General features: G+C 71.7%; 48 protein-coding genes and 2 pseudogenes. 21 read left to right on the forward strand and 29 right to left on the reverse strand.

Annotation, left to right across the window (positions count from 1 at the left end; all coding sequences use genetic code 11):
• Positions 1 to 132: 132 nt before the first annotated feature.
• From ACBR40_RS22235 to ACBR40_RS22245, 3 genes are all read right to left on the reverse strand, one after another.
• Positions 133 to 1,041, reverse strand: coding sequence for a MerR family transcriptional regulator (locus ACBR40_RS22235; RefSeq protein ID WP_371249981.1), 909 nt, complete (start codon positions 1,039 to 1,041; stop codon positions 133 to 135).
• A 255-nt stretch (positions 1,042 to 1,296) separates the two neighbouring features.
• The gene (gene recQ / locus ACBR40_RS22240) at positions 1,297 to 3,132 is read right to left on the reverse strand and encodes a DNA helicase RecQ (protein WP_371249982.1); all 1,836 of its coding nucleotides are present in this window, start codon (positions 3,130 to 3,132) and stop codon (positions 1,297 to 1,299) included.
• Between the two features lie 122 nt (positions 3,133 to 3,254).
• Positions 3,255 to 4,454, reverse strand: a complete 1,200-nt coding sequence (locus tag ACBR40_RS22245; protein ID WP_371249983.1) for an MFS transporter — start codon at positions 4,452 to 4,454, stop codon at positions 3,255 to 3,257.
• Between the two features lie 35 nt (positions 4,455 to 4,489).
• Here ACBR40_RS22245 and ACBR40_RS22250 point away from each other — a divergent pair, with 35 nt between their 5' ends.
• From ACBR40_RS22250 to ACBR40_RS22260, 3 genes are all read left to right on the forward strand, one after another.
• Positions 4,490 to 5,257 (forward strand): SDR family NAD(P)-dependent oxidoreductase, encoded by a 768-nt coding sequence (locus ACBR40_RS22250; RefSeq protein WP_371249985.1) that lies wholly within the window; start codon positions 4,490 to 4,492, stop codon positions 5,255 to 5,257.
• Between the two features lie 28 nt (positions 5,258 to 5,285).
• Positions 5,286 to 5,531, forward strand: a complete 246-nt coding sequence (locus ACBR40_RS22255; RefSeq protein ID WP_344209648.1) for a type B 50S ribosomal protein L31 — start codon at positions 5,286 to 5,288, stop codon at positions 5,529 to 5,531.
• Positions 5,532 to 5,617: 86 nt separating this feature from the next.
• The gene (locus ACBR40_RS22260) at positions 5,618 to 5,857 is read left to right on the forward strand and encodes a DUF3040 domain-containing protein (RefSeq protein WP_371249986.1); all 240 of its coding nucleotides are present in this window, start codon (positions 5,618 to 5,620) and stop codon (positions 5,855 to 5,857) included.
• Here the strand turns inward: ACBR40_RS22260 and ACBR40_RS22265 are convergent.
• From ACBR40_RS22265 to ACBR40_RS22280, 4 genes are all read right to left on the reverse strand, one after another.
• A complete protein-coding gene (locus tag ACBR40_RS22265; protein WP_371249987.1) occupies positions 5,828 to 6,124 on the reverse strand; it encodes a DUF6343 family protein in 297 nt (98 codons plus the stop codon). The genes ACBR40_RS22260 and ACBR40_RS22265 overlap by 30 nt on opposite strands.
• Before the next feature lie 27 nt (positions 6,125 to 6,151).
• The gene (locus tag ACBR40_RS22270; protein WP_344209641.1) at positions 6,152 to 6,859 is read right to left on the reverse strand and encodes a maleylpyruvate isomerase family mycothiol-dependent enzyme; all 708 of its coding nucleotides are present in this window, start codon (positions 6,857 to 6,859) and stop codon (positions 6,152 to 6,154) included.
• Positions 6,860 to 6,890: 31 nt separating this feature from the next.
• Positions 6,891 to 7,613, reverse strand: a complete 723-nt coding sequence (locus ACBR40_RS22275) for a DUF4344 domain-containing metallopeptidase (protein ID WP_371249988.1) — start codon at positions 7,611 to 7,613, stop codon at positions 6,891 to 6,893.
• A 146-nt stretch (positions 7,614 to 7,759) separates the two neighbouring features.
• Positions 7,760 to 8,503 carry a hypothetical protein gene (locus tag ACBR40_RS22280; RefSeq protein WP_344209637.1) on the reverse strand — a complete coding sequence of 248 codons (744 nt, stop codon included), beginning with the start codon at positions 8,501 to 8,503 and terminating at the stop codon, positions 7,760 to 7,762.
• A 191-nt stretch (positions 8,504 to 8,694) separates the two neighbouring features.
• Between ACBR40_RS22280 and ACBR40_RS22285 the strand changes: the two genes are divergently transcribed.
• A complete protein-coding gene (locus ACBR40_RS22285) occupies positions 8,695 to 9,567 on the forward strand; it encodes a sugar kinase (protein ID WP_344209635.1) in 873 nt (290 codons plus the stop codon).
• A gap of 3 nt (positions 9,568 to 9,570) precedes the next feature.
• Here the strand turns inward: ACBR40_RS22285 and ACBR40_RS22290 are convergent, their stop codons facing one another.
• Positions 9,571 to 12,849 (reverse strand): discoidin domain-containing protein, encoded by a 3,279-nt coding sequence (locus tag ACBR40_RS22290; RefSeq protein WP_371249989.1) that lies wholly within the window; start codon positions 12,847 to 12,849, stop codon positions 9,571 to 9,573.
• 238 nt (positions 12,850 to 13,087) lie between these two features.
• Between ACBR40_RS22290 and ACBR40_RS22295 the strand changes: the two genes are divergently transcribed.
• The 5 genes from ACBR40_RS22295 (at position 13,088) to ACBR40_RS22315 (ending at position 18,840) form a co-directional block, all read left to right on the forward strand.
• Entirely contained in the window at positions 13,088 to 14,077 is a 990-nt protein-coding gene (locus ACBR40_RS22295) for a LacI family DNA-binding transcriptional regulator (RefSeq protein ID WP_344209631.1), read from the forward strand.
• Positions 14,078 to 14,191: 114 nt separating this feature from the next.
• The gene (locus ACBR40_RS22300) at positions 14,192 to 15,523 is read left to right on the forward strand and encodes an ABC transporter substrate-binding protein (RefSeq protein ID WP_371249990.1); all 1,332 of its coding nucleotides are present in this window, start codon (positions 14,192 to 14,194) and stop codon (positions 15,521 to 15,523) included.
• 5 nt (positions 15,524 to 15,528) lie between these two features.
• On the forward strand, positions 15,529 to 16,395 hold the full coding sequence (locus ACBR40_RS22305; RefSeq protein ID WP_344209627.1) for a sugar ABC transporter permease: 867 nt from the start codon (positions 15,529 to 15,531) through the stop codon (positions 16,393 to 16,395).
• Positions 16,392 to 17,327, forward strand: a complete 936-nt coding sequence (locus tag ACBR40_RS22310; RefSeq protein ID WP_344209625.1) for a carbohydrate ABC transporter permease — start codon at positions 16,392 to 16,394, stop codon at positions 17,325 to 17,327. Before ACBR40_RS22305 ends, ACBR40_RS22310 begins: the two co-directional genes overlap by 4 nt.
• Positions 17,328 to 17,331: 4 nt before the next feature.
• Positions 17,332 to 18,840 (forward strand): glycoside hydrolase family 13 protein, encoded by a 1,509-nt coding sequence (locus ACBR40_RS22315; RefSeq protein WP_371249991.1) that lies wholly within the window; start codon positions 17,332 to 17,334, stop codon positions 18,838 to 18,840.
• Between the two features lie 22 nt (positions 18,841 to 18,862).
• On the opposite strand, the gene ACBR40_RS22320 is transcribed toward ACBR40_RS22315, so the two are convergent.
• The 8 genes from ACBR40_RS22320 to ACBR40_RS22355 form a co-directional block, all read right to left on the reverse strand.
• Positions 18,863 to 19,567 (reverse strand): phosphotransferase, encoded by a 705-nt coding sequence (locus ACBR40_RS22320; RefSeq protein WP_371249992.1) that lies wholly within the window; start codon positions 19,565 to 19,567, stop codon positions 18,863 to 18,865.
• On the reverse strand, positions 19,564 to 20,559 hold the full coding sequence (locus tag ACBR40_RS22325; RefSeq protein ID WP_344209619.1) for a LacI family DNA-binding transcriptional regulator: 996 nt from the start codon (positions 20,557 to 20,559) through the stop codon (positions 19,564 to 19,566). Before ACBR40_RS22325 ends, ACBR40_RS22320 begins: the two co-directional genes overlap by 4 nt.
• Positions 20,560 to 20,591: 32 nt before the next feature.
• Complete coding sequence (locus tag ACBR40_RS22330; RefSeq protein WP_344209617.1) at positions 20,592 to 21,953, reverse strand: GH1 family beta-glucosidase; 1,362 nt, start codon at positions 21,951 to 21,953, stop codon at positions 20,592 to 20,594.
• Complete coding sequence (locus ACBR40_RS22335; RefSeq protein ID WP_344209615.1) at positions 21,950 to 22,753, reverse strand: carbohydrate ABC transporter permease; 804 nt, start codon at positions 22,751 to 22,753, stop codon at positions 21,950 to 21,952. The genes ACBR40_RS22330 and ACBR40_RS22335 overlap by 4 nt, the downstream gene beginning before the upstream one ends.
• Positions 22,750 to 23,715, reverse strand: a complete 966-nt coding sequence (locus tag ACBR40_RS22340) for a carbohydrate ABC transporter permease (protein WP_371249993.1) — start codon at positions 23,713 to 23,715, stop codon at positions 22,750 to 22,752. The genes ACBR40_RS22335 and ACBR40_RS22340 overlap by 4 nt, the downstream gene beginning before the upstream one ends.
• On the reverse strand, positions 23,712 to 25,001 hold the full coding sequence (locus ACBR40_RS22345) for an extracellular solute-binding protein (protein ID WP_344209612.1): 1,290 nt from the start codon (positions 24,999 to 25,001) through the stop codon (positions 23,712 to 23,714). Before ACBR40_RS22345 ends, ACBR40_RS22340 begins: the two co-directional genes overlap by 4 nt.
• Positions 25,002 to 25,242: 241 nt before the next feature.
• Complete coding sequence (locus tag ACBR40_RS22350; RefSeq protein ID WP_371249994.1) at positions 25,243 to 26,133, reverse strand: serine/threonine-protein kinase; 891 nt, start codon at positions 26,131 to 26,133, stop codon at positions 25,243 to 25,245.
• 170 nt (positions 26,134 to 26,303) lie between these two features.
• Positions 26,304 to 28,112 carry an N-6 DNA methylase gene (locus ACBR40_RS22355; protein WP_371249995.1) on the reverse strand — a complete coding sequence of 603 codons (1,809 nt, stop codon included), beginning with the start codon at positions 28,110 to 28,112 and terminating at the stop codon, positions 26,304 to 26,306.
• Between the two features lie 76 nt (positions 28,113 to 28,188).
• Here ACBR40_RS22355 and ACBR40_RS22360 point away from each other — a divergent pair, with 76 nt between their 5' ends.
• Positions 28,189 to 28,959, forward strand: a complete 771-nt coding sequence (locus ACBR40_RS22360) for a protein phosphatase 2C domain-containing protein (protein ID WP_344209606.1) — start codon at positions 28,189 to 28,191, stop codon at positions 28,957 to 28,959.
• A gap of 170 nt (positions 28,960 to 29,129) precedes the next feature.
• Positions 29,130 to 30,155: a CHAP domain-containing protein gene (locus tag ACBR40_RS22365; protein WP_371250135.1), complete on the forward strand. Its 1,026-nt coding sequence runs from the start codon at positions 29,130 to 29,132 to the stop codon at positions 30,153 to 30,155.
• A 15-nt stretch (positions 30,156 to 30,170) separates the two neighbouring features.
• Here ACBR40_RS22365 and ACBR40_RS22370 read toward each other — a convergent pair whose 3' ends face one another.
• Positions 30,171 to 31,226, reverse strand: a complete 1,056-nt coding sequence (locus tag ACBR40_RS22370) for a glucose 1-dehydrogenase (RefSeq protein ID WP_344209602.1) — start codon at positions 31,224 to 31,226, stop codon at positions 30,171 to 30,173.
• A gap of 104 nt (positions 31,227 to 31,330) precedes the next feature.
• On the opposite strand from ACBR40_RS22370, the gene icmF reads away from it, so the two are divergent.
• The gene (gene icmF / locus ACBR40_RS22375) at positions 31,331 to 34,531 is read left to right on the forward strand and encodes a fused isobutyryl-CoA mutase/GTPase IcmF (protein ID WP_371249996.1); all 3,201 of its coding nucleotides are present in this window, start codon (positions 31,331 to 31,333) and stop codon (positions 34,529 to 34,531) included.
• Between the two features lie 52 nt (positions 34,532 to 34,583).
• Positions 34,584 to 35,084, forward strand: a complete 501-nt coding sequence (gene tpx / locus ACBR40_RS22380) for a thiol peroxidase (protein ID WP_344209598.1) — start codon at positions 34,584 to 34,586, stop codon at positions 35,082 to 35,084.
• A gap of 27 nt (positions 35,085 to 35,111) precedes the next feature.
• Here the strand turns inward: tpx and ACBR40_RS22385 are convergent, their stop codons facing one another.
• Positions 35,112 to 35,924 carry an SAM-dependent methyltransferase gene (locus ACBR40_RS22385; protein WP_371249997.1) on the reverse strand — a complete coding sequence of 271 codons (813 nt, stop codon included), beginning with the start codon at positions 35,922 to 35,924 and terminating at the stop codon, positions 35,112 to 35,114.
• Between the two features lie 76 nt (positions 35,925 to 36,000).
• Here ACBR40_RS22385 and ACBR40_RS22390 point away from each other — a divergent pair, with 76 nt between their 5' ends.
• The gene (locus tag ACBR40_RS22390; protein WP_371249998.1) at positions 36,001 to 36,753 is read left to right on the forward strand and encodes a helical backbone metal receptor; all 753 of its coding nucleotides are present in this window, start codon (positions 36,001 to 36,003) and stop codon (positions 36,751 to 36,753) included.
• Between the two features lie 15 nt (positions 36,754 to 36,768).
• Here ACBR40_RS22390 and ACBR40_RS22395 read toward each other — a convergent pair.
• The 5 genes and pseudogenes from ACBR40_RS22395 to ACBR40_RS22415 all read right to left on the reverse strand — a co-directional run bounded on the left by ACBR40_RS22395 (position 36,769) and on the right by ACBR40_RS22415 (position 42,041).
• Positions 36,769 to 37,710 (reverse strand): annotated as a pseudogene (locus ACBR40_RS22395) (IS5 family transposase).
• A 54-nt stretch (positions 37,711 to 37,764) separates the two neighbouring features.
• Positions 37,765 to 38,913, reverse strand: a complete 1,149-nt coding sequence (locus tag ACBR40_RS22400) for an ROK family transcriptional regulator (protein WP_371249999.1) — start codon at positions 38,911 to 38,913, stop codon at positions 37,765 to 37,767.
• Between the two features lie 5 nt (positions 38,914 to 38,918).
• Positions 38,919 to 39,764 (reverse strand): carbohydrate ABC transporter permease, encoded by an 846-nt coding sequence (locus tag ACBR40_RS22405; RefSeq protein WP_344209590.1) that lies wholly within the window; start codon positions 39,762 to 39,764, stop codon positions 38,919 to 38,921.
• Positions 39,751 to 40,671: a sugar ABC transporter permease gene (locus ACBR40_RS22410; protein ID WP_344209588.1), complete on the reverse strand. Its 921-nt coding sequence runs from the start codon at positions 40,669 to 40,671 to the stop codon at positions 39,751 to 39,753. The genes ACBR40_RS22405 and ACBR40_RS22410 overlap by 14 nt, the downstream gene beginning before the upstream one ends.
• Positions 40,668 to 42,041, reverse strand: a complete 1,374-nt coding sequence (locus ACBR40_RS22415) for an ABC transporter substrate-binding protein (RefSeq protein WP_371250000.1) — start codon at positions 42,039 to 42,041, stop codon at positions 40,668 to 40,670. Before ACBR40_RS22415 ends, ACBR40_RS22410 begins: the two co-directional genes overlap by 4 nt.
• Positions 42,042 to 42,281: 240 nt before the next feature.
• Between ACBR40_RS22415 and ACBR40_RS22420 the strand changes: the two genes are divergently transcribed.
• The 3 genes and pseudogenes from ACBR40_RS22420 to ACBR40_RS22430 form a co-directional block, all read left to right on the forward strand.
• A complete protein-coding gene (locus tag ACBR40_RS22420; RefSeq protein ID WP_371250001.1) occupies positions 42,282 to 43,310 on the forward strand; it encodes a zinc-binding alcohol dehydrogenase in 1,029 nt (342 codons plus the stop codon).
• Between the two features lie 2 nt (positions 43,311 to 43,312).
• The gene (locus ACBR40_RS22425; RefSeq protein ID WP_329584178.1) at positions 43,313 to 44,098 is read left to right on the forward strand and encodes a sugar phosphate isomerase/epimerase family protein; all 786 of its coding nucleotides are present in this window, start codon (positions 43,313 to 43,315) and stop codon (positions 44,096 to 44,098) included.
• A pseudogene (locus ACBR40_RS22430) lies at positions 44,029 to 45,273 on the forward strand (hypothetical protein); the annotation flags it as partial. The gene ACBR40_RS22425 and the pseudogene ACBR40_RS22430, both read left to right, overlap by 70 nt.
• A gap of 9 nt (positions 45,274 to 45,282) precedes the next feature.
• On the opposite strand, the gene ACBR40_RS22435 reads toward ACBR40_RS22430, so the two are convergent.
• The gene (locus ACBR40_RS22435) at positions 45,283 to 46,386 is read right to left on the reverse strand and encodes a zinc-binding dehydrogenase (RefSeq protein ID WP_371250002.1); all 1,104 of its coding nucleotides are present in this window, start codon (positions 46,384 to 46,386) and stop codon (positions 45,283 to 45,285) included.
• On the reverse strand, positions 46,379 to 47,410 hold the full coding sequence (locus tag ACBR40_RS22440; protein WP_371250004.1) for a Gfo/Idh/MocA family protein: 1,032 nt from the start codon (positions 47,408 to 47,410) through the stop codon (positions 46,379 to 46,381). Before ACBR40_RS22440 ends, ACBR40_RS22435 begins: the two co-directional genes overlap by 8 nt.
• An 18-nt stretch (positions 47,411 to 47,428) precedes the next feature.
• Here ACBR40_RS22440 and ACBR40_RS22445 point away from each other — a divergent pair, with 18 nt between their 5' ends.
• Together ACBR40_RS22445 and ACBR40_RS22450 are read left to right on the forward strand one after the other, a co-directional pair.
• Entirely contained in the window at positions 47,429 to 48,400 is a 972-nt protein-coding gene (locus tag ACBR40_RS22445; RefSeq protein WP_371250005.1) for a glucosyl-3-phosphoglycerate synthase, read from the forward strand.
• A complete protein-coding gene (locus ACBR40_RS22450; protein WP_344209574.1) occupies positions 48,397 to 49,515 on the forward strand; it encodes a glycosyltransferase in 1,119 nt (372 codons plus the stop codon). Before ACBR40_RS22445 ends, ACBR40_RS22450 begins: the two co-directional genes overlap by 4 nt.
• Positions 49,516 to 49,544: 29 nt before the next feature.
• Here ACBR40_RS22450 and ACBR40_RS22455 read toward each other — a convergent pair whose 3' ends face one another.
• Positions 49,545 to 51,908 carry an FtsX-like permease family protein gene (locus ACBR40_RS22455; protein WP_371250006.1) on the reverse strand — a complete coding sequence of 788 codons (2,364 nt, stop codon included), beginning with the start codon at positions 51,906 to 51,908 and terminating at the stop codon, positions 49,545 to 49,547.
• Complete coding sequence (locus tag ACBR40_RS22460) at positions 51,905 to 52,636, reverse strand: ABC transporter ATP-binding protein (RefSeq protein WP_329584168.1); 732 nt, start codon at positions 52,634 to 52,636, stop codon at positions 51,905 to 51,907. The genes ACBR40_RS22455 and ACBR40_RS22460 overlap by 4 nt, the downstream gene beginning before the upstream one ends.
• Positions 52,637 to 52,735: 99 nt before the next feature.
• Between ACBR40_RS22460 and ACBR40_RS22465 the strand changes: the two genes are divergently transcribed.
• A complete protein-coding gene (locus ACBR40_RS22465) occupies positions 52,736 to 53,344 on the forward strand; it encodes a response regulator transcription factor (RefSeq protein WP_344209568.1) in 609 nt (202 codons plus the stop codon).
• Here ACBR40_RS22465 and ACBR40_RS22470 read toward each other — a convergent pair.
• Positions 53,285 to 55,393 carry a sensor histidine kinase gene (locus ACBR40_RS22470; protein ID WP_371250007.1) on the reverse strand — a complete coding sequence of 703 codons (2,109 nt, stop codon included), beginning with the start codon at positions 55,391 to 55,393 and terminating at the stop codon, positions 53,285 to 53,287. The two genes, ACBR40_RS22465 and ACBR40_RS22470, sit on opposite strands and share 60 nt — an antisense overlap.
• Positions 55,394 to 55,403: 10 nt before the next feature.
• Positions 55,404 to 56,198, reverse strand: coding sequence for a universal stress protein (locus tag ACBR40_RS22475; protein ID WP_371250008.1), 795 nt, complete (start codon positions 56,196 to 56,198; stop codon positions 55,404 to 55,406).
• 79 nt (positions 56,199 to 56,277) lie between these two features.
• Here ACBR40_RS22475 and ACBR40_RS22480 point away from each other — a divergent pair, with 79 nt between their 5' ends.
• Entirely contained in the window at positions 56,278 to 56,580 is a 303-nt protein-coding gene (locus tag ACBR40_RS22480; protein WP_344209562.1) for a hypothetical protein, read from the forward strand.
• Positions 56,581 to 56,673 lie beyond the last annotated feature (93 nt).

A 56,673-nucleotide genomic window follows, 5' to 3' on the forward strand; every position in this document is an offset into this window, starting at 1 on the left:
GGGGGCGCCGCGCGTTGTTGGTGCGGCCGGCCCCCCCACTCCCGCTTCCCCCGAATCCGTACGAAGGCTCAGCGGCCGGGTGACCGGTCCCCCGGCGAACCGGTGGGGAGGGCCGGATGCCGCGGGGACGGATCATCGGTGTGCGCGCAGCGCGGCCAGCACCCACCGGAAGGCCGGGACCGCCGGTGGGGATGGTTCCTGACCTCTGAGGATGCTCAAAAGCTGCCAATACCGCTCAACCCGGGGCTCGGCGACCATCTCCAGCCAGTCGATCAGGGCGGCGACCTCCTGCGCGGGCAGGTCGTCGGGGATGATCCGCGTCAGGACCGGCTTCGCCTCGTCCGCCTCCGGCGCGAGTCCGCGCGACAGAGCGGCGCCCGCGTGCTCCAGCACCAGGGGCCGGAGGTCGAGACCGTACTCCAGGCGGTTGTCCCCCTCGCCGCTGAGGACCATCCGCCGGACCGTCTGCCGGAAGCTCTCATCGCCCGCCAGCTCGGCCAGCTCCACCCACGCGCCGACCTGTTCGGAGGTCGGGTCCTCAGGGAGCTCGGCGGGAAGGTCCCGCATCCATCCTCCGACCAGCGCCGCGTCCTCATCGACGACGTCGGCGAACACGTGGTCGACGAAGTCGTCGATGATCTGGCGTCGTTCCCGCGCCGAGAGCCGGGCCAGTGCGTTGATCAAGGCGATCTCCTTCGTAGAGCTGTCTCGCTCGGTGAGAACACGCAGGACGGACCGGCGGATCTTCAGGGTGCGGATCTCGGCGTCGAGCGCTTTGACGTGCAGGTCCGCCACTTCCCTCAGCGTGACGCGCCTCTCCAGCACCTGCTGGACGGCGTCGAGGCCGAGCCCGAGATCGCGAAGCGTCCGGACCAGGTCCAGCCGCGCGACCGCCTCCGCGTCATACAGCCGGTATCCGCCCTCCGACCTCTGGACCGGCGGTACGACGCCGCTGTCGGACCAGAAACGGATCGTGCGCGCCCGCAGCCCCGTACGCCGGGCCAACTCCCCGATCGTGTAGAAATCCGTCACGTCGTCCATGACGCGAATCTGCACCTTCCACCCGGTGGAACCTCAAGCGATTTATCGGAAGTCGTAACCGGAGGCCGCATTAATCGCGTGGATTGTCCTGCGGCGCTTTGAGGAAAATGGCCGATGCGATTGTGGACGGTGGAGCACCTGGATGCCGTCCACGGATCTCGTCCCTCGCGGTGCCGGCACCCTCATGCGCTGAACAGGTGCGTCGGCTTCCCGTCGGCGGGCCGTTGCGCTCCCTTCTTGCGCCGGTGGCGGTGGCTATGCGGGGTCGGCGGCCAGGACCTCCAGGACCTGGTCGCCGTATTTCGCCAGTTTGTTCTCGCCGACGCCGTTGACCGTGCTCAGCTCGGCCGACGTGGTGGGGCGGAGGGTGGCGATCTCGCGGAGCGTGGCGTCGTGGAAGATGACGTACGCCGGGACGCCCTGCTCCTTGGCCACCGTGGCGCGCCAGGCGCGCAGGCGTTCGAAGAGCGGGGCCGCTTCGGCGGGAAGCTCGACCGCAGGCCGCGACTTCCCTGACCCGGAGCCCGAGCCGGAGCCGGAGCCGCCGCGCGTGCGGGCCGGGCGGAGGGTGTCGCGGCGCAGCAGGACCTCGTGGTTGCCGCGCAGCACCTCGGCGCTGGCGTCGGTGAGCACCAGCGCCCCGTAGTCGGACTCGACCGCGAGCAGCCCCTGCGCCAGCAACTGCCGCACCACGCTGTGCCACTCCTGGTTGCCCAGCTCGGTGCCGACCCCGAAGACGGTGAGCGAGTCGTGGCCGTGCTGCAGCACCTTGGCGGTGGTCTTGCCGAGCAGGATGTCGACGATCTGGCCCACGCCGAACTTCTGCCGCCGCTCCTTGGCCAGCCGGAACACGGCGGACAGCACCTTCTGGGCGGCGACCGTGCCGTCCCAGGTCTCGGGCGGCGACTGGCAGGTGTCGCAGTTGCCGCACGGCTCGGCCCCCTGCTGGCCGAAGTAGTCGAGCAGCATCACGCGGCGGCAGCCGGCGGTCTCGCACAGCGCCAGCATGGCGTCGAGGTGCATCACCTGGCGGCGGCGGTGGGCGTCGTCGCCCTCCATGGCGAGGCGGCGGTGCTGGATGACGTCCTGCAGGCCGTAGGCCATCCAGGCGGTCGCCGGCAGCCCGTCGCGGCCCGCCCGCCCGGTCTCCTGGTAGTAGCCCTCCACCGACTTGGGCAGGTCGAGATGGGCCACGAAGCGCACGTCGGGCTTGTCGATGCCCATGCCGAAGGCGATGGTGGCGACCACGATGAGCCCGTCCTCGCGCAGGAAGCGGGCCTGGTGGGCGGCGCGGGTGCGGGCGTCGAGCCCCGCGTGGTAGGGCACCGCCGCGATGCCGTGCTCGACCAGGAACTCGGCGATCTTCTCCACGGAGGAGCGCGACAGGCAGTAGACGATGCCGGAGTCGCCGGGATGCTCGGTGCGCAGGAACTCCAGCAGCTGCTTCTTCGGCTCGGCCTTCGGGGTGATCCGGTAGTGGATGTTGGGCCGGTCGAAGCCGGCCACGAAGTGGCGGGCCTGGTCGAGGCCGAGCCGCGAGGAGATCTCGGCGTGCGTGGCGGGGGTCGCGGTGGCCGTGAGCGCGATGCGCGGCACGTCCGGCCAGCGCTCGCGCAGCTCCGACAGCGCGAGGTAGTCGGGGCGGAAGTCGTGGCCCCACTGCGCCACGCAGTGGGCCTCGTCGATCGCGAACACCGAGATGTCGCCCTTGGCCAGCAGCCGCATCGTGGCCTCCACCCGCAGCCGCTCGGGGGCGAGGTAGAGCAGGTCGAGCTCGCCGGCCAGGAACTCGGCCTCGACGAGCTGGCGCTCGCCGAAGTCCTGCGTGGAGTTGAGGAAACCGGCCCGCACGCCGAGCGCCCGCAGCGCGTCGACCTGGTCCTGCATCAGCGCGATGAGCGGGGAGATGACCACCCCGACGCCGGGACGCACCAGGGCCGGGATCTGGTAGCAGAGCGACTTGCCGCCCCCGGTCGGCATGAGGACGAGCGCGTCGCCGCCGCCCACGACCTGGTCGATGATCTCCTGCTGCCCCGGCCGGAACGAGTCGTAGCCGAACACGCGGTGCAGAACCTCGGAGGGGGTATCCATGCGGCTACCTTACGTGTTCGCGGGCGGACGATGAGTGAAGTTCGCCGAGGGCGAGCGGGAGCCCCCGGTGCGGCACCACCGGCGCGCCGCCGCCGACGAAGGGCCACGCGCACGTGCGGTCGTCAGGGGGCCGGGGCGCCGCCGACGGTCCCTTGCCGATCGTAGGCCACGAGTGCCAGCGCTCCGGTCGCGCAGGCCGCCGCCACCGCCCCCATGACCGCCGGGAACCCGGCGACCTCCGCGATCCCGGCCGCCGCCAGCGGCGCGAGCGCCTTGGCCACCGTGATGGGCAGCGCCAGCGCGCCGCTCAGCGACGCGAACGCGGCCGTGCCGTACCGGTCGGCGATGAGCGCGGGCCGCGCGATCGTGGCCACCCCGAACCCCAGCCCGAACAGCACCACCGCCGCCACGGCCCCGCCGGTGCTGCGCCCGGCCAGCGGCAGCAGCACCGCCGCGAGCCCCTGCAGCCCGAACATCGCCGCCGTGATCAGCGCCACCCGCCAGCGGGCCTGCAGCCCCGTGGTGACCAGCCGGCCGGTGACCGACAGCACCCCGAGCAGCCCCGCCACGCTCGCCGCGAACACCGGCGGGTGCCCGAGCGCGATCAGGTACGTCACCAGCAGCACCCCCATGACCGACACCGCCCCGGTCTGGGCGAGGAACCCGGCCGCGAGCAGCCAGAACGGCCGCTCCCGCAGCGCGTCGCCGACGATCGCGCCCCGGTCGACGCGGGACGGCCCCGGCCGGTCGCGCACCGTGAGGGCGTGCAGCGGCACGGCGGTCAGCGCGTAACCGGCGGCGAGCACCATCAGGGCCTGCCGCCAGCCGTACCGGTCCACCAGGAACCCGGTCAGCGGCAGGAAGACGCTGGAGGCGAACCCGGCGACCACGGTGACCGTGAGCAGCGCCCGTGCCCGCCGCGCCGGGTCGAACCAGGCGACGATCACCGCGAACGCGGCCTCGTACAGCACCGCGGCCGACGCGAGGCCCAGCACGGCGCACACCGCGTACAGCTCGGCCACGGAGCGCACCTGCGACCAGGCCAGCACGGCCGCCGCGCCGAGCAGCGACCCGGCCGTCATCAGGCCGCGCCCGCCGCGCCGGTCCAGCAGGCGTCCGACGGCGGGCGCCGCCACCCCGGAGACGAGGACGGACAGGGTGATGGCCCCGGTCAGCACGGTGACCCCGGCGTCCAGGTCGCGCGCCATCGGCGGGATGAACACCGAGAAAGCGTAATAAAGCACGCCGTAACCGGCGGTCTGGGTGATCGCGAGCGCGGCCACCATGCGGGCCCGCGCACCCGGAGGAAGATCCTCGATCACCCCATAGAGCCTAACCCCGTGGGTAGCGTCGGATCATGACTCCCTCTCATGTGGTGACCGGCGGCGGGCGCGGCATCGGACGGGCGGTGACCGAGCGGCTGCTGGCCGGCGGCGGCGCGGTCGTCGTCATCGAGCACGACGCCGCCGCCCTGGACGCCCTCGACGGCCTCGACGGCGTCGTGCCGGTGGTGGGCGACGCGGCGGACGAGCAGGTGGCCGCGCGGGCCGCCGCCCTCGCCCAGGAGCGCGGCACGCTGCGCGGCTGGGTCAACAACGCGGCCGTCTTCCGTGACGCCTCCGTGCACGCCTCGCCGATCTCCGAGGTCAGGGCGTTGATCGCGGCGAACCTGGACCTGGCCGTGGTCGGCTGCGCCACCGCCGTCCGCGCCTTTCTCGCCGCCGGCGGTCCGGGGGCGATCGTCAACGTCACCTCGCACCAGGCGACCCGGGCGGTGCCGGGCGGGCTGCCGTACGCGACGGCCAAGGCCGCCGTCGAGGGGCTGACCAGGTCGCTGGCCGTCGAGTACGGCAGGCGTGGCATCCGGGTCAACGCCGTCGCGCCCGGCACGGTGGCGACCGAGCGTTACCTGGCGTTCCTGGCCGGGCTGGGCGAGGAGGCGGCGGCGGCCGTGGAGGAGCAGATCGCGGTGCTGCATCCCATCGGGCGGGCGGCGGAGCCGGCCGAGGTGGCGGCCGTCGTGGCGTACCTGCTGTCGGACGACGCGGCGTTCGTCAACGGCGCGACCGTGCCCGTGGACGGCGGGCGTACGGTGCTCGGGCTCGACCCCGAAGCCAGGGAATGAAAACCGTTGCCATCTGGTTGAGCGGGACATGCGAAAGAACCTGCACCCCGCGTACCGTCCCGTCGTCTTCCGCGACCCCAGCGTGGGCTTCGCCTTCCTCACCCGCTCGACCCGTACGAGCACGGCGACCATCGAGTGGGAGGACGGCCGGACCTACCCGGTCGTCGACGTGGACGTCTCGTCCGCCAGCCACCCCTTCTACACCGGTCGCGGCCGGGTCATCGACTCCGCCGGCCGCGTCGAGCGGTTCAACCAGCGTTACGGCAAGAAGTGATCAAGGCCCGCCCAAGAGGCGGGCATGCCGGAACTACCGGCGGGTAAAAGTTCTCCACCGGCGTGAGAGCAGCAGTGGTGGAGCGAATGGGTCTCTCTGGAAGGGAACGCCGCATACTCGCCCAGATTGAGCAGGCCCTGGAGCGAGAGGATCCCGAGTTGGCCCGGCGCGTAGCGGCCATCAACAGGATCGAGGCGGTCGGCGGCCTGCCGGAGCGGCCCTACGGGGACCGGGCGCGCCTGTGGGCGCTGACCCACTGGTGGGTGATCGTCGTGGCGGCCGCGCTGGTGATCGTGTCACTGCTGGTAGCGGTCCTGGCCACCTGAGCCGGGCCGGCCACCTGAGCCGGGCCGGCCGCCGCCGGAGCGGCGGTGCCGGATCACCAGCAGGTCGACGGCGGCGACGACCGCCACGACCGCCGCGATGGCCGCCTCCCACCGCCACACCTCCTCGCCCGTGCTCATGGCGCGGATCGCGAAGAACACCGCCGCGGCGACGGCGAGCACCAGCGCCACCATCGACAGGATCCGGCGCGCCCGCAGCGGGCTGCGCGCGGTCGTGGGCTCCGTGCCCGTACGGTCACGTAGCCACATGATCGTCCCCTTTCCGGCCCGAGTCGGTCAGGCCAGGCATCTCAGGGCGCTGGCCAGGCGCGGGTCGAGCCCGTGGGAGGCGGGCAGCCGGCCCACCGTCGCCGCCACGAACTCCGGGTAGGACAGCGTCGCCGTCACCCCGTCCAGCGCCACCCAGATCTCATCGGCCGTCTGCTCGACCTGCACCTTCGAGTCGCTCTCCGCCAGCGCGAAGCGGCCGACCGCGATCCGCCACAACGTCCGGTCGTCGGCCTCGTCCGCCGCGACCGGCGCCTCGACGTCGTCGGCGTGGGTGGCGTACTCGGAGTCGTAGTGGAAGGCCTGGCGCCCGTTGAGGTAGGGCCCGGCCATCGTCTCCAGCACGGCGTCCTGACCCAGCTCGCGCATGCGCCGCCGGGTCTCGCCGTTCTTCTCGCGCCACTCCCGCAGCACGTCCTCGACCGGCAGGTCGCGGCGCTGCCGTACGCACCACTCGTTGAAGTCCTCGTAGCCGCCGATGCCCTCGGCGGACATCCGGCTCATCAGCTCGGAAACGGTCCCGTCGAGGACCGCGTGGTTGTACATCTCCTCGCCCGCCAGGTGCGCCAGCACGTCGCGGACCGTCCAGCCCGCGCAGTGGGACGGCCGCAGCCAGCCCCTCTCGTCCAGCCCGGCGAAGAACCGGTCCAGCCTGGCCGCCTCGGCGTCGAAGATGTCGAACGGGTCGAAGTCACGCAGCGGGTCGTCCTCAGCCATACTCCGGACGCTACCCGTGATGTCCCGCCTTTCACGGACCCTTGACGATCAGTGGCCCGGCGGCCGACTTGGCCTGCTGGTATTCGGCGGCGCACGAGGGCGCGCGCTCGGCGGGCACCCAGCCGCCCTTGGCGATGGCGGCGTTCCGCGCCGGGTCGGCGCCGTAGAGCAGGCAGGCGAACGTGGCCGACTCCTCCTCCCCGGCCAGGCGGCCGAGGCCGGCGTGCCCGGCGGCGAGCAGATGGCGGGCCTCGGCGGCGGCGACCGCCTGCTCCGGCCGGTCGGCGGACAGCGTGAGCGCGGCGAGCCGGTCGGCCTGGTCCTCGGCGTCCGGCAGGCCCTCCAGCGTGCCCAGGGCGTGACCGAGCTCGTGGTGGAAGAACGCGGTCAGCGCGGCCTCGACGCGGCGGCCGATGGCGCGGGCGTCGGCCTCCTCGGTCTCGGAGATGCCGGTCAGCGTGCTCTCCAGCCGGTCGACCAGGGAGTAGCAGACCGTGATGCGGCTCTCGCGGGCGTCCCAGGGGGCGGAGCGCCCGTCGCAGTCGCGGGCGACGACCTCGACCGCCCGCGGCGGCCTGATCTTCGTACGCAGCGCGCCGCTCTCCTTGAGCAGCCGGCGGGCCTGCTCCGCGCGCTCGGACCCGGCGGGCTCGTACCGTACGGCGGGAGGCGAGGCGGCCGGAGGGGACGGCGTGGGGGCCGCTCCCAGCGCGCTCACCATGCTCAGGGCCAGAGCGGCGAGGGAGTGCGGCATGCGGGGGGCTCCTTCCCTGGGGGCGCGGCGGTGCGACCTACCATGCGGCGATCAGCTGATCGCTAAACCCCTGCCCAGGTAAAACATGCTGAAAAGCCGGAGGCCCGGCCCCCGTAAGGGGACCGGGCCTCAGGAGTGGTGCTTGCTCAGCGACGCCACCAGGAACCGTAGACGCGCACGTAGTCGGCGCGGCTCGTCGAGCTGTTGAGCTCGTCGTTCCCGGCGAACGAAGCGCGGAACCAGCCGCTCTTGTACGCCTTGGTCTTGGCGAAGAACTTGCCGTCCCACTTCGTCGTGGTGGAAGTGACCCACTTCCAGGCGCTGTGGCCGTTGGCGCGGTAGAAGATGTTCACCTTCTCGCCGCGGACGCCCTTCCACCGGTGGTCATCGGCCTGGAGCCGACCGGAGAAGTAGATCGACTTGCCCTTGCGGACCTTGTACGGCTCGGCCTCGAAGCGCGAGACGCGCGTGTCGGCCTTGGTCTTGGCGAGCTCGACCGCGAAGTACGCGTCGTCCTTCGCCACTTCCTTGCCGGCGTCGTCGAACGCCACGGCCGTGGCCTTCCACTTGCCGGGCTGGTCGCCGTCGGAGAAGCCGACCGAGAAGCGCCAGCTCTCCAGCGGCTTGACGTCCTTGGCGCGCAGCGTCCGGACGCCGTCGACCGGAGCGACGCTCACTTCGACCTTCTTGACGTCCGAGCCGGCCCGGACGTGGATGAACGCGGTGCTCTCCTCACCCTTCTTCACCACGACCGGGTTCGGCGTGATGCTGCGGATGAACAGGCGGGTGTCCGCCTTGGTGGCGGTGCTGGCGGAGGCGGCCCCCGCCCCCGTGACGAGCATGGCCCCGCCCACGAGGGCGGAGACGAAACCCAGTGCGATCTTTCTCATGAGGGTGCTGATTCCTCTCCCCGTATCGCTTCAGAGCCGGCCCGGGGTGGCCGGACTCCCTCTACTACTGTGAGGCACGAAAAGGGGCAAAGGTTCGCTAAAGTTACGAGAAATTTTTGATCACGGCTTTAACCAGCACTTATGCGACCCAAATTCTTTTTCGGGCTGGATGACCCACTACAGTCTGTGCCATGACGGACGTCTACACGCTCGGCGAGCCCCTCGGCGTGGTCACGAGCGGCCGGGTCCGCCACGACGGGGAGGCCAGGCTCGACGTCTGCGGGCCGGAGTTCACGCTGGCCGTGGCGCTGGCCAGGCTCGGCCACGAGTGCGCCTACCTGGGCAAAGTGGGCGGCGACGAGCTCGGCGCGCGGGTCCTGACCGTGCTGCGCGGCGAGGGCGTGGACGTGACGGACATGAGGGTGTCGGAGGGGCTGCCGACGGGCCTGCTGCTCAGGGAGAGCCGTGTGGGCCGCGAGCCGCGCACGGCGCACTACCGCACCGGGTCGGCCGGCTCGCGCCTGTCGCCGGGCAACGTCCCCATCGACCGGGTGGGCGCGGCCAAGATGCTGCACGTCACCGGTCTGACGGCCGCGCTCGGCATCGACGCCCAGGACGCCGTGCGCGCCGCCGTCAGCGCCGCGCGCAACGCCGACGTGGTGATCTCCTTCGCCGTCGAGTACGTCCCGGAGCTGTGGCCGTCGGTCCGCGAGGCCGAGGAGGTGCTGAGCGAGCTGGCCTGCGCCTCCCACCTGCTCTTCCTCCGCCAGGACGAGCTCGACCTGGTCAAGCCCGCCCTCACCCCGGAGCGCGAGGTCGTCGTGAACCGCGGCGCGAAGGGCGCCACCGTGCGCGCCGACCGGATGCGCTACGACGTCCAGGGCTGGCAGGTGCCGGTGGTGGACCCGTCGGGCGCGGGGGAGGCGTTCGCGGCCGGCTACATCAGCGCCGCGCTCGACGGCCTCACCCCGCAGGAACGCCTGTACCGCGGGGCGCTGTTGAGCGCCGCCGCGGTGACGGGCGTCAGCGACTGGCAGGGGTTGCCCACCAGGGCCGAGCTGTGACGGTCAGTTGATCGTGAGGGTGAACGTCGAGGTCGTGTTCCTGATGTTCTGCGCGTTGCCGCTGAAGCGCAGGCCGGTGAACGTGGCCGACCCGACCGCCGGGCCCTGACCGGGCTCGGGCAGCTCATTCACCCAGATCCCGAAGCCGGACTTGGCGTCGAAGGCGTCGCCGCTCTTCTGGGCGCCGCTGATCGAGACGTTGGTGAAGGTCGTGTCCTTCACCGGGTTGAGCGGCGTCGTCGGGCTGGAGTAGCCGGTCTGGAACATGATCCCGCTGTAGGTCGGGTCCACGATGTCCAGGTTGCTGACCCTGATGCCCTGGAACACCTTGGAGGAGGAGAACACCCACAGCGCCGGGAACGTCTGCTGCCCCCAGAAGTGGCCGCCCGCCCTGACCAGCGAGATGTTGTCGAACACGGTGGGCGGGCTCGCGCCGAAGCCGTGCATCGGGTAGCCGAAGTCGAGCGAGCTGATCGTCACGCCCGAGTAGACGAGCGTGTCGGCCACGTAGATGTTCCTGAAGGTGTTGTCGTAGCCGCCGTAGACGGCCACGCCCGCGGCCCGCCAGGTGAGCAGCGAGCTGAGGTTCTCGAAGACGTTGCCGTGCTGCTCGCCGGGGTTGTTGTCGGTGGCCGAGAACAGCGCGAAGCTGTCGTCGCCCGTGGCGCGGGTCTCGATGTTGGTGACGTGGTTGCCGGTGCTGCCGTTGGTGAAGTTGAGCCCGTCGGCGAAGGTGTTCCTGATCCGGGAGTTCTTCAGCGTCATGTCGTCGGTGTTGGTGCCCCAGTACATGCAGACCTGGTGCTCGACCCAGATGTTGTCGATCGTGATGTTGGCCACGTTCGAGAAGTCGAAGACCTTGCCGGGGCCGTCGATGCGGGCCGTGTAGTTGCCGAAGTAGGCGAAGCCCTGGAACGTCGTGCCGTTGGCGGTGGCGTCGGCGCGGAAGCCGATGTCGGTGTTCTCCTGGCCGGAGGGCGGGCGGAAGCGGGTGAACCACGGGCCCGCGCCGACGATCTTGATGGCCTTGCCGTAGACCTGGAACTTCGAGCCGGTCTGGTAGTCGCCGGCGGGCAGGTAGACGCCGGTCAGGCTGCTGTCCATGCGGGCCTTGTCCAGGGCGTTCTGGACGTCCTGATGGGTGAATCCGGCGGGGACGGCGTACTTGGCCGGGTCGGGGTTGGCGACCGCGGTGGCCTGTTCCAGGTCGATGAAGTCGATGGCGTACGTGCTGGTGTTGGCGGCGTCCTTCTGCAGGCGGATCTTGCTGCCCTTCGGGACGGTGGTGCCGAGCATCAGGTTCGCCTCGTCGTAGATGTGCCGGGGCGGGCCGGAGCCGGGGTTGTTGGTGGGCTGGTGCTCCGCGCCGTACAGCCAGGCGTGGCGGGAGGTCAGCGGGATCGCCTTGAGCAGCGTGCCGTTGACGTAGACGTTGAGCGTCGAGTCGATGCCGCCGCCGCCCGGGGCGTCGGGGATCGAGAAGCGGGTGACGAGGGTGTTGGTGTCGGCGCGGGTGGTGAACTCGACGTAGGCGCCGGTCTGGTTGAGCGTGACCGCGCGGCGGCCGGACGCCTCGCCGGCGAGCGTGCCGACGTCCCTGCTCGGACCGACCCGGGCCGCGCCGCCGCCGAGCACGGCGTCCTCGGCCTCGTAGGTGTCGTAGGGCATGTTCGCGCCGCGGCCCACGAACAGCGGCAGCTCGCTGGTGTTGTTGGCGCGCTTGACCGGCAGCTCGCCCGCGTCGTCGGCGAGCACGGTCCTGACGGTGTACCTGCCGTTGGCAGCCGTCCAGGTGCCGAGGGTGATCGGCGCGGTGGTCGCGCCGGCCGCGATGGCGCCGCTCACCGAGCCGGTCAGGGTGCGCACGACCGTGCCGCCGGCGTCGACGACGGTGAGCGTGACGCCGTGCGCGGCCGAGCTGGAGGCGACCGTGCCCTGGTTCCTGATCGCCACGCTGAACGTCACCGTGCCGCCCGCGGCCGGGTTGCCCGGCGTCCAGGCGACGGGCGCGGCGACCAGGTCGGCGGTGTCGACCGGCCGCACGGTGAGCGTGCCCGTGGTGGTGTTGTTGGCCTCGTTGAGCTCGGTGACCTTGTTGTCCTCGTCCACCTTGGCGGACAGCTGGTACGTCCCCGCGTCCCGCGCCCCGATGTTCGCCGACACGGTCGCCGACGCCCCCGCGGCCAGCGCGCCCACGGCGGCGGTGCCGACCTTGGCGGTGCCCGCGTAGAAGGTGACGGAGGTGGCGGCCGAGCCGGCGGTGCCCGCGTTCCTGACCGTGGCCGACAGCGTGACCGCGTCGGTCTCGACCGGCGACGCCGGGCTGGAGGTCAGGTTCGCCACGGTGAGGTCGGGGTTGGCCGACGGCGTGCCGAACACCTGGAACTCGGCGACCTGCCCGCCGGGCGCGCCCGAGTTGGCGGTGAACTGCAGCCGGACGTCGGCCGCCTTGCCGGTCACCGGGATGGTCACCGAGTTGCCCGTCGCCGGGTCGAAGGTGTAGGTCGCCGAGGCCACCAGGCCGGTGAAGGAGCCGGCGCTCTGCTCGCGGCCGAGGACCTGGAACGTCTGCGTGCGCCGGCCCCACGCCTGGCCCGGGTCGAGCTTCACGGTGATCGAGGTGAGGTCGGCGTTGGCGCCGAGCTGGACGGTGAGCTGCCCCGGGTAGGCGGCGCTCTCCCAGTACGTCCCCAGGTTCCCGTCGTTGGCGTTGGCGGCGACGTACGTGTGCGTGTGCGAGGACTCGGTGATCGGCTTGCCGAGCGCCAGGTTCGTCCCGGGCGGCGGCGGGCCGTCGTCGGCGGTGCCCCAGACCTCGAACTCCGAGAGCTGGCCGGCGGGCCAGCCGGTGTTGCCGGTGATCTGGACGCGCACGTACCGGGTGGTGGTCGCGGGGAAGGTGATGGTGGCCGTCGGGTTGAAGGTGTAGGTGGCCGAGGCGGCGATCGTGGTGAACGGGGAGGAGCCGGTCGCGCTGCCCTGGACGGTCAGCGTTTGCGTCCGGCTCGGCCAGCCGGACGGCAGTTTGAGCACCAGCCGGTTGACGCTCGCACTGGTGCCGAGGTCCACCTGGATCCACTGCGGGAAGGCGTTGTTGGCCGACTCCCAGTAGGTGGCCTGGTTCCCGTCGGTGACGTTGGCGGCCGGGTAGACGTCGGTGAAGCTGCTCGCGGTGGCGGCCTTGCCGGCGGCGAGGTTGGTGTCGGCCGCGACCTGTGCGGCGGTGGCCGGGGCGGCGAGGAGTCCGATGGCTAACGAAAGGGCGGCTAGGACAGCTCTCATGGGGGTGGCCCTTCGGCGGAGGCTAGTTGGCCGAACCATAGGATGTCGAGCAGATGGCCGCAATATTTCGACTGTATTTCGCAAACGGATGACTGACTGAAGTCGGCGCGGAACGGCCGTCGGAGCTGGTCAACACCAGGTGGTGGGCCGGAAATCCATACGGGCACGCTGCAAGCGGCGTCGTCCGATCCACGTAAGTCCTTGCAAGCGCTTGCGCTGCAGGCCGTATAGTTTGCGCATGACACGACGACTCGCAGAGGTGGCCAAGAAGGTCGGGGTGAGCGAGGCGACCGTCAGCCGCGTGCTCAACGGCAAGCCGGGGGTCTCCGACGCGACCCGCGAGGCCGTGCTGACCGCTCTCGACGTGCTCGGCTACGAACGCCCCACCCAGCTCCGCGGCGACCGGGCCAGGCTGGTCGGCCTGGTGCTGCCCGAGCTGCAGAACCCGATCTTCCCCGCCTTCGCGGAGGTGGTCGGCGGGGCGCTCGCCCAGCAGGGGTTCACCTCGGTGCTGTGCACCCGCACGGTCGGCGGCGTCTCGGAGGCCGACTACGTCGACCTCCTGCTCCAGCAGCAGGTCAGCGGCGTGGTCTTCGCCGGCGGCCTGTACGCCCAGGCCGACGCCGCGCACGGCCACTACGAGCTGCTGCACGAGCGCAAGCTCCCGACCGTCCTCGTCAACGCGGCCGTCCGGCACCTCGACTTCCCCCAGGTCTCCTGCGACGACGCCGTGGCGGCCGAGATGGCGGTGGCCCACCTGCGCGCGCTCGGCCACGAGCGCGTCGGCATGGTGCTCGGGCCGAAGGACCACATGCCCTCGCGGCGCAAGCTGGAGACGTTCCTCGCGGGGGGCGGCGACGCCGAGCTGGTCGAGCACACGATGTTCTCGCTGGAGGGCGGGCACGCGGCCGCCGCCCGGCTGGTCAGGCGCGGGGTGACCGGCGTGGTGTGCGCGAGCGACCTGCTGGCACTCGGCACCGTGCGGGCCGCGCGCCGCGCCGGGCTCTCGGTGCCGGGCGACATCTCGGTGATCGGTTTCGACGACTCCGCGCTCATGAACTGCACCGAGCCGCCGCTCACCACGGTCCGTCAGCCGATCGACGCGATGGGCCGGGCCGCCGTGGACCTGCTGGTCGCGCAGATCGACAAGGCGGTGGTCCCGGCCGACGAGCTGCTGTTCGAGCCCGAGCTGGTGGTACGGGCCTCCACGGCGCGCTGCCCTGCGTAACACAGTCGTTATCTTGCAATAGAGCGTCGAAATATTGCGTCCATGTGTCGCTGATCCTATGGTGTGGGCACCTCGCATCAGAAGGGTCAGACCATGCGGAGATCCACCGGACTCTTGCTCGTAACCGCGCTCGGCCTCTCGGCGACCGCCTGTGGCTCCGGCGAGTCGCCGCAGCCCGCGGCCTCCGGCGGGGCGGCGAACGTGTCGATCACGGTCGCCTGCCAGCCCGCCAAGACCGCCCCCCAGGACCGCAAGGCATGGGACGAGGACGTCGCCGCGTTCATGAAGGCGCACCCCGGCGTGACGGTGAAGAGCACGGACCAGCAGCCGTGCTTCGACCCCAAGACCTTCGGGCCCAAGCTGGCGGGCGGCCAGATGGAGACCGTCTTCGTGGTGCCCATGACGAACTACGACGACGTCATCGCGCAGGGCCAGGCCCTCGACATCACGCAGTACACCGGCTCGGTCAAGAACTGGAACGACCTGCGCCCCGACCACCGCGAGCTGCTCACCAAGGACGGCAAGGTCTACGGCGTCCCCAACGTGCACTACAGCGTCGGCCTGGTCTACAACCGCGCCCTGTTCACCAAGGCCGGCCTCGACCCCAACACCCCGCCGAAGACCTGGGCCGAGGTGCGCGAGGCCGCCAAGAAGATCGCCGGCCTCGGCGCCGGCTACGTCGGCTACGGCGAGTACTCCGGCGGCAACACCGGCGGCTGGCACTTCACCCAGGCCATCTACGGCCGGGGCGGCAGCATCCTGACCGATGACGGCAAGAAGGCCGCGTTCAACTCGCCCGAGGGCAAGGCCGTGCTGCAGAACCTGCACGACATGCGCTGGGTCGACAACAGCATGGGCAGCAAGCTCCTGGTCGGCTGGGAGTCGCTCATGATGGCCATGGGCAGCGGCAAGGTCGGCATGATGCTCGGCGCGCCTGACGTGGTCACCGACGTGGTCACCAAGTTCAAGGGCAACGTCGACGACTACGGCATCACCGGCTTCCCCGAGGCCAAGGCGTCGCTGAGCGGCGGCGAGGCGTACATGATCAACCCGAAGGCCACGCCCGAGCAGGCCAAGGCCGGCATGGAGTGGATCGACTTCCGCTTCAACACCGTCGGCAAGGGCCGCTTCGACTTCGCCCGCGGCAAGGCCATCGGCAACCCGGTCGGCGTCCCCGACAACGCCGTCTACGGCGACTCGCCCACCGGCAAGGCCCTCCAGGAGGAGCGGGTGAAGAACGCCTCGCTGCCCGTGGAGAACTACCAGACGTACGTGGACGCCGCCGCGACCGTCCCGCCGAAGGCCGAGCCCCCGCACGCGCAGGAGCTGTACGCCATCCTCGACGTGGCGATGTCCGGCGTGCTGAGCCGCAAGGACGCGAGCGTGGACGAGCTCCTGGCGGACGCCGAGACCAAGGCCAACGCGATGCTGGCGGCCAAGGGCTGACCCTGATGCGGATCTTGAGGCGCAATCTGACGGCCTACGGGTTCCTCTGCGCGGCGTTGTTCTGCTTCACGGTGTTCGCCTGGTATCCGATGGTCAGGGAGTTCATCCTGAGCTTCCAGCGGACCGACCTGATCAACCCGCCCGAGTGGGTGGGGCTGGACAACTTCAAGGCGGCCGTCGCCGACCCGGCCTTCGGCGAGGCCTGGCTGAACACCGTGGAGTTCACCGCCCTGGCGCTGCTGTGCGGCTACGCCGTCCCGTTCGCCGTCGCGCTCGTGCTGAACGAGCTGCGCCACGCCCGGGCCTACCTCAGGTTCGTGGTCTACCTGCCGGTCATGCTGCCGCCGATCGTCGCGGTGCTGCTGTTCCGGTGGTTCTACGATCCCGGGCCCGGGCTGTTCAACCAGATACTCGACTTCTTCCACCTGCCGACGCTCGCCTGGCTGGACAGCTCCTCCACGGCGCTGATCTCGCTGGTCATCGTCTCGACCTGGATGAACATGGGCAGCGCGACCCTGATCTACCTGGCCGCGCTGCAGAACATCCCGCCCGAGCTGTACGAGGCCGCCGAGCTCGACGGCGCCGGGATCGTCAAGCGCATCCGGCACGTCACGATCCCGCAGACGCGGCTGATCCTGCTGCTCATGCTCATGCTGCAGATCGTGGCGACCATGCAGGTGTTCATCGAGCCGTACATGCTGACCGGCGGCGGCCCGGAGAACGCCACCGTCAGCGTGGCCTACCTGATGTACCAGTTCGCCTTCTCGCAGATGAACTACGGCCAGGCCGGGGCGCTCGGCATGATGCTCATGCTCGCGCTGCTCGTCTTCGCCGCCTTCCAGCTGCGCACCACCCGGGAGGACCAGGCATGATCGCCGTCGGCGCGGGCACGGCCGGCCGGAAGGGCAGGCGTGGCGCCGGAAGGCGTCCGAAGCCGATGCAGGTGCAGTTCAGGACGATCGTCTCGCCCCACCAGCTCAACAGCCGGTGGGGGCGGCGGATCTACTGGCTGGTGCTGGTCTCCGTCGTCCTGCTGTTCACCCTGGCCTTCGTCTTCCCGCTCTACTGGATGGTCACCGGCGCCATGAAGACGCCGGACGAGATCGCCGAGATGCCGCCCACACCGGTGCCCCGGGACCCGACGCTGGACAACTTCGTCGAGGCGTGGGACCTGTTCGACATCGGCACGCTGCTGGCGAACACCGCGTACTACGCCTTCGGGGCCTGGCTGTTCTCCATGGTGGTGGACGTGTCGGCGGCGTACGCGCTGTCGAAGCTGCGCCCGGTGTTCGGCAACGTGATCCTCGGCGCGATGCTGGCCACGCTGATGATCCCGCCGATGGTGATCCTCATCCCGCTGTACGTGACGATCGTGGACCTCGGGCTGCTGAACAACCCGTGGGGACTGTGGTTCCCGGCGGCGGCCAACGGGTTCAACATCTTCCTGCTCAAACGGTTCTTCGACTCGATCCCGCGCGAGCTCATCGAGGCGGCGCAGATCGACGGCGCCGGGCCGGTGCGCACGCTCTGGTCCGTGGTGCTGCCGGTCTCCCGGCCCATCCTCGGCGTGGTGTCCATCTTCACGATCGTCACCGCCTTCAAGGACTTCGTCCTGCCGCTGCTGGTGATGACCGACAGCGAGAAGATGCCGATCAGCGTGGGGCTGTCGCAGACCGCAGGGGCGGTCACCCAGAACCAGGTCATGGCCGGCCTGGTGATCGCCGGCATTCCCATGATCATCGTCTTCTTCGTCTTCCAACGACACATCATGGCGGGCCTCACCGCCGGAAGCATCAAGGGATAATCGCATGTCGAAAACGTGGTGGCGGGGGGCCGCGATCTACCAGGTCTACCTGCGTAGTTTCGCCGACGGGAACGGCGACGGCGTGGGTGACCTCGCCGGCCTGCGATCCCGCCTGCCGTACCTGAAGGACCTGGGGATCGACGCCATCTGGCTCAACCCGTGGTATCCCTCGCCGATGGCCGACGGCGGCTACGACGTCGCCGACTACCGGGACATCGAGCCGGTCTTCGGCACGCTCGCCGAGGCCGAGGCGTTCATCGAGGAGGCGCACGAGCTCGACATCAAGGTCATCATCGACGTCGTCCCCAACCACAGCTCCACCGAGAGCGACTGGTTCAAGGAGGCGCTGGCGGACCCGGCGGCCCGCGACCGGTTCTGGTTCGCCGACCGGCCGCTCAACGACTGGCAGTCCATCTTCGGCGGCTCCGCCTGGACGCAGGTGCCGGACGGGCAGTGGTACCTGCACCTGTTCGACCCGGGGCAGCCGGACTTCAACTGGGCGAACCCCGAGGTCCACCAGGAGTTCGAGGACGTGCTGCGCTTCTGGTTCGAGCGCGGCGTGGACGGCTTCCGCATCGACTCGGCGGCGCTGCTGTTCAAGTCGGACACCGCGTACGAGGACCTCGACGGCGTCCACGACGTCTACCGGCGCTGGCGCGAGATCGCCGACGAGTACGGCGAGCGCGTCCTCATCGGCGAGGTCTGGCTGCCCGACCAGGAGCGCTTCGCCCGCTACCTGCGCCCCGACGAGCTGCACACGGCGTTCAACTTCGACTTCCTGTCCTGCCCGTGGGAGGCCGCCGAGCTGCGCCGGGTCATCGACCTGACGCTCGCCACGCACACCCCGATCGGCGCGCCCCCGACCTGGGTGCTGTCCAACCACGACGTCACCCGCCCGGTCACCCGCTACGGCCGCGCCGACACCACCTTCGAGCACGGCGGGCGGCTCCACGGCACGCCGTCCGACCTGGAGCTCGGCCACCGGCGGGCGCGGGCGGCGGCGCTGCTGGCGATGGCGCTGCCCGGCTCGGTCTACGTCTACCAGGGCGAGGAGCTGGGCCTGCCCGAGGTCGAGGACCTGCCGGACGAGCGGCGGCAGGACCCGATGTACGCCAGGTCGGGCGGCACGAACCCCGGCCGCGACGGCTGCCGCGTCCCGCTGCCGTGGTCGGGGGAGGAGCCGCCGTTCGGCTTCGGCACGGGCACGCCGTGGCTGCCCCAGCCGGACAACTGGCGCAAGCTGACCGCCGAGGCCCAGCTCACGGACCTCGGCTCGATGCTCAACCTGTACCGCGAGGGGCTGCGCATCCGGGCCGAGTCGCTCGGCGACGGCACCCTGACCTGGCTGCCGCTCGACGGCGACGTGCTCGCCTTCCGCCGCGACTCGGGCCTGACCTGCGTCACCAACCTCGGGCCCGGCCCGGTGCCGCTGCCCGAGGGCCGGCTCCTGCTGGCCAGCGGCCCGCTGGAGGACGGCGCGCTCCCCGCCGACACCACGGCCTGGCTCGCCTGAAGCCGGACGACGCGGCCTCGTCTCACCGCCTGGCTCCGCTGGGGTCGCGGAGCCAGGCGGTCAGCGCCCGCCCCAGCACGGCGAGGTCCCACGCGACCGGGGCGGTCATGCACTCCTCGAAGTCGTTCCAGAGCAGCCCGCGCGGCGTGGCCAGCAGGTTGCCGGGATGCGCGTCGCCGTGCACGGCCTGCCCGCCGTCCCGGGGCAGCCGCCCGGCCAGCTCCTCGTGACCGGCGCGCAGCCGGGCGTGGGCGCCGGGATCGATCCGGCCGTCCAGGACGTCGAGCAGCCGAGCGGGCTCGTCCAGCGCCGGCCACAGGACCGGCAGCTCGCCAGGGAAGCCGCGCAGGGCCTCGTGCAGCCCGGCCAGCCCCTGCCCGGCCTCCTCGGGCGAGATCACCCGCTCCGGATCGTGCTCGGCGTACGTCCAGAACGTCACCACGAAGCCGTCCCGCAGGTGCGGCCCCGGCGGCAGCAGGTCGCTCGGCGGCACCACCGGGGCGCCCGCGCGGTGCAGGTGGGTCACCACCTCCAGCTCCCGCCGCAGCACCTCGTCCGGCCGCGCGCGTCCCATCGCCGTGACGGTCGGCACGCGCGCCACGACCGGCGCGGGCCGCAGGTGGACGCGCAGGTTGAAGGAGTCGTGGAGCAGCACCGGCTCCTCCACTCGCACCCCGTGCGCACGGGCCACGGCGACCGCGGCCGCCACGGCGGAGGCCGTCGTCACGCCGACTCGCGGATCACCAGCTCGGTGGGCAGGATGACCGGGTCGCCCGGCCCGCCCTCGAACAGGCCGAGCAGCAGGTGGACCATCGCCGTCGCCTGGTCCGTCACCGGGTGGCGCAGCGTGGTCAGCGGCGGCTCGGTGTACTTGGCCGCCTCGATGTCGTCGAAGCCGACCACGGCCACGTCGTCGGGCACCCGGCGACCGGCCTGGCGCAGCGACTGGAGCGCTCCCACGGCCATCAGGTCGTTGGCCACGAAGACGGCGTCGAGGCCGGGGTCGTCGCCGAGGAGCTGACGCATCGCGATCGCCCCCGACTCGCGGGTGAAGTCGCCGACCGCGACGATCGAGCGGCGGTCGGAGTCGCGCAGGACGTTGCGGTAGCCGGCCAGGCGGTCCTGCCCGGCGATCATGTCCTGCGGCCCCGCGATGGTCGCGATGCGCCGCCGGCCGATCTCCACCAGATGGCGCACGCCCGCCTCCGCGCCGCCCACGTTGTCGTTGTCCACGAACGGGATGTCCACCGGCACGGCGGGCCGCCCGTACGACACCACCGGCACGCGCAGCCGCGACAGCGCGGACGGCAGCGGGTCGGCGCCGTGCATGGAGATGAGCATGACGCCGTCCACGTGCCCGCCCGAGATGTAGCGCTCGACCCGGGCGTGACTCTTGGCGTTGGACGCCAGCATGAGCACGACCTGTTTGTTGGCCGACTCGAGCTCCATCGACGCCGACCTGATCACCGTGGAGAACAGCGGGTCCTCGGAGAAGACCCGGGTGCCGGGCTCGCTGATGACCAGCGCGATCGAGTCGGTGCGCTGGGTGACCAGGCTGCGCGCGGCCGAGTTGGGGACGTAGCCCAGCTCGTCGATGGCCTGCAGCACGGCGTCGCGGATGTGGGGCGCCACCGTCGTCTGCCCGTTGACGACGCGGGAGGCGGTGGCCCGCGAGACACCCGCCCGGGCGGCGACCGCCTCCAGGGTCGGGCGTCTCATGACTGCACCAGAAGGGAGAGCACGTAAAAAATCTACAGGCCGTTTCTGGCGATGACGTCGCGGTACCACAGAGCGCTGTCCTTGAGGGTGCGGTTCTGCGTCGCGTAGTCCACGTGCACGATCCCGAACCGCCGCCGGTAGCCCTCCGCCCATTCGAAGTTGTCCAGCAGCGACCACACGAGGTAGCCGCGCAGGTCGGCGCCCGCCTCGACGGCCCGCCACACCTCGCGCAGGTGCCCGTCCAGGTACGCCACCCGGTCCGCGTCGTGCACCCGCCCGTTCTCCACGACGTCGTCGAAGGCCGCGCCGTTCTCCGTGACCATGAGGCCGACCTGCGGATAGTCCTGCGAGAGCCGGACCAGCAGGCGCGACAGGCCGTCCGGCACGATCGGCCAGCCCATCGCCGTGGTGGGGGCGTCGGCGGTGGCGAAGCGCACGTCCTCCGACCCCGGCCAGGCGGCGTCGGCGGGCAGGCCGGGGCCGGCCTCGACGACGCACGGGTTGTAGTAGTTGACGCCGATCAGGTCGATCGGCGCCCTGATGGTGTCGAGGTCGCCGTCGCGGATGTGGTCCGTGCCGCCGTTGCGTCGGGCCGCCGCCAGCACCTCCTCCGGGTACGTCCCGTACACGGCCGGGTCGAGGAACTGCCGGGTGAGCAGCGCGTGGATGCGGTCGACGGCCGCCGCGTCGGCCTCGCCGGGCACCGCCGCCGGGTCGTTCACCTGCGCCGGGGTGAGCACGGGCGAGGAGTTGACCACCAGCATCACGCTGCCGGGCCGCAGCCGCCTGGCCGCCAGGCCGTGGCCGAGCAGCAGGTGGTGGGCCGAGCGCAGCGCGCTCGCGGCGTCGCGGCGGCCCGGCGCGTGCACGCCGTTGCCGTAGCCGAGGTAGGCCGCCACCCAGGGCTCGTTCAGCGTCGCCCAGTTCGTGACCCGGTCGCCGAGCCGGGCGTGCACGGCCTCGGCGTAGTCGGCGAAGCGGTGCGCGGTGTCGCGGTCGGTCCAGCCGCCGCGCTCCTCCAGGGTCTGCGGGAGGTCCCAGTGGTAGAGGGTGACGTAGGGCGTGATGCCCGCGGCGAGCAGCTCGTCCACGAGCCGGTCGTAGAAGGCGACGCCGCGCGGGTTGACCGGGCCCGAGCCGTCCGGCTGGACGCGCGGCCAGGCGATCGAGAACCGGTACGCCGCCAGGCGCAGCTCCCGCATCAGGGCGACGTCGTCCCGGTAGCGGTGGTAGTGGTCGCAGGCCACGTCGCCGGTGTCGTCGCCCGCCACGTTCCCGGGGGTGTGGGAGAAGGTGTCCCAGATGGACTGTCCCCGCCCGTCCTCCTTGACCGCCCCCTCGATCTGGTACGAGGCCGTGGCGGCGCCCCAGACGAAGTCCTCGGGAAAGATCATCCCTTCACAGCTCCTTGCATGATTCCGCCGATGATTTGCTTGCCGAACAGCACGAAGACGGCCACCAGCGGCAGCGTGCCGACCGCCGTGCCGGCCAGGCCGAGCACGTAGTCGTTGACGTAGCCGCTGGCCAGGGAGGACAGCGCCACCTGGACCGTCGGATTGTCCGGATTGAGCACGACCAGCGGCCAGAAGTAGTCGTTCCAGGCCGACATGAAGGTCAGCATGCCGAGCACGGCCGCCGCCGGCCGGGCCGCGGGCAGCACGACGTGCCAGAACAGCCCCCACGTGGTGCAGCCGTCCACCCGCCCGGCCTCCAGCAGCTCGGTGGGCAGCGCCCGCGACAGGTACTGGGTCATGAAGAACACGCCGAAGGCGTTGACCAGCGCGGGCACGATCAGCGCGTAGTTGGTGCCGGTCCACTCCAGCTTCACCATGAGCATGTAGAGCGGGATGATGCCGAGCTGCGCCGGGACCATCATGGTGGCGACGGTGATGACCAGCATCGCGTTCCTGCCGCGGAACCTCAGCTTGGCGAAGGCGAACCCGGCGAGCGTGGAGAAGAACATCACCGCGATCGAGATCGACCCCGCCACGATCAGGGAGTTGACCAGCGCCAGCCCGAACGGCACGGTGTCGAAGACCCGGGAGACGTTGGCGAAGAAGTTCCCGCCGGGGATCAGCGGCGGCGGCACCTGCGCGAGCGCCGAGTTGTGCCGCGAGGCCACGACGACGCTGTAGTACAGCGGGAACGCCGAGAAGAACGCCACGGCCGTCAGGGTCAGGTAGCGCAGCCTCATACGATCCCTCCCTTCGCCCTGCGGGTGATGAGGAAGTTGACGCCGGAGACGATCACCACGGCCAGGAACATCAGCCAGGACGCGGCCGAGGCGTAGCCGAAGTCGAAGGTCGAGTTGGCGAAGGCCTGCTCGTAGACGTACAGCGCCAGGGTCTGGAACTGGCGGTCGGGGCCGCCGGTGGCGAAGGTGCCGCCCCCGCTGCCGGTGCTCTGCGCGAAGAGCATGGGCTCGGCGATGATCTGCATGGCGCCGATCGTGGAGACGATGACGACGAAGATGATCGTCGGGCGGATCATCGGCAGAGTGACGCTGCGCAGCTGCCGGAAGCTGCTCGCGCCGTCCAGGGTGGCGGCCTCGTACAGCTCGCGCGGCACGGCCTGCATGGCGGCCAGGAAGATCAGCGCGTTGTAGCCGGTCCACCGCCACATGATCATGACGGACAGGGCGACGTGCGAGGTGGCGGTGCCGGCCGCCCAGTCGATGTTGCCGACCCCGAACCACGACAGCATCCAGTTGATCAGGCCGAAGTCGCGGCCGAAGAGCTGGCTGAAGATCACCACGACCGCCACCACGCTGGTGACGTTCGGCAGCAGCAGCGAGATCCGGAACAGCGTCTGCAGGCGCAGCCGCCGGTTCAGCAGGTGCGCCAGCCAGATGGCGAGCAGGAGCTGGGGGGCGGTGGACAGCACGCCGATGGACAGCGTGTTGAAGGTGGCGTTCCAGAAGTAGCCGTCGGCCAGCAGCGTCGAGTAGTTGCCGAGGCCGACGAACTCCTGGGTGTCCGACAGCAGCGTCCACTCGTGCAGGCTGACCCAGGCCGTGTAGACCAGCGGGAACAGGCCGAACGCGCAGAACAGCAGGAAGAAGGGCGCGACGTAGGCGTACGGCGACACCCTCATGTCGAGGGTGTGCCGCACGCTGCGCCTACGCCGCCGCGTCGCCGCGAGGGGGTAGGTGCTCATTTGATCTTCTGTACGTCCTGAAGGACCTGGGCCCACGCCTCGTCCGGCGTCTGCTTGCCCTGCTCGACGCGGCCGAGGCCGTTGCCGATCGCCACCCGGACGTCGGCCTCCTTCGGGCCGAGGTGCTGCGGCTTGAGCGCCTTGGCGGCGTCGGAGTAGATCTTGCCGATGGGGGCGTCACCGAAGAACGGCTTGGTGAAGTTCTGGATCGACGGGTCGTCGTAGAGCGACGGGATCGACGGGAACGTGCCCTCCTCCTTGAACACCTTGGCCTGGTTGTCCTTGGAGGTCAGGAAGTCGATCAGCTCGGCGGCCTCCTTGGGGTGCTTGCTCTGCTTGGGCACCATGAGGTGCGAGCCGCCGCTGTTGCCCGAGCCGCCGGGAACGGTGGCGATGTCCCACTTGCCGGTCGCGTCCTTGGCCTGCTCCTGGATGAAGCCGGTCATCCAGGCCGGGCAGATGATCGTGGCGAACGAGCCCTTGGCGAAGCCCGTGTTCCACGGCGGGGAGAAGGCCGCGAGCTTGGCGGTCAGGCCCTCCTGGGTGAGCTGGTTGGACAGGTCCCAGGCCTTCTTCACGTCGGGGTTGGACGCGACGATGATGTTGTCCTGGGCGTCGTACAGGCCGGTCGGGGCCTGGTTGACCATCGCGCGGAAGATCTCGCCGGGGGAGTCGGTGAACTTCGCGCCCGCCACGTCGGCCGCGGCGAACTTCTTGCCGGTCGCGATGTACTGCTCCCACGTCGGCCACAGGGCCGCGACCTCGGCGCGGTCGGTGGGCAGGCCGGCCTTCTTGAACAGGTCCTTGCGGTAGCACATGGCCAGGCCGCCGACGTCGGTGCCGAGGCCGAGCACCTGCCCGCCGTCCTTGCTGAGGCCCTGCTGCCACTTCCAGTCGAGGTAGTCGGACTGGCGCTTGTCGAGGCCGAACTGCTTGAGGTCGACGAACTTGTTCGGCTGGGCCGTGAAGGTGCTGATGTAGCCGACCTCGACCGCTTCGACGTCCCCCGCGCCGGCGTTGGTGGCCAGCCGCTTGACCAGGTTGTTGTGGTGGTCGTTGAACTGCGTGACGTTCTCGACGATCTCGATGTTCGGGTGGGTCTTCTTGTACTCCTCGTAGAGGGGCTTGAAGCCGAAGTCGCCGAAGAGCCCGACGGTGAGCTTGATCTTCTCGCCCGGCTGCGCGCTCGCCGGTGCGGCGGCGTTCCCTCCGCCTCCGCCGCCGCACGCGGCGCTGAGCAGGGCCGCGGCGAGCAGGGGGACGGCAAGACGGATCCGAGGGGTCATGGAACCCTCCTGGGTTGTGCGTGGGGGACAGGTGAGAGAGCGCTCTCTCAGAGAGTCGTGCGGCTCACATGCCTGTGTCAACCGGGGTTAGATAACGATCGCCGTTACCCGAGAGAGCGTTCCCCGAAATGTTTCAGTCTGCCTGCGGGCTGGGTTAGGCTGCCCCGGATGCACGAACGAGACCCCGCTCCCTGCCGCCACGGGTGCCGCGCCCGCCGCCGCCGCGCACACCGACCGGGGGTCAGCCGCCGAGGACGCGGCCCGCCATGCGGGCGTACATGCCGCCGGGGCTCGGCGCGGGCGCCAGGAAACCCGGCAACTGGGGCAGGCCCACCGCGAACGGGTCGAGCCGCTCGTACAGCTCGTTCGCGTCCGCGGGCCGGTTCTCGGGCTGCTTCTCCAGCAGCTGCGCCAGCAGCGCCGCGAGGCCGGGCGGCAGGCCGGGCACGGCCGGCGGCTGCTCCTTGACCTGCTTCTCGAAGACCACGTAGTCGGTCGGCCCGGTGAAGAGCTGGCGGCCGGTCAGCATCTCGTGCAGCACGCAGCCCAGCGAGTAGAGGTCGCTGCGCGGCTCGGCCACCCCGTGCTGGATCTGCTCGGGCGCCATGTACGCGGGCGTGCCCAGGATCTGCCCGATCCTGGTGAACGTGGTGACGTCGGCGTCCCGCAGCAGCGCGAGGCCGAAGTCGAGCACCTTCACGCTGCCGTCAGGGCAGAGCATGAGATTGGTCGGCTTGAGGTCGCGATGGCAGATCGCGAGGGCGTGGGCCGCCGACAGCACCGCGCACGCCTGCGCCGCGATGGCCGCCGCCCACGGCACCGGCAGCGGGCCGTGCTCGCTCACCACGTCGGCCACGGTGACGCCCTCGATGAACTGCATCACTTGGAAAAGCCGCTGCTCGTGGGTGCCGAAGTCGTAGAGGACGGGCGCGCCGGGGTGCTCCAGCCTGGCCAGGATGCGGGCCTCACGGATGAAGCGCCGCTCCAGCTCGTGATCGGGGCCGCTCGGCAGGCGCAGCAGCTTGACCGCGACCCGGCGGTCGAGGTGCCGGTCGTGCCCCGCGTAGACCGCCCCCATGCCACCCGTACCGAGAGGGAGGTCGTCGAGCACATACCGGTCGCCGATGACCATAGCCCCTCCCTCCCACCTTTGCGAGAAAAACTACACCGTCAGCAAGGCGGCGAGTGCGCCTCACGGAGTGAGGCCGTCGGCCCGCGAGGGAGTGCCGTCGCCTGGAGGAGCGGCGGGAGCGTAGCGACCAGAGCGGGGGAAGGCGGCGGCGTTGGGCGACCGAGCCTGCCTCACGGAGTGAGGCCGTCAGCAGGGTGGAGGTGGCCGTCGGCCAAGCCGTCGAGGCCCAGTCTGATGAGGGTGTGGCCGAGGGTGGAGGTCTCGCGGATGGCGTCCTCCAGCACGGCGAGCTGGCGGAAGGCCTCGCCGTACGCCTTCTGCTCCTTCAGCGGCAGCCGGGGCAGCCGGGTGCGGCGCACGTCGAACCTGCTGGAGCCGGTGGTCGCCCGCCCGCCCGCGGCCCGCAGGTAGCCGGCCAGGAAGTCGGGGTCGAGCCGCCGGCCGTCCACCCGGTAGAGGGTCAGGTGGGGGCCCAGCGCCGCCCCGCCCTCGGCGATCACGCGCACGCTGGAGTAGGACGCCACGACGTCGCCGGACCGCAGCGTGACCAGGCCCTGCTGGGTGGCCGCCGAGCCGGAGGGCGGGCTGCCGCTGAGCACGTCGTCGGCGGTCAGCACGGGCACCTCGCCGCCGTCGGCGACCATCTTCGCCGGAGCCTGGATCATGGTCACCAGGCCCTCCTTGATCAGGTCGCCGAGCGTGATGGCGGGCTGGTCGAGCGGCTGCTCCAGCACCTTCAGGTCGGGCGGCGACGCGCTCGCGGCCAGGAACCGGTCACGGACCTCGGCGAACGCCTTGCCCACGTCGTCGCGGCGCTGGTGGCGGGCCGGGGTCATGTCGACCTCGTCGGCCAGCAGGTCGATGATGCGTACGGTCTGGTCGGAACGGTCCTCCAGGTAGGCCCGCCAGGCCGGCTCGACGAGCTCCAGGTCGCCGGCGGCGTCGAGGATCAGCACCTCGGACGGGGGCCGCTCGCCCGGCCTGGGCCGGCGCAGCAGCCACAGGTCGGCGCCGGGCAGCGCGACGACGGCCCGCAGGGCGCCCGCGCGCAGCAGGTTGGCCCGGATGCGGCGGCCCGCCTTGCGGCTGGCGGCGGCCGGGGGCATGAGGATGGCGACCGCGCCGCCGGGCTTGACGTGCGTGAGGCAGTGCTGGACCCAGGCGAGCTCGGGCTCGCCGCGCGGCGGCAGGCCGTACTCCCAGCGCGGGTCGCCGGTCAGCTCCTCGTAGCCCCAGGCCCGCTCGTTGAACGGCGGGTCGCACACGACGGCGTCGGCCCGCAGGCCGGGGAAGGCGTCGGCGCGCATGGCGTCACCGGCCACGACCTCGGCGTCGAGGCCGCGCAGCCGGAGCCGGGCCGCGGTGATGGCCGCCGAGGTCTCGCTCAGCTCCTGGCCGAGCACCTTGGCCGGGCGGCGGGGGGCCTCGCCGCCGGGTCGCGGGGTGCGGTCGAGGGCCAGCAGGAGCGTTCCGACGCCGCAGGCCGGGTCGAGCAGCGTGCCGCCCTCGGCGCGGACCAGCCGGACCATGAGCTCGGCCACGTCGTCGCGGGTGACGGAGAGCTGCCTCGAGTGGGCCTCCAGGTAGCGCTCGCACAGGAACTCGTACGCGGTCAGCGGCTCGTGCCGCTCGGCCAGCTCGGTGACGAGCCCGGCGAGCTCACCGTCGAGCCCCCCGCCCGTGGGGGTGTGGTGGCCGGTGAGCAGGACGCCCGCCTGGGCCACCAGCTCGCCCAGCCGCAAATCACCCGCGGCTTTCAGGCGTTGCCATACCCGATCTCCCAGGGAGACCTGGTAGGACTTCCCATAGCGGCGCAGCCAGGACTCGATCTGGGGCAGGGAGAACAGCGGCTGATTGGCGGTGCCGCCCACCGGTTGGGGAAAATCGTCGTGGCGGCGGCGCCAGTTGCTGACCGCGGCACGCCCGACACCGGCGAGCCGGGCGATGTCCCCGGCGTTGACGGTCGGGTCGTGGCTCATGGTGCCCACAGTACGTCACAAGAGTCTTCAGCGCATCTGCTTGTGAAGTCTTTCAACCAATGATTTACTGCGGTGTATGAAGCACAACATCCGCTATGCCGCCGGATCAGATGTGGGCCGTCGCAGGGAGCAGAACGAGGACTCCGGCTACGCGAGCGGCCGGTTGCTCGTGGTGGCCGACGGGATGGGCGGTCACGCGGCGGGCGAGCTGGCGAGCTCGGCCGCCATCGCGGTCATGCGCGAGCTGGATGCCACGCTTCCCGAGACGGGCGCCGACCTGGAGGCCGCACTGGAGAGCGCGGTGGCCGAGGCGGGCCGCCGGCTGGTCGAGCTGGCCGACATCGACCCGGCGCGCCGGGGGATGGGCACCACGGTGACCGCCATGCTGTTCGACGGCTACCGTTTCGCCTTGGCCCATCTCGGTGACTCCCGCGGTTATCTGCTGCGCGACGGCGCTCTTTACCAGATGACCAAGGATCACACACTTGTGCAGTCGATGGTGGACGAAGGCCGGATAACGGAGGACCAGGCCGCGGTGCACCCCCGCCGTTCCATGGTGCTGCGGGTGCTGGGCAGCGAGGGGCGGGCCGAGCCCGACATGGCGCTGCGCGAGGCCGAGCCGGACGACCGCTATCTCCTGTGCTCCGACGGGCTGACCGCCGTGCTCGGCCCCGAGATGCTGCACGAGGTGCTGACCACCGTCGCCGACCCCGTCGTGGCGGTGCAGCGGCTCATCGACCTGGCCAACGAGGGCGGCTCGCCGGACAACGTGACCGTGATCGTGGCGGATGTGGTCGCGCAGGGAGCGGGCGACGTCGCGGTCTACCGCGTCGGCGCGGGCGCGTGAGGGCCCTCCTGGCTCACCGGTCACACCAGTCACTTAGCCGATATTTCATCTCATAGCAAGACACTTTCCGGGTGCCCCGCGCAATTTCCCGATGACGCTATTACAGTCCATCGTGGTTTTGTCGGTTTTCCCCCGGAGGAGTCACCCTGGACCCGATCGCCCAGAGGCTGCTGGAGACGGTACGGCAGGAACTCGGCTACAAGGAGAAGAGCGGCCAGTTCACCAAGTTCGGCCAGTGGTACGCGGATCGCGTCCAGGACAACCAGTTCCGCAACGCGCCCTGGTGCGACATGTTCCTCGCCTGGGCGGCGGACAAATCGGGCCTCACCCCCTACGTCGGTGAGTTCGCCTGGACCCCCTCCCACGCCGCCTGGTTCATGAAGCAGGGCGCCTGGAGCCAGCGGCCCGAGCCGGGAGCCCTGGTCTTCTACGACTGGCGCGGCGGCAAGTCCTACAAGGGCATCGACCACGTCGGGATCGTCGAGCGGGTCAAGGGCAAGAAGATCCACACGATCGAGGCGAACGTGGACGGGGTCTGGCTCAAGCGCAAGGTCCGCGAGACCGACAAGGTCGTCGGGTACGGCGTCCCGCGCCTGGTCAAGGCCAACGCCGACCGGGCCGGCGAGATCCCCGGCACCGAGCAGCCGTTCGTGCGGCCCCCGCAGTCCGCCACGGGCGGGAGCTCGCCGCTGGACTTCCTTGGCACGCCGCCCGCACTGCTGGCCGCGATGGTGCTGGCCACCGTTCTGCTGTCCTTACGTTTCACCCGCCGGCGCGGCATCCACCGCCGCTTCACCTGGCCGTGGCCGGTCGCGTGGCCGTGGAACGAGCCGGACGGGCCCGGCGGGACCGAGGAGGCGGAGGCCCGGCGCCCCGCGCCGATCCCCGAGACCTTCCGCGGCAAGCTCACCCGCGTCGGCGCCCCGCCCGTCCCGAGACAGCAGCGAAAGCCCTCCCGCCCGGGCGGACGCCCGGAGGAGCCCGAGCAGCCCCGCGGCAGAGAGCCCGAGACGGCCCGCGCCAGGGAGCGCGAGCCGGCCGGCGCCCGGGAGCGCGAGCCGGTCCGCGTCGGCGGAGGGCCGGGGCCGGGGCCGGAGGCGAAGGCCCAGAAGGCCCAGAAGGCCCAGAAGGACACCGGCGCGGCCGTCGCCCGTCACTCCACCCCGTCCCGCCGCAAACCGTACGATCCCCGCTGAAGCCCGCTCCGCCCCTCAGGAGGCGTTGAGCTCGACCACCACCTTCACGTCCCCCTGGGCCGGCTCGAACGCCTGCGTGGCCCGCTCCAGCGGCACCCGCCGCGTGATCAGCCGCTCCAGCCACCCCAGCTCCGCCTTGGCCAGGGACTCGGCCGCGGCCGCGAAGTGGTGCTGGTTGGCGTTGACGGTGCCGAAGACCACGTCGTTCTCCAGCACGATGTCCCGGTTGATCACGCCCGCGTCCACCCGGTGCGTACGCCCGCCCGCCGCGAGCCCGCACAGGCAGACGATCCCGCTGGCCGCCGTGGCCGTCATCGCGTCGATGACGAGCTGCCCCGCCCCGGTGCACTCGATGATGATGTCGGGCTGGAGCCGGGCCAGCGGCGCGAGCGAGGAGTCGGAGTGGTAGGTCCCGCCGAGCGCCTCCACCAGCTCGGACTTGAGCCCCTTGGGTGAGCGGTCCACGACGTGCAGCTCCAGGCCGCGCTGCCGTCCCATCATGGCGGCCAGCAGCCCGATCGGCCCCGCGCCGGTCACCAGCAGCTTGGCGGGCTCGAAGTAGGCCCGCGAGCCGATCCGCCAGATCTGGTCCCACGCCTTGGCCACCACGGACGCGGGCTCGGTCAGCACGCCGACGTGCTCCAGCGACGGGTCCAGGCGCACCGCGTACTCGGCCTCGACGGTCCAGCGCTCGCTCGCGTAGCCGTCGCGCTCCTTGATGCCGCGCTCGGTGTACTGGCCGTTGCGGCACATGTCGAACTCGCCGCGCGCGCACGCGCCGCACGGCACGGGGTCGGGGCGGCGTACGACGCCGACGACGAGGTCGCCCGCCGAGAACGAGGAGTCGTCAGGGGCCTCAAGGACCCGCCCGAACGACTCGTGCCCGATGACCATGCGCTCCCGGCCGGTCGGGGGCCAGCCGTACTCGGCCGCCGCCAGCTCCCTGTCGGTGCCGCAGATGCCGAGCGCGAGCCCTTCGACGAGCAACTCGCCCGGACCTGGCGTGGGTTCTGGCAGGTCCGTGACCTCCAGCGTGCCCCGTTTTCCCGGCGCGAACGTGAGTGCGCGCATCGGCCCCACCTCCTCGCCGGGTCCCCTACCCCACAGGTTCCTGGGAAATAGTAGGACGTCCTAGTATCTTGGGAGGAGAGCCCCTCACAAAGGAGTGATCAGGCGTGCACGTCCCGGTGAACCCCGTGCGTTTCGTGACCGCCGCGGCCCTGTTCGACGGCCATGACGCGGCGATCAACATCATGCGGCGCATCCTGCAGTCGCAAGGCGCCGAGGTGATCCACCTCGGGCACAACCGGTCGGTCGACGAGATCGTCACCGCCGCCATCCAGGAGGACGTCCAGGGCGTGGCGATCAGCTCGTACCAGGGCGGGCACGTCGAGTTCTTCACCTATCTGGTGGAGCTGCTGCGCGAGCGCGGCGCCGGGCACGTCAAGGTGTTCGGCGGCGGCGGAGGCGTGATCGTCCCCGAGGAGATCGAGCTGCTGCACTCGCGCGGCGTCACCCGCATCTTCTCGCCGGAGGACGGCCAGCGCTACGGCCTGCCCGGCATGATCAACAAGCTGATCGAGGACTGCGACCACGAGCTGGGCGACCCGCCCGCGCCGGAGGCCGTGCTCTCCGGTGACCAGGCGGCGCTGGCCCGCGCGATCACGCTCATCGAGTCGGGCCGCGCCCCCGAGCCGCTGACCGACGCGCTCAGGCGCGCCGCGGGCGAGCGGCGCGCGCCGGTGCTCGGCATCACCGGTACGGGCGGCTCAGGCAAGTCCTCGCTGACCGACGAGCTGGTACGCCGCTTCCGCGTGGACAACGACGACAAGCTGCGCATCGCGATCGTCGCCATCGACCCCACCCGCCGGCGCGGCGGCGGCGCGCTGCTCGGCGACCGCATCAGGATGAACAGCCTGGGCCCCCAGGTCTACTTCCGCTCCCTGGCCACCCGCGGCGCGCCCAACGAGGTGCCCACCTGCCTCGACGACGTGATCGCCGCCTGCCGCGCCGCCGGGTACGACCTGGTGATCGTCGAGACGCCGGGCATCGGCCAGGGCGACGCCGGCATCGTCCCGCACGTGGACGTGCCCATCTACGTGATGACGCCCGAGTTCGGCGCGGCCTCCCAGCTGGAGAAGATCGACATGCTGGACTTCGCCGAGGCCGTGGTGATCAACAAGTACGAGCGCCGCGGCGCCGAGGACGCCCTGCGCGACGTCCGCCGCCAGCTCGTCCGCAACCGCGAGGCGTTCTCCGCCCGGCCCGACGACATGCCGGTCTTCGGCACCATCGCCTCCCGCTACAACGACGCCGGCGTCACGGCCCTCTACCACCACCTCAGGGGCCTGCTGCTGCCGGAGCCCGGCCCCGGCCTGCTGCCGAAGGTCGCCGGCCGCACCTCGCAGGCGTCGGCCGCGATCGTCCCGCCCGCCCGCGCCCGCTACCTCGCCGAGATCGCCGAGACCGTACGCGGCTACCACGCCGAGACGCTGGCCCAGGCCGAGGCGGCCCGCCGCCGCCAGCAGCTCGCCGCCGTCCGCGACCTCCTGACAGGGGACGACGAGCGCCTACGGGACCTCCAGGACCGCGCCGAGCGCGAGCTGACCGACGAGAGCCGCGCGCTGCTCGCCGCCTGGCCCGCGACGGTCGAGCGCTACCGGGCCGACGAGCTGGTGGTCAAGGTCCGCGACAAGGAGATCCACACCCCGCTGTGGCGCGAGACGCTGTCCGGCAACCGCATCCCGCGCGTGGCCCTGCCCCGCTACAGCGACCACGGCGACCTGCTGCGCTTCCTGCGCGCGGAGAACCTGCCGGGGGCGTTCCCGTTCACCGCCGGGGTGTTCCCGTTCAAGCGCGACGACGAGGACCCGACCCGGATGTTCGCCGGCGAGGGCGACCCGTTCCGCACCAACCGGCGCTTCAAGCTGCTGTCGGCCGGCCAGCCCGCGACCCGCCTGTCCACCGCGTTCGACTCGGTCACCCTCTACGGCAACGACCCCGACCCGCGCCCGGACATCTACGGCAAGGTCGGCACCTCGGGCGTGTCGATCGCCACGCTCGACGACATGAAGGCGCTCTACGACGGCTTCGACCTGACGGCGCCCGACACGTCGGTGTCGATGACCATCAACGGCCCCGCCCCGACGATCCTCGCCTTCTACCTCAACACCGCACTCGACCAGGTCAGGGCGCGCTTCCGGGCCGAGCACGGCCGCGAGCCCGACGAGCGCGAGGACCGGGAGCTCGCCGCGCGCACGTTCGCCACCGTGCGCGGCACGGTGCAGGCCGACATCCTGAAGGAGGACCAGGGCCAGAACACCTGCATCTTCTCCACCGAGTTCAGCCTGCGGATGATGGCCGACATCCAGGAGTGGTTCATCCGCAACGGCGTGCGCAACTTCTACTCGGTCTCGATCTCCGGCTACCACATCGCCGAGGCCGGGGCGAACCCGATCAGCCAGCTCGCCTTCACCCTCGCCAACGGCTTCACCTACGTGGAGGCGTACCTGGCGAGGGGCATGAAGGTGGACGACTTCGCGCCGAACCTGTCGTTCTTCTTCTCCAACGGCATGGACCCCGAGTACAGCGTGCTCGGCCGGGTGGCCCGCCGCGTCTGGGCGATCGCCATGCGCGAGCGCTACGGCGCCGGCGAGCGCTCGCAGAAGCTCAAGTACCACATCCAGACCTCGGGCCGGTCGCTGCACGCCCAGGAGATGAACTTCAACGACATCCGCACCACCCTGCAGGCGCTCATCGCGATCTACGACAACTGCAACAGCCTGCACACCAACGCCTTCGACGAGGCCGTCACCACCCCGTCGGCCGACTCGGTCCGCCGCGCGATGGCGATCCAGCTCATCATCAACCGCGAATGGGGCCTGGCGCGCAACGAGAACCCGCTGCAGGGCTCGTTCATCGTCGAGGAGCTGACGGACCTGGTGGAGGAGGCGGTGCTGGCCGAGTTCGAGCGGTTGTCGGACCGCGGCGGCGTGCTCGGCGCGATGGAGACCGGCTACCAGCGCGGCCGCATCCAGGACGAGTCCATGCTGTACGAGATGCGCAAGCACGACGGCTCGCTGCCGATCGTCGGCGTCAACACCTTCACCAAGGACGACGGTGACGAGCCCGTGCCGCACCAGCTGGAGCTGGCCCGCGGCACCGAGGAGGAGAAGCAGTCGCAGCTCGACCGGCTGCGCGCCTTCCACGAGCGCCATCGGGAGGAGGCCCCGCGGCAGCTCGCCCGGCTGCGCGAGGCTGCGATGTCGGACGAGAACGCCTTCGCGGTCCTCATGGAGGCGGCCAGGCACTGCTCGCTCGGGCAGATCACCGAGGCCCTGTTCGAGGCGGGTGGCCAATACCGGCGCAACGTGTGAGCCGTCGTAGGATCGGCGATCGGGGAAACATCGGTATTCAGGAGGCTTTTTCATGTCCGACGTCACCTTCAAGGGCAACCCGATCACCGTGGGAGGCACCTTCCCGAAGCCGGGCGACAGCGCCCCTGACTTCCGGCTGGTCGGCGGCGACCTCGCCGAGCTGTCGCTGGCCGACCTCGGCGCGTCGACCAAGGTGCTCAACATCTTCCCGAGCGTCGACACCGGCGTCTGCGCCGCCTCGGTGCGCCGCTTCAACGAGGTGGCCGCCGAGCACCCGGACGTGAAGGTGCTGTGCGTCTCGGCCGACCTGCCGTTCGCGCAGAAGCGGTTCTGCGGCGCGGAGGGGCTGGACAACGTGACCATGCTGTCGCTCATGCGCGGCCGCGAGTTCCTGCGGGACTACGGCGTGGCGCAGGAGTCGGGGCCGCTCGCGGGCCTCGCCGCCCGCGCGGTCGTCGTGCTCGACGGCGACAACAAGGTGGTCTACTCCGAGCTCGTGCCGGAGATCACGCAGGAGCCCGACTACGACGGCGCGCTCGCCGCGCTGAAGTAGGCGGGCGTGCTCACCCGGTGCGGCGTCCTAGGGCTTCCTGGCGACGCCGCACAGGGTGAGCGAGGAGTCGGGGGCCGCCACGAAGTCGACGGTGTCGGCCGGCTCCGGATGCCACTCGGGGAGCCAGACCAGGCCGGGGTCCTCCAGCGCGAACCCGTCGAACAACTCCAGGATGCGCCCCCGTTCGCGCAGCGTGAGCGGCGCGTTCGAGCGTTCGTAGACCTCGGTGGCCCGCTGCGCGGCGGCGCGCCGGGGGCCGGAGGCGTCGAGGACCCCGTGGGAGAGCACGAGGTAGCTGCCGGGGGCCATCGCCTCGCGCAGGGTCGCGAGGATCTCCCGCGGCCGGTCGGCCTCGGCCACGAAGTGCATGACCGCCACCAGCAGCACGCCCACCGGCCGGCTGAAGTCGATCGCCCCGAGCACCTCGGGATGGTCGATGATGTCGCGGGGCTTGCGCAGGTCGCCCTGCACCACGACGGTGCCGGGCCGGCCGCACAGCAGCGCCCGCGCGTGCACCAGCACGACCGGGTCGAGATCGACGTAGACGACCCGCGAGTCCGGGGCCACCTTGGCGGCGACCTGGTCCACGCTGTCCTGCGCCGGCAGCCCCGTGCCGATGTCCAGGAACTGCCGGATGCCCGCCTCGGCGAGGTGGCGCACCGCCCGGCCCAGGAAGGCGCGGTTGGCCCGCGCCGCGGCCCGCGTCTCCGGAGCCACCCGGAGGACCCGCTCGGCCGCCTCGCGGTCGGCCGGGAAGTGGTCCTTGCCCCCGAGGTAGTAGTCGTAGAGCCGGGCTACGTTGGGCGTGTGCGGATCGAAGCCGAGGGACTTCTGGTCCAACCGCCGTACCCCCGATCAGGAGTTGATCATCATCGGTCCCGATTCTACGGACATCCGCCGACAGAAAGGGAGCCTTGTGGATGACATCGGCGTCCCGGTGACGGTTCCGGAGACCGTGCGGCGGATCGTGTCCCTGGTGCCGTCGCTGACCGAGGCCGTGGCGGCGACCGTGCCCGGCGCCCTGGTGGGCGCGACCGACTGGTGCTCACACCCCGCCGACCTCGACGTGGCGAGGGTGCGCGGCACCAAGAACCCCGACGTGGAGGCGATCGTCCGGCTCCGGCCCGACGTGGTGCTGGCCAACGAGGAGGAGAACCGCCCGGCCGACCTGGAGGCGCTGCGCGCGGCCGGGCTCGCCGTGTGGGTCACCAGGATCGAGACGCTGGAGCAGGCGTTCGCCTCGCTGGAGCGGATGTTCCTGCACGCCTGCCGCACCGCCCGCCCGGCCTGGCTGGACGCGGCGGAGGACGCCTGGCGGCTGCCGCCCCCGGCCGGCCGGCGCACGGCGATCGTGCCGATCTGGCGGCGGCCCTGGATGGTGGTCGGCCGCGACACCTTCGCCGGCGACGTGCTGCGCCGCCTCGGGGTGGACAACCTCTACGCCGGTCACGCCGAGCGCTATCCCAAGGTCCCGCTCGCCGAGCTGGTGGCGCGCCGGCCCGGCCTCGTGGTCCTGCCCGACGAGCCCTACGCCTTCGCCGCGGACGACGGCCCCGAGTGCTTCCCGGGCCTCGACTGCGCGCTGGTCAGCGGGCGGCTGCTCACGTGGTACGGCCCGTCGCTGACCGAGGCCGCCCGCACGCTCCCGCGCGCACTGGGCGTCGGCTAGGAGCTGTTTCTTGGATCAGGTTCGGAGCCAGATGACCAGCGCGGCCAGGGTGACGGTACCGAGGAAGATGTAGGCGCGTTTGTCGTAGCGGGTGGCCACAGCGCGGAAGTTCTTCAGCCGGTTGATCGCCCGTTCGACGGCGTTGCGTGCCTTGTAGCGCTCGGCGTCGAAGCTGGTGGGCCGTCCGCCGTTCGAGCCTCGCCGGCGGCGGTTGGCGCGCTGGTCGCGGGGTTCGGGAATGGTGTGGCGGATCTTGCGGCGGCGTAGGTGGGCGCGGTTGGCGCGGGAGGAGATAGGCCTTGTCCGCGGCCAGGCTGTCAGGCCGGGTGCGCGGGCGTCCCGGCCCGAGTCGGGGGACGCGGATGGCGCCCAGCACTGGCCGGAACTGAGGACTGTCGCCGTACTGGCCCGGCGTCAGCACCAGTGACAACACCCGGCAGCGGCCGTCGGCCGACAGATGGAGCTTGGTGGTGAACCCGCCCCGGGATCGGCCTAGGCACTCCCCAGTCTGACCACCTCCGCCAGCCGGGCGGCCAGCGCGGCCAGCACCGGATCGCCCCGCTTTGTCCCGGCGGTGTCCCCCTTTTCCGGCCCGCGTGCTGCCGGCGGAGGGGGCGTGCGGGGCGCACCGGCGGCGTGCTGGTGCGCCCGGACGGTGGTGGAATCCACGGAGATGTCCCAGTCCAGCCGGCCTTCGGCGTCCTGCTGGGCCTGGATCGCGGTCAGCAGCATCTGCCAGGTTCCATCGGCCGACCAGCGGCGGTGCCGCTTGTAGACCGTGATCCAGGAGCCGAATCGTTCAGGCAGGTCCCGCCAGGGCAGCCCGGTGCGGGCGCGGTACAGCACGCCGTTGATCGTCCTGCGGTGGTCATTCCACCGGCCGCCCTGTTGTCCGCCCGCGGGCAGGAGTGGCTGGAGCCGTTCCCACTCAGCGTTCGTTAAGTCACCTCGACCCATGCACCAATCGTGACCCCATTACCACGATCAGTCAGCAGATCTAAGAAACAGCCCCTAGGCCGGCTTGGGCCGCAGGGCGGCGTCCACGGCGGCGGCGGAGAGCACGTGCTCCATCACGATCACCGCCATCCCGGTGACGCCCGCCCGGCCGCCCAGCGACGAGGTGACGATCTCCAGGTTCCTCGTCGTGTACGGCAGGCTCCGCCGGTAGACGACCTCGCGGATCCCGGTCAGATAGTGCTCCCGCGTCTCGGCCATGTCCCCGGCCAGCACCAGCACGGCCGGGTTGAGCAGGCTGACCGCCGTGGCCAGCACCACGCCGAGCGTGCGCCCGGCCTCCTGGGTGCGGGCGATGGCCGTCGGGTCGCCCGCCTGCACCAGCCGGACCACGTCCAGGCTGGACTCCTGGCCGAGGTCGGCGGCGAGGGCCCGCCCGCTCGCCAGCGAGGCCACGCAGCCGCGCGAGCCGCAGGTGCACACGCGGTCGTCGCCCTCACGGATGCGTACGTGCCCGATGTTGCCCGCGGCCTCCTCGACGCCCCGGTAGACCTGGCCGTCGAGCACGATGCCGGTGCCGATGCCGGTCGAGACCTTGACGAGGACCAGCGCGTGGCTCTCCCGCCAGGACGCCCACCACTCGCCCAGCGCCATCGCGTTGGCGTCGTTCTCGACCAGGATCGGCACGTCGTAGCCCGCGCCGACGGCCTCGCTCACCGGGAAGTCGTCCCAGCCGGGCATGAGGAAGGAGCGGATCACCCGCCCGCCGACGTGGTCGACGGAGCCGGGCAGGTCGATCCCGATGCCGCACACGTCGCTCCGCGGCCGGCCGGCCCGGTCCAGTAACCGCTGGAAGCTCTCGCGCACCCACGACAGCACCGCCTCGGGGCCGAGGTCGATGCGCAGGCCGGCGCTCTCCTCGCCGAGCGGGCGGGCCGCCAGGTCGGTGAGCGCCACCCGCGCGTGGATGGCGCCGAGGTCGGCGACGAGCATCAGGCGCCGCCCGGCGTCCACGTCGAGGACCGAGGGCGGTCGCCCGCCCCCGGACGCCCCGACGCCGGACTCGTGGATGTAGCCGGCGTCGATGAGCCGGTCGACCCGGTCGGTGATGGTCGAACGGGACAGGCCGGTGTGCTCGATGAGTTCCTTGCGTGTCCGGCAGGTGCCGTTCCGGATGAACTGGAGGATCTGCCCTGCCGTCAGCATGCGTGCTATCCCTTCTCTGCTCCAGCCGTCAGCCCTTCGGTCAGCAGGCGTTCACTGGCGAAGAACACGATCACGATCGGCAGCGTGAGGACCACCGACCCCGCCATCAGCACCGTCGTCGGGATCTCGATGCTCCCCGCGAGCTGGGACAGCCCGAGGGAGACCGTCCAGCTCTCGCGCTTGTCCACCAGGAAGAGCAGGGCGAACAGGAACTCGTTCCAGGCGATCATGAAGACATAGAGTCCCGTGGCCATCAGCGCGGGCTTCGACAGCGGCAGCACCACGCGCCAGATGGTCGACAGTCTCGTGCACCCGTCGATCGCGGCCGCCTCCTCCACGCTCTGCGGCACGGTCTCGAAGTAGTTGCGGAGCATGTATACCGTGACGGGCACCGTTTGCGCGATATACACGAGGATCAGGCCCACCAGTGACCCGCGCAGCCCGAGCATGGTGAAGAGCACGAACAGCGGGATGGCCAGCACGATCGCCGGGAACAGGTACACCGCGAGGAACAGGAAGTGCACCTGCCGCCGGCCGAAGAAGCTCAGCCGCGCCACCGCGTACGCCCCCGGGATCGAGATCAGCAGCGTGACCGCCACCGACGCGACCGCCACGATCGCGCTGTTGCGCATGAACGTCAGGAAGCCCTGCCTGGTCAGGACGTCCACGTAGGTGTCGAGGGTGAACCGTTCCGGCCAGATCGAGCCAGGGTCCAGGATGAGCTCCTGGATGTCGCGGACCGACAGCGTCACCATGTAGAGGAACGGGAAGGCGGTGGCCAGGAAGAGCACCAGGATCACCACCGGCTTCAGCACCCGCAGCAGCCCGCGCTCGAACCTATCTCTGCTCACGTTCGCCTCCCGCGAAGAACCGCAGGTAGATGGCCAGGAAGACGACCAGGAACACGGCGAGGACGAGGGCCTGCGCGGCCGCGGCCCCGATGTCGTCGCGCGAGGTCAGGAAGTTGTAGACCCGTACGCTGACCACCTCGGTGCCGGCCCCGCCGCCGGTCAGCAGGTAGACGTCGTCGAACTTGGTGAAGGTGAACACGAAGCGCAGCACCGACAGCAGCGCGATCGTACGCCAGAGCTGCGGCATGATCACGTAACGGAAGCGCTGGGTCGGCGTCGCGCCGTCCACGACCGCGGCCTCGTCCAGCTCGGCCGGCAGCGCCTGGAGGCGGGCCAGGATGAACAGGAACGCGAACGGGAAGTACCGCCACGCCTCGAACGCGATCACCGTGAGCAGCGCCACCGGCACCTGCACGCCCAGGAACTCGCCCTTGGCCTGGGTGAGGAAGGCGATCGGCTCGCGCAGCCAGGTGTTGACGATGCCGTACTGCGGGTTGAGCATCGTCTCCCACAGGAACGCCACGGCCACGACGGGCGCCACGTACGGGATGAGGATCGAGGCCCGCACCAGCGTCCGCCCCCGGAACCTGTCGCGCAGCGCCAGCGCCGCCACCAGCCCGATCACGATGGACAGCCCGGTGCCGGCCACCGTGTAGACGAGCGTGTTGACCAGCGACGACCAGAAGCCCGGCTCGGAGACGACGTAGCCGAAGTTCTCCAGCGTGTAGTGGCCGAAGATTCCGGTCCGCCGGATGTTGATCAGCCGGGCGTCCTGGAACGCCAGCATGATCGCCCACAGCAGCGGCAGCACCACCACGACCAGCGTGATGACGAGCGTCGGCGAGATCAGCGACAGTCCGGCCCGGCCCTCCTGCTGCCGCAGGGTGCGGGCAGGAGTCCGGCTCACTCTCTGATCCCGCGCTTGATGGACTCGACGTCGGCCTTGGCCTGGTCGGCGGCGGCCTGCGGGGTGAGCGAGCCGTCGACCAGCGCGCTCAGCGCCTTCGGCACCGGGAGCTCGCCCATGGTGGCGCCGACCAGCTTGCCCTGGCCCTGGGGGATGCCCCAGCGGGCGAAGGTGTCGGGGCTCTCGCGCAGGGTGGTGAGCACGTCGGCCGGGTAGATCTCCGACAGCGGCTTCTTGGTGTCGACGCCGGCGGGCAGCTTGTCCCACTGCTCGGCGAAATTCGTCCTGGTGGGGAACTTGCCCTCGGGGGCCATGCCGAGCCAGCGCGCGTAGCCCTCGTCCATCATGTACGTCACGAACGCGCTCGCCGGCTCCTTGGCCGCGTCACGGGTGATCGCCCACGAGACGATCTCGCCGTACTGGGCGGGGGCGCTCCCGTCGGGGCCCTTGAGCGCGGTGACGATGCCGGTGTTCTTGGCCAGCCACTCCGGGTCCTTACGGCATTCCGGGCAGCTCGGCAGCGCGTCCTTCCTGAGCCCGGCCAGCTCGTCCAGGATGAACGACGACCAGATCATCATGGCCGCCTTGCCGGAGAAGTACGTGGCTCTCGTGGTGTCGACGTCCTGTTTGCCCTTGACCGAGTAATTTTTGGCCAGGTTCGCATAGAACTCGAATGCTTTGACGCATGGCGGCGAATTAAGAACGACATTTCCGGAATTGTCGACCAGTTGGCAACCGTTCGCCAGCGCCACGTGCTCGAAACTCTGCGCCGTGAACGAGTCCTTCGGCGCGATCGCCAGCGTGATCCCGGCCGTCCCGCCGGTGTTCAGCTTCCGCGCGGCGGCCTCCAGCGCCTCGTACGTGTCCGGCGATCGCAGCCCGGCCTTCTCGAACAGGTCCTTGCGGTAGAGGATCAACTGCGCCCATCCGTCGCTCGGCACCGCCAGCAGCTTGCCGTTCGCCGTGTCGAGCTCCAGGGCGCGGGGGGAGAAGGTGTCCCGGCCGAGCCGGTCCACGATCCTGCCGGGGGTCTCGGTGTCGAGCAGGTCGTTGGCCTCCAGCTCCCGTACCGACGCGAGGGGCAGCGCCCCGATGACGTCGGGCAGGTCGTCGGCGGCGGCCGCGGCGGTCACGGTCTGGCTGAACTGGTCCTCGGCGACGCCCACCAGCTCCACCTGGACGCCGGTCTTCCTGGTGAACTCGGCGATGATCTGTCTCTGCACCGCCATGCGGTCCTCAAGGTTCTCCTCGGTCCACACCGTGATCTTGGGGGCCGCGCCCTGCTCCTCGCCGCCGCCGTCGCCGCAGGCGGTCAGCGTGGCGGTCACCAGCAGGGCGGCGGAGAGGACGGCGGTAACCTTCTTCGGCATTGCACGCTCCTCCGTTCGGGGATATGCCGCCCTTACCCCGGGAGCAGGTGCCGCAACGTCCGCCAGGCCACGCCGGACCGGTAAGGTCGCTTTCCACAAGACACGCGGTCAGAAACCCCAATTACCTCAGCCGCATCGCGCGGAAGCCGTAGACTTACGCCGGTTACGGGCGCAACTATCGTGTGCAAAAGACCAATAAATCTTCTACTTCTGTTTGATCATTAAGCGTAAGTGTGGGGAATGCGCGTCATCACGTTCGAGGAGCCGGGCCGTGTCCGCGTCGGCCTGGAAGCTCCCGCCGAAATCGTCCCCGGCTCCGTCCGGGTCCGGACGATCTACTCAGGCGTCTCGGCAGGCACCGAGCTCACCGCCTACCGCGGAACCAACCCCTACCTCAACCGCAAGTGGGACACCGAGCGCCGGCTCTTCGTCGAGGGCAGCACGCACGCCTACCCCCTGAGCGGCTGGGGCTACCAGGAGGTCGGCGAGGTGGTGGAGGCGGCGCCCGACGTCGCCGACCCGCCCGTCGGCAGCCTCGTCTGGGGCATCTGGGGCCACCGGGCCGAGGCCGTCGTCCCCGCCGAGAAGCTGGTCGGCCACGTGCTGCCGCCCGGCGCCGACCCGCTCGGCGGCGTCTTCGCCCGCGTCGGCGCCATCGCGCTGAACGCCGTGCACGCAGCCGACATCCACCTCGGCGACCAGGTCGCGATCTTCGGCCAGGGCGTCATCGGCCTGCTGGCCACCCGCCTCGCCGTGCTCAGCGGCGCCCGCGTGGTCGCCGCCGACGCCATCCCCGACCGGCTGGAGCTGGCCAGGAGGTTCGGCGCGGCCGAGACCTTCGACGTGCGCGCCGGCTCCGTCGCCGAGTTCACCCGCAAGCGCCTCGCGGGCGCCGACACCGTCATCGAGCTCAGCGGCACCCACCTCGGCCTGCACGAGGCCATAAGGACCGTACGCAAGGGCGGCCGGGTCGTGGCCGCCGGCTTCTACCAGGGCGACGGCGTCGGGCTGCGGCTCGGCGAGGAGTTCCACCACAACCAGGTCCAGCTCGTCTCCTCCCAGATCGGCGGCGTCGCCTCGTGGCTCAGCCACCGCTGGGACGTCGAACGCCTCCAGCGCACCTTCATGGAGCTCGTGCACCGCGGCGAGGTCGAGGTCGCCGGGCTGATCACCCACGTCGTCCCCGTCGAGCGGGCCGCCGAGGCGTTCGACCTGCTCGACAAGCACCAGTCCGAGGTGCTCCAGCTCATCTTCCGATTCGAGGAGTGACCGTGAAGCTCGCCGTCCAGGAGCAACTCTTGCCCGGCCGCTCCCTTCAGGAGAAGTTCGCCTTCGCCGTCGAGGCCGGCTTCGACGCGATCGAGCTGCGCGGCAAGGGCGACTTCCACTTCGCCGGCCGCCTCACCGAGCTCAAGCGGGCGCTGGCCGACGGCGTCGTCATGCCGACGGTCTGCGTGGACATGCCGCACTTCATCGGCGACTTCGACCCCGCCAAGCGCAAGGACGCGATCCAGCAGCTCCGCTCGCAGCTCACCGTCATCGGCGAGCTCGGCGGCATCGGCGTCATGACCCCCGCCTCCTGGGGGCAGTTCTCGCTCCGGCTGCCGCCGTTCGAGCCGCCGCGCAGCGCCGAGCAGGACCGCGAGGTGCTGACCGAGGCGCTCGGCGTCCTCGGCGAGCACGCGCAGCGCAACGGCGTCCTGATCATGCTCGAACCGCTCAACCGGTACGAGAACCACATGGTCAACACCCTCGCCGACGCGGTCTCGTACTGCGCCATGGACTCCATCAGGGTCGTCGGCGACACCTACCACATGAACATCGAGGAGGACGACCCCTGCCGCGCGCTGGCCGAGGCCGCCCCCTACCTCGCCCACATGCAGATCAGCGAGTCCAACCGGCACCAGCCGGGCACCGGCCACCTCGACTGGGGCGCCCAGCTCGCCACCCTCGACGCCTACGGCTACGACGGCTACCTCGCGCTCGAATGCCGCCTGCGCGGCGAGCCCGAGGTCGTGCTCCCGCAGACCGCCGCGTTCGTACGGAAGTTCCTGTGATCCCGCGCGAGGCCGTGCGCGTCCTGGTGTCGAACTGGGACGGCAACCACACGGTCCCCTCCCGCCGCCTGTACCCCCACCAGTGGAGCTGGGACTCCGCCTTCATCGCCATCGGCCATTCGCGCTGGTCGCCGCGGCGCGGCCGGGCCGAGCTGCTCAGCCTGCTCGGCGCGCAGTGGCGCGACGGCCGGGTGCCGCACATCGTGTTCAACCCCCGGGTGTCCGACGGCGCCTACTTCCCCGGCCCCGACTTCTGGCAGGTCCGCGCGCCGTCCGGCACCGCGACCTCCGGCATCGTGCAGCCGCCGGTGCACGCGCTGGCCGCGTGGAAGACCCACCTGGCCGAGCCCGACCCGGCGTTCCTGCGCCGCGTCTACCCCAAGCTCGTGGCCCAGCAGGAGTTCCTGCGCACCGCCCGGCGCTCGCCCGAGGGCCTGATCTCGATCGTGCACCCGTGGGAGTCGGGCATGGACAACAGCCCGGCCTGGGACCAGCCGCTGCGGGCCGTGCACGACCGCCCGACCGGCTACGTCCGGCGCGACCTCAGCACCGTCGACGCCGACGAGCGGCCCACCGACCGCGACTACGAGCGTTACGTCGCCCTCGCCAGGGCCTACCGCGACTCCGGCTACCGCACGCCTGGCGCGTTCCAGGTCGAGGACCCGCTGTTCAACGCCGCCTACGGCCAGGCCGAGCACGTGCTCGCGCTGATCGCCGCCGAGCTCGGCCTCGACCCCGGGCCGCACCGGCGTGAGGCCGCCGCCGTCACCGCCGCCATGGTCGAGCACCTGTGGGACGGCGCGCTCTTCCAGCCCCGCGACCTGGTCGCCGGCCAGGTGATCCGCTCCGACAGCGCCGCCGGCCTCACCCCGCTCCTGCTGCCCGGCCTGCCGGGCGACGTGGTCGAGAGGCTGATCTCGACCGCGCTCGACCGGTTCGCGCTCAAGGACGGCGTGCTGCCCAGCTTCTCGCCGGCCGCGCCCGGCTTCGACCCGGTGCGCTACTGGCGCGGGCCGAGCTGGGTCAACCTGAGCTGGCTGATCTGGCAGGGGCTCAGCGAGCACCGCCCCGAGCTGGCCCGGCCGGTCGCCGAGGGAATCGTCCGGGTGATCACCAGGTCGGGCTTTCGGGAGTACTTCGACCCGTTCACGCTGCGCGGCCACGGCTGCTCGGACTTCAGCTGGTCAGCGGCCCTCCTCCTCGACCTCGTGGCGGAGTACGGCCTGGAGGCTCTGACGCCGGCGGGCGGCGAGGTCGCCGAGGAGCTGGGGAGCGTCACGGAAGCCGACGACATCGGTGACCAGGTGCCGGCGTAGCAGGGGGCCCCACTCACTGAGCAGGCCGATCGTCTCGTACGACAGCCGCTCCCTGTCCCAGGCGTGGGCGAGGCCGCGCGGCACCCTGCCGATCTGCGCGCAGCGCACCGACAGGCCGTTGTGGTGGAACTCCTCGCCGAGCCGGACCTCGTCCGCGCCCTCGGTGTAGAAGGCCAGGTCCACCAGCGTGCCCTGGGGGCGCAGCAGGCGCAGCCCGAGGGCGAGCGCGCGGGCCCGGCCGCGGCACTGGAACACCACGTCCGCGCCCCGGTCCTGCGGGGCGTGCCGCCAGCGCCGCTTCAGCGTGACGGCCGGGTCATCAGCCGTGGCCAGGACGTCCGCGCCGAGGGCCGTGGCGACCTCCAGCCTGGCCGGGGTCTCGTCCACGACGACGACCTCGGCCGCGCCGCCGTGCATCGCGAAGCAGGCCACCAGCAGGCCGACCACGCCCGCGCCCACGACCACGACCCGGCGGCCGCGCACGCCGTCGCCGAGCTGCCGCGCGGCCGGACCGTACAGGTCGTGGGCGGCGTGCAGCAGGCCGTTGGCGCAGATGGGGCCCATGTGGGCGACGTAGATGCCGAGCAGCGGGTCGAGGTCGTCGGGCAGCTCGACGAAGCGGTCGGTGAGCGGGTCGGCGACGTACGCGGTGCGGTGCCCGTACGCCATGGCGACCCGCGCGCCCTCGCGCACGGCCGCGGTCCTGGTCTCCACCACCAGGCCGACCTGCATGTAGCCGATGCCGCGGACCGGGTACTCGATCGACGGCGTGCCCGGCACGAACAGGCCGAGCTCGCGGTCGAAGGTGGCGTTCAGATAGGGGTTGTCGCCCTTGACGTAGGTCAGCTCGGTCCCGGCGGAGACGCCGCTGTGCGTCGTCGCCACCCTGAACCCGCCCTCGGGGAGCTCGGGCAGCTTCTCCTCGACGAGCGAGACCTTGCCGGGAGCCTCGATCGTGAGCACCTCACCCATCGAGCGTCACCGGCCCTCCCTCGGCGGCGGACTGAGCGAGGGCCAGGGCCAGGCGGTGGGTCCGCAGGGCCTCGCGGTACGTGGCCCGCACGTCCGCGTCCTTGCCCTGCACGGCGTCGATGAACTCGCGGTCCACGCGGGTCTTCGCGCGGCCGTCGTCCTCGATCACCCGCTCGCCGTCCACGACCAGGTGGGTCTCGGTGAGCTCCAGCGCGATGCCGTCGGCGCAGACCTCCAGCCCCACCCGGTGCTTGCGGGTGAGCAGGCAGGAGGTGGCGAGCATCCCGGCCGCGCCGCCGGCGAAGCGGAGGACGGCGGCGGCCGCCCGGTCCACCTCGCCGTCGGGGGCGTCGCCCGAGGCGACCGCGTGCACCATCGTGACCTCGCCGACCAGCACCCGCGCCAGGTCCAGGACGTGGACGGCCTGCTCGACGACCTGGCCGCCGGACAGGTCGCGCCGCAGCCACCAGCCGACCGGCGGGACCTTGTCCAGCCAGTGGCCGATCGCGAGCCGTACGGGGCGGCCGGCCAGCAGTTCCGTGGCCCGGTCGAGGAGGTCGAGATAACGCCAGTGATGGCCGACGGCGGACGGAAGGGACCTGCGGTCGATTTCGGCCGCGATGGTTTCCGCGGTTCGGAGGTCCAAAGACAGTGGTTTTTCCACGAAAAGCGGGAGGTTGGACGACAAAACGTCCAGTTCGGGGTTACCGTGCGCGAAAGGAGGCACGCAAACATAGACCGCATCAAGACGGCCGGCACTGAGCAGGTCCGCGTGGCTGCCATAGGCGGGGGAGCCATGCCGTGAGGCGAGAGCCTCGGCCTTCGCGAGATCCGTGTCGGCGATCCCGGCGATCGTGACATCGGAGAACCCGGACAGGACGTCTGCGTGACGGGCGGCGACATTTCCGGCACCTACGATGCCGACTCGGGTCAGTGGGGACACAACCCCGCATATGCCACAACCAGTTGCTATCAAACAAAGATGTTCGAAGGCGCATGAAACGGGCAGGTTGCGGGTCCTCATGAGAACGGGGCCAACTGCATGAAAACAGATGTGCGAGCCTTATCCAGGGTCCAGGAGTGGTACGGCCCTCATTCGAGCACTGCCGCCGAATGGCCCGTCGACGCCTTGATGCTGGCCAAGGGAACCACCACGGTGAGTGTCGTGCTGCCTGCTCGCGACGAGGAGAGCACGGTCGGCGACATCGTCACCGTCATCCGCAGGGAGCTCGCCGAGCGCGTGCCCCTCGTCGACGAGATCCTCGTCGTCGACTCCAACTCCACCGACGCGACCGCCGAGCGGGCCCGCGCGGCGGGCGCCCGCGTCGTGGCGCAGAACGACGTGCTCTCCCACCTGCCGCCGCTGACCGGCAAGGGCGAGGCCCTGTGGAAGGGGCTCGCCGCCAGCAGCGGCGACATCGTCGTGTTCGTGGACGCCGACCTGCGCAGCTTCGGCCCGCACTACGTCGCGGGCCTGGTTGGGCCGCTGCTGGTCGACTCCGGCGTCCACTTCGTCAAGGCCACCTACGAGCGGCCCTACATCGGCGCGGACGGCGTCCCCCAGCGGGGCGGCGGCGGCCGCGTCACCGAGCTGGTCGCCCGGCCGCTCATCAACATGTTCTGGCCCGAGCTGGCCGGGTTCGCGCAGCCGCTCGGCGGCGAGTACGCCGCCCGCCGCGCCGTGCTCGAACAGGTGCCCTTCGTCACCGAGTACGGCGTCGAGTTCGGTCTGCTGGTGGACCTGCTCGACCTCGTCGGGCTGGACGCCATGGCCCAGGTCGACCTCGGTCACCGTACCCACACCCACCAGGACATGAGCGCCCTCGGCCGGATGGCCGGGCAGATCATGCACACCGCCTGGTCCCGCCTGGAGCGGCAGGGCCGGGTGATGGCCTCCGAGCCGCCCGCCCACACGCTGCTGCAGTGGGGCCTCGACGGCGACGCCGGCCTGGTGGACGTGGCCGTGGCCGAGCGCCCCCCGCTCGCCTCCGTCCTTGAGGAGGATCCGGCGTGAAGATCCTCATGAACGCGGGCCCGTGGCTCACCGTCCCGCCCCCCGGCTACGGAGGGATCGAGAACGTCGTCGCCACGCTGGTGCCCGCGCTGCGCGAGCGCGGCGTGCAGGTGGTCCTCGCCTCCGTCGGGAGCAGCGACCTGGAGGTGGACGAGCTGATCAGCGTCTTCGACGACGGTCAGTTCGGCGAGCTGCAGAAGCCGTACAACCAGGTCATGGGCATCGCGCACGCCCACCAGGCGCGGATCGTCGCCGAGCTGCGCGGGCGCGACGACATCGACCTCGTCCACGACCATCTGGAGGTGGTGGGCCCGGCGGTGCTGGCGGCGTACGGCGGGCCGCCCGTCCTCCACACCCTGCACTGGGACCTGCGCAAACATCCGCACTTCTACGGCGCGTTCCCGTCCTCGATCAAGGTGAACGGCGTCTCGGAGTCGCAGCTCGCCCGCGCCCCCGAGGCCCTGCGCGCCGCCTCGCTCGGCGCGATCCACCTGGCCACGCCGCTCGCCGATCGGCGGGTCGAGGCCGAGCGCGGCGAGCACCTCATCGTCATGGGCCGGGTCTGCGGGCTCAAGGGACAGCACGTGGCGGCCCGCGTCTGCCAGAAGCTCGGGCTGCCGCTGGTGCTGGCCGGGCCGGTCAGCGGCCGGGACAGCCAGGCCGAGCTGGACGCCGTGGCCCAGGACCCCGACCACCCGCTGCACGGCCACCCCGACGTGCGCTACCACCTCGACCAGGTGACCCCGTACCTGGACCACGACCTCGTGAAGTGGGTCGGCGCGGTGGGCGGCGAGGAGCGCGACCGGCTCTACGCCTCGGCGCGGGCCGCGCTCTTCCCCATCCAGTGGGACGAGCCGGGCGGCACCGCCGTCGTCGAGGCGCTGGCGCTCGGCGTGCCGCCCGTCGGGCTGCGCCGGGGCTGCCTGCCGGAGATCATCGACCACGGCCGCACCGGCTTCCTCGCCGACACCGAGGAGGAGCTGGCCGAGTGGCTGCTGCGGATCGACGAGATCGATCCCGAGGAGTGCCGCGCGGAGGCCCGCCGCCGCTTCTCGCCGTCGGTGATGGGCGAGCGCTACCTGGAGCTGTACGAGCGGGTCCTGCGCGGGGCCTGACGCCGCTGAAGGGCCGCTCTCGCGGCCCTTCAGCGGGACGCCACGGCGGCGGCCGGCCGAACCCGCAGCGCCAGCCGCGCCGGGACGGAGGTCGCGAGCAGGGCCAGGCCGGTCGCGGCGGTGATCACCAGCGCGTACGTCCCCACCGGCACGTACGGCGCCGCCGACCCCGTCATGCCCGACCCGAACGCCGCCAGCGTGACCAGCGCGATCCCCGTCCCGAGCGCCGCCGCCACCAGCGCCGCGCCCAGCGTCTCCAGTCGCAGCATGCGCAGCACCTGCCGCTTCGTGGTGCCCGCCAGGCGCAGCGCCGCCAGCTCCCTGACCCGCCCCGAGGTCGCCATGGCCACGGTGTTGACCACGGCGATCGCGGTGAAGGCGATGATCAGCCCGAGCGCGACGAGCGTGGCCTGCTGGTTCGCGCCGCCGCCCGGCGCGGCGTTCCCGGAGGCTTCGGACAGCTCCGCGCCGTCCGGCAGCGCCGCCGCGAGCGCGCCCGCGCCCAGCGTGGGAGCCGACACGAGCACGACGCCCGAGGGGTCGTCCACGTGCCGGGGGACCAGCTCGTACGGCAGGGTGAGCTCGCCGAAGCCGAGCCCGCGGGCGTAGAGCGCGGTCACCGTGAGCCGCGCGGGGGTGCCGTCGCCGAGCGTGAGCCGCAGCGGGTCGCCGACGCCGATCCCGAGCCGGGCGGCGGCCGACGTGCTGACCGCGACGTCCTTCGCGCCGAAGCCGTCCATCGAGCCCTCGGTGACGCCCAGGTCCACGGTGCGCGGGTCGTAGGCGAGCGCCTGCGCCGAGAACTTGTCCAGCCCGACCCGGACCGTCGTGCGCAGCACCGGGGTGGCCGCCTCGACGCCGGGCACCTCGGCGAGCGCCGCTGCGTCGGCGCCCACGACCACGTAGCCGGCCCGCAGCCCCGCGCCGGCCTGCTCCAGCGCCGCCTGCCCCACCGTGGCGGGGGCGAACAGGATCGTGCACGTCATGGCCACCAGCAGGGTCAGCGGCGACAGCACCGAGGCCAGCCCCTGGGGCGTGGCCCGCAGGTTGCGCGCGGCCAGGAAGCCGCTCACCCCGGCCGCCCGCAGCGGCAGCACCCGCGCGGCCGCCCGCGCGAGCAGCGGCCCGAGCAGCGTCACGGCGACCGTCCACAGCAGCGCCGTCAGCATCGTCACGGGCGTGGCCGCGGCCTCGGTCCGCAGCCCCGACAGCACCAGCGCCAGCACCACCCCGCCCGCCAGGCAGGCCAGCCCCACGACGGCCCGCCACCACGGGAGCCGCCCCCGGTCCAGCGCGGCCTCGCCGAGCGCCTCCACCGGACGGATGCGCGCGATCCGCCGGGCCGACACCCGCGCCGCCGCCAGCGCGGCCCCGAGCGTGGCCACGAACGCCACCAGCGGCGGGAACGGGCTGACGACCAGCCGCAGGTTCGCCGGAGTGGTCCCGAGCGCCACGAACGTGGCGTGCAGCCACACGCCGAGCCCCATGCCCGCGCCCGCCCCGAGCGCCCCGGCGGCCACGCCCACCAGCAGCGCCTCGCCGGTCACCAGCTCGCGGACCTGCTTCGGGGTCGCGGCGACGGCCCGCAGCAGGGCCAGCTCGCGGTGCCGCTGCTGCACCGACAGCGCGAACGTGCCGACCACGACGAGGATCGCCACCAGCAGCGACGTCCCGGCCAGCGCACCGCCCATGCTGATCAGCGACACCCTGGCCTGCTCGGCGTCCAGGAACTCCAGCCGCCCGCGCTCGTCACCGGTGTACGCCACCGCGCCCCGCGGGAGGGGCACGTCGCCCGAGGCGAAGACGCCGATCGCGCTCACCAGGTCCGGCCGGCCCGCGAGCCTGCGGGCCTCGGCGGTGCTGAGGAAGACCGTGTCCTGGCTCGGCAGGGCCTGCGCGGTCACGCCCACCACGCGCCGGCCGCGCAGCCTGTCGCCGACCGCCAGCCCGGCGCGCGCGTCCACCACGACCTCGCCGGCCGCCCGCGGCTCACGCCCCTGCGCGATCGTGAACGGCGTGAGCCCCGCGGACTCCCACCCGTGCCCGGTGAACCCGCCGAACGGGAACGTCACCTCTGTGATCACCTTGGTCACGCCGGGCGCGCGGCGCAGCTCGGCGGCGGCCGAGACGGGCAGCCAGGCGCGCTCGGTCAGCGGCTTGGCCTTCGTCTTCGTCCTGCCCTTCCCCTTGTCGACGCTCTCCCTGACGTACTGGTCGGCGGCCACGACGAGCGGGGTGCCCGCGTACCGTTCGGGGGCGACCGCGCCGCGCAGGCCGGTCTCCAGCAGCATGAGGCAGGCGCACACCAGCGCCGCCGCGCACAGCAACGCCACGAACGCGCCCGCGAAGGCGCCCTTGCGGTGCCGCAGGGTCCTGATCGCGAGGCCGATCACGCGTACGCCCCCATCCTCGTCATGCGCTCGGCCACCTTGTCGGCGGTCGGCGCGCTCATCGCGTCCACGATCCGGCCGTCGGCGAGGAACAGCACGGTCCCCGCGTACGAGGCCGCCACCGGGTCGTGCGTCACCATCACCACGGTCTGGCCCATGCTCTCCACCACCTCGCGCAGCAGGCCCAGCACCTCGCGGGCGGTCATCGTGTCGAGCGCCCCGGTCGGCTCGTCACCGAACACCACCTCCGGCCGCGTCACCAGCGCCCGCGCGATCGCGACCCGCTGCTGCTGGCCGCCGGACAACTGGGCGGGCCGGTGCCCGGCGCGGCCCTCCAGCCCGACCCTGCGCAGGATCTCCGCCAGCCACTCCCGGTCGACGCGGGCGCCCGCAAGGCGGAGGGGCAAGGTGATGTTCTCCACCACGTCCAGCGCGGGGATCAGGTTGAACGACTGGAACACGAAGCCGACCCGGCGCCTGCGCAGCTCGGTCAGCTCCGTCTCGCCCATGCCCGCCAGCTCCGTGCCGCCGAGGCGCACCGACCCCGACGACGGCACGTCCAGGCCGGCCGCGCAGTGCAGGAACGTGCTCTTGCCCGATCCGGAAGGGCCCATCACCGCGGTGAACGTCCCGCGCGGGATGCCCGTCGTCACCTCGCGCAGGGCCGCCACCGCGCCCTGTCCCTTGCCGTACACCTTGCTCACGGCGTCCAGCCGCACCACGTCCGTCATGTGCTCAAGCCTGTCGGCCGGGCGCGGCGCGTCCCAGAGACACCGTCACCGATCACCCATGACGTCGTCATGAACCGGACACCCCTACATTGGTGTGCCGTGATTCGTGTACTGCTGGCCGAGGACCAGGCGGTGATCCGCGGCGCCCTCGCGGCCCTGCTCGACCTGGAGGAGGACCTGGAGGTGGTGTCCGCGGTCGAGTCGGGGCAGGCCGCCGTGGACGCGGCCGCCGTCGGCCGGCCCGACGTGGCCGTCCTCGACATCGACATGCCGGGCGCGCTCGACGGGCTGGCCGCCGCCGCCGAGATCAGGGCCCGGGTGCCCGCGTGCCGCACCCTCATGCTGACCGGCTACGGCAAGCCGGGGCACCTCAAACGGGCGCTCGCGGCGCAGGTCGGCGGGTTCCTGCTGAAGACGGCCCCGCCGGAGGAGCTGGTCGCCGCCATCCGGGCGGTGGCCCGGGGCGAGCGGGTGCTGGACAAGGCCCTCGCGGTCACCGCCTGGGACCTCGCCGACAACCCGCTCACGCCGCGCGAGGCCGACGTGCTGCGGCTGGCGGCGGACGGGGCCGACGCGCCGGACATCGCCGCCCGGCTCCACCTGACGCCCGGCACCGTGCGGAACTACCTCACGGCGATCGTGGCCAAGCTAAACGCGCGCAACCGTACCGACGCCGTGCGCATCGCCACCGAGAGCGGCTGGATCTGACGCCCGCACCCGGGCCTCCAGGACGAACCGGCCGTCCTCGACGCCCGTGCTGAGATGGCCGCCGAGCGCGGCCAGGCGGGTGGTCAGATTGCCGAGGCCGGAGGAGCCGCGACGGGCCGGAGCGGCCCGCGCGCCGTCGTTGCGTACGGTGAGCCGGACCAGGCCGCCGTCCCCCGATGTGGCGATGGAGCAGTGGCGGGCGGCCGGGCTGTGCCGCAGGACGTTCGTCACCGCCTCGCGCAGCACCGCGCTCAGCGCGGTCTCCACCTCCGGCGGCAGCGGCGGGTGGGCCAGCTCGGCCGTGACCTCGACGCCGGCCGCGGCCAGGGTCGCCCGCGCCGCGTCCGCCTCGGCGGCGAGCGACAGGTCGCGGTGCTCGCCGGAGACGGCGCGCAGGTCGTGCTCGGCGCGTTCGGCCATGGCGAGGACGTCCGCCAGCTCCGCCCGCGCCCGCTCCGGCGGCAGGCGGCGGGCCAGCTCGCACTTGAGCAGGATCGCGGCCAGGCTGTGGCCCAGGAGGTCGTGCAGGTCGCGGGCCGCGCGCAGGCGCTCCTCGACGACCGCCGAACGGGCGAGGCTCTCCCTCGCCGCCTCCAGCTCCCTGGCGAGCTGGGCCAGGCGGAGCAGGCTGTAGACCACCAGGCCGGTGACGACGTTGCTCACCGTGACGTTCACCGCCTCGGGCAGCGGAAGGGCCAGGTGGACGGTGACGGCGGCCGTGGCCGCGACGACCGCCCCGGCCAGCGGCCAGGCCACCCAGGGGCGGAAGGCCAGCAGCACCGGGCCCGCCAGGAACCCGCCCACGCCCAGCCACACCGGGCCGAAGACCGGGATCGGCGCGAAGGTGAGCACCGCCATCACGGACAGGGCCGCCATGTGCCGGCCGGACACCGACCTGAGCTGCATCACCACGATCACGGCCAGCGTCGCGGCGGCCGGGAGCAGCAGGTGCGGCGGGATCAGGAGCAGCGCCTTGACGCTGAACCCGACGAGCACCGCCGCCAGCAGCCACACCGACACGTCCACCGACGCGAGGCCCAGCCCGGCCCGGTCGGGACCGCCCGCCTCGGGGGCGGGGAGCGCGGCCCGCACCGTGTAGTGGCCCTGCGGGGACAGGCCGCTCGTCAGCTCGCCGCCCGCGGCCCGCACCTGGGCGGCCAGGTCCGCCAGCCCGTCGCCGTCCTCGGCCGTGCGGCGGCCGTCGTCGCGGACGCGCAGCAGCACCCGGCCGCCCTCCTCGGCGGTCTCGATCACGCACGTACGGGCCGCCCCGCGCCGGACCACGTCCGTGACCGCCTCCCGCAGCACCGCGGCGAGCAGCGCCCCGGCCGGCCCGAGCGGCTCCTCGTGCCCGGCCCGCACCTCCACCGCCACCCCGGCGGCCTCCAGCATGCCCCTGGCCGTCGTCAGCTCGGGCCCGAGCGACATCGCCCGGTAACCGGCCGCCGCCGAGCGCGCCTCCGCCAGCGACCGCCGCGCCTCCGCCACCACCGCGCCCAGCACCTCACCCGCCCCGGCCGGCGCCGCCACGGCCCGCCGCACGCCCGCGATGATCGCCGCCAGGCCGCGGCCCAGACCGTCGTTGAGCTCGGCCGCGATACGCAGCCGCTCCTCGCCCACGGCCGCCGCGGCCAGCGCCGGGCGGGTGCCGTGCAGCTCGTCCACCCGCTGCACCAGCCGGATGAGCCCGGGGACGATCAACGTCATCAGCACCGTGGTGACCGCCAGGTCGAGCGTGCGCGGCACGTCGCCGGTCCGCGCGTACGCGATCACCACCGCGCCGAACACCACCAGCGGCGCGGCCGCCCACAGCCGGGTGACCAGCAGCGACCCGGCCAGGAAGCCGAACACCACGACCGACGCCCCGGAGCCCAGCGTCACCCAGCAGACCAGCGCGGCCTGCACGGCCACCAGCCACCAGGACCGCGACCAGAAGGTGAGCAGGCACTGCACGGCGAAGACCAGCGCCGTCCCCGGCGCGCCCGCCAGGACGTACACGCTGGACAAAGCGGCCAGCACCGCGACGACGATCACCCGCGCGACAAGCACGGGCAGCAGCCTAGGAGAAACCTCTCGGCAGCACGGTGACGGGGCAGGGGGAGGCGCGCAGCATCTTCATGGCCAGCTCGCCCAGGAACACCCGGTGCGGCTGGGCGTCCTCGCTGGCCGCGCAGACCAGCAGCTCGCCGGGCAGCCACTCGACGCCGGCCATCGCCGCCGCCACGTCGTGGCCCTCGGCCACCTCCGCCTCCGCCTCGATGCCGGTGCTCTCCCACGCCAGCCGGACGGCGAGCGCGAGGTCGTCCCTGAGCCTGCTCTGATCCTCGGTACGCAGGTCGAACGTGATCAGCCGCAGCGGCACCCCCAGCCGCAGCGCCGCCTGCGCCACCCGTTCGACGGCGGCGTCGCACTGCGGCCGGTGCACGTACGCGAGGGTGAGCCGGCCGGGCTCCTCGGGCGGCGCGTACTGGGCGGGCGCCACCATGACCGCCTCCGGCGACAGGTGGAGCAGGTGGTCGGCGGTGGTGCCGACGGCGATGCGCCCGTGCTGCCCGCCGCCCGCCGAGCCGACCACCACGAGGTCGGCGCGCATCCGGCTGGCCAGCACGGCGAGGCCGCGCCCGCTGCCCCGGCTCTCGTAGGCGAGGTATCCGGCGGGGGCGTCCCCCAGCTCCTCGGCCGCGTGCGCCAGGTTGGCCTGCGCCTCCACGGCCAGCCCGGGGCTCCCGGGCGGGTAGATCGTCGCCACCGTGAGCTCGCCGCCGGTCACCCGCGTGATCGCCGCGCCCAGGGCCAGAGCCTCCCGCCCGCCCGGCTCGCCGGTGTAGCCGACGATCACGTGCTCTCCGATCATGAATGCCCTCTTACCCGCTTTGAGCAGGGAATACGCGGCATCGTACGGAACGTTGTAAACCTGTGGAGGCGCAAAGACAGTGAAGATCACTCTTGACACCACGTTCAACGGGTCACTCGGTCAGGTCACCCTCAGTCAAGCGGTTCAGCAGCTCCGGGAACGCGACCTCGCCTGCACCGTCCCCGCCGACGCCGTCGAGCGCAAGGTGACCGTGTTCGCCCGCTGCGTGGAGCGCGGGTTCACGCCGCTCCGCAGCGAGATCATGGCCGCCTACTACGTGGCCGAGCGCGACGCCACCACCGAGGCCTTCGACCGCGGGCTGATCACCCGGGGCGAGCTGGAGAGCCGCCAGGCGCAGCTCACGAGCCTGCTTCTCAGCTGAACTTGCTGACTTTTTCCCAACATTCCGCCATAAGGTCGAGGCGCTCGACCACCGGAGTCCTTAAGGTCGTGTCCACTGCCCGTTCACGGATTG

Source organism: Nonomuraea sp. AD125B, from assembly GCF_041402765.1.
Classification (GTDB): domain Bacteria; phylum Actinomycetota; class Actinomycetes; order Streptosporangiales; family Streptosporangiaceae; genus Nonomuraea; species Nonomuraea bangladeshensis.

Coding starts and splice junctions, on each gene's coding strand:
- ACBR40_RS22235 (WP_371249981.1), bottom strand. CDS start 1,041: ATGGACGACGTGACGGATTTCTACACGATCGGGGAGTTGGCCCGGCGT.
- recQ (WP_371249982.1), bottom strand. CDS start 3,132: ATGGATACCCCCTCCGAGGTTCTGCACCGCGTGTTCGGCTACGACTCG.
- ACBR40_RS22250 (WP_371249985.1), top strand. CDS start 4,490: ATGACTCCCTCTCATGTGGTGACCGGCGGCGGGCGCGGCATCGGACGG.
- ACBR40_RS22255 (WP_344209648.1), top strand. CDS start 5,286: ATGCGAAAGAACCTGCACCCCGCGTACCGTCCCGTCGTCTTCCGCGAC.
- ACBR40_RS22260 (WP_371249986.1), top strand. CDS start 5,618: ATGGGTCTCTCTGGAAGGGAACGCCGCATACTCGCCCAGATTGAGCAG.
- ACBR40_RS22265 (WP_371249987.1), bottom strand. CDS start 6,124: ATGTGGCTACGTGACCGTACGGGCACGGAGCCCACGACCGCGCGCAGC.
- ACBR40_RS22270 (WP_344209641.1), bottom strand. CDS start 6,859: ATGGCTGAGGACGACCCGCTGCGTGACTTCGACCCGTTCGACATCTTC.
- ACBR40_RS22275 (WP_371249988.1), bottom strand. CDS start 7,613: ATGCCGCACTCCCTCGCCGCTCTGGCCCTGAGCATGGTGAGCGCGCTG.
- ACBR40_RS22280 (WP_344209637.1), bottom strand. CDS start 8,503: ATGAGAAAGATCGCACTGGGTTTCGTCTCCGCCCTCGTGGGCGGGGCC.
- ACBR40_RS22285 (WP_344209635.1), top strand. CDS start 8,695: ATGACGGACGTCTACACGCTCGGCGAGCCCCTCGGCGTGGTCACGAGC.
- ACBR40_RS22290 (WP_371249989.1), bottom strand. CDS start 12,849: ATGAGAGCTGTCCTAGCCGCCCTTTCGTTAGCCATCGGACTCCTCGCC.
- ACBR40_RS22295 (WP_344209631.1), top strand. CDS start 13,088: ATGACACGACGACTCGCAGAGGTGGCCAAGAAGGTCGGGGTGAGCGAG.
- ACBR40_RS22305 (WP_344209627.1), top strand. CDS start 15,529: ATGCGGATCTTGAGGCGCAATCTGACGGCCTACGGGTTCCTCTGCGCG.
- ACBR40_RS22310 (WP_344209625.1), top strand. CDS start 16,392: ATGATCGCCGTCGGCGCGGGCACGGCCGGCCGGAAGGGCAGGCGTGGC.
- ACBR40_RS22315 (WP_371249991.1), top strand. CDS start 17,332: ATGTCGAAAACGTGGTGGCGGGGGGCCGCGATCTACCAGGTCTACCTG.
- ACBR40_RS22325 (WP_344209619.1), bottom strand. CDS start 20,559: ATGAGACGCCCGACCCTGGAGGCGGTCGCCGCCCGGGCGGGTGTCTCG.
- ACBR40_RS22330 (WP_344209617.1), bottom strand. CDS start 21,953: ATGATCTTTCCCGAGGACTTCGTCTGGGGCGCCGCCACGGCCTCGTAC.
- ACBR40_RS22335 (WP_344209615.1), bottom strand. CDS start 22,753: ATGAGGCTGCGCTACCTGACCCTGACGGCCGTGGCGTTCTTCTCGGCG.
- ACBR40_RS22340 (WP_371249993.1), bottom strand. CDS start 23,715: ATGAGCACCTACCCCCTCGCGGCGACGCGGCGGCGTAGGCGCAGCGTG.
- ACBR40_RS22345 (WP_344209612.1), bottom strand. CDS start 25,001: ATGACCCCTCGGATCCGTCTTGCCGTCCCCCTGCTCGCCGCGGCCCTG.
- ACBR40_RS22350 (WP_371249994.1), bottom strand. CDS start 26,133: ATGGTCATCGGCGACCGGTATGTGCTCGACGACCTCCCTCTCGGTACG.
- ACBR40_RS22355 (WP_371249995.1), bottom strand. CDS start 28,112: ATGAGCCACGACCCGACCGTCAACGCCGGGGACATCGCCCGGCTCGCC.
- ACBR40_RS22360 (WP_344209606.1), top strand. CDS start 28,189: ATGAAGCACAACATCCGCTATGCCGCCGGATCAGATGTGGGCCGTCGC.
- ACBR40_RS22370 (WP_344209602.1), bottom strand. CDS start 31,226: ATGCGCGCACTCACGTTCGCGCCGGGAAAACGGGGCACGCTGGAGGTC.
- tpx (WP_344209598.1), top strand. CDS start 34,584: ATGTCCGACGTCACCTTCAAGGGCAACCCGATCACCGTGGGAGGCACC.
- ACBR40_RS22400 (WP_371249999.1), bottom strand. CDS start 38,913: ATGCTGACGGCAGGGCAGATCCTCCAGTTCATCCGGAACGGCACCTGC.
- ACBR40_RS22415 (WP_371250000.1), bottom strand. CDS start 42,041: ATGCCGAAGAAGGTTACCGCCGTCCTCTCCGCCGCCCTGCTGGTGACC.
- ACBR40_RS22420 (WP_371250001.1), top strand. CDS start 42,282: ATGCGCGTCATCACGTTCGAGGAGCCGGGCCGTGTCCGCGTCGGCCTG.
- ACBR40_RS22435 (WP_371250002.1), bottom strand. CDS start 46,386: ATGGGTGAGGTGCTCACGATCGAGGCTCCCGGCAAGGTCTCGCTCGTC.
- ACBR40_RS22440 (WP_371250004.1), bottom strand. CDS start 47,410: ATGAGGACCCGCAACCTGCCCGTTTCATGCGCCTTCGAACATCTTTGT.
- ACBR40_RS22445 (WP_371250005.1), top strand. CDS start 47,429: ATGAAAACAGATGTGCGAGCCTTATCCAGGGTCCAGGAGTGGTACGGC.
- ACBR40_RS22460 (WP_329584168.1), bottom strand. CDS start 52,636: ATGACGGACGTGGTGCGGCTGGACGCCGTGAGCAAGGTGTACGGCAAG.
- ACBR40_RS22475 (WP_371250008.1), bottom strand. CDS start 56,198: ATGATCGGAGAGCACGTGATCGTCGGCTACACCGGCGAGCCGGGCGGG.